49 protein-coding genes and 2 pseudogenes (1 of these 51 only partly in view) are annotated in these 57,399 nt (G+C 63.7%); 25 read left to right on the forward strand and 26 right to left on the reverse strand.

Translation table 11 applies throughout. From position 1 onward, the window contains the following. The first annotated feature begins 63 nt into the window (after positions 1 to 63). Positions 64 to 294, forward strand: coding sequence for a DUF2795 domain-containing protein (locus BTH42_RS15390; protein WP_075300839.1), 231 nt, complete (start codon positions 64 to 66; stop codon positions 292 to 294). 154 nt (positions 295 to 448) lie between these two features. On the opposite strand, the gene BTH42_RS15395 is transcribed toward BTH42_RS15390, so the two are convergent. Then, a complete protein-coding gene (locus tag BTH42_RS15395) occupies positions 449 to 1,543 on the reverse strand; it encodes a LysR family transcriptional regulator (protein WP_075300840.1) in 1,095 nt (364 codons plus the stop codon). A gap of 264 nt (positions 1,544 to 1,807) precedes the next feature. On the opposite strand from BTH42_RS15395, the gene BTH42_RS15400 reads away from it, so the two are divergent. Then, a complete protein-coding gene (locus BTH42_RS15400; protein ID WP_075300841.1) occupies positions 1,808 to 2,020 on the forward strand; it encodes a hypothetical protein in 213 nt (70 codons plus the stop codon). A gap of 98 nt (positions 2,021 to 2,118) precedes the next feature. Here BTH42_RS15400 and BTH42_RS15405 read toward each other — a convergent pair whose 3' ends face one another. Continuing rightward, positions 2,119 to 2,736: a TetR/AcrR family transcriptional regulator gene (locus BTH42_RS15405; RefSeq protein ID WP_075300843.1), complete on the reverse strand. Its 618-nt coding sequence runs from the start codon at positions 2,734 to 2,736 to the stop codon at positions 2,119 to 2,121. 220 nt (positions 2,737 to 2,956) lie between these two features. Here BTH42_RS15405 and BTH42_RS15410 point away from each other — a divergent pair, with 220 nt between their 5' ends. Genes BTH42_RS15410 through BTH42_RS15420 form a run of 3 tightly spaced genes read left to right on the forward strand, consistent with a single transcriptional unit; the run spans position 2,957 to position 8,778 of the window. Further along, positions 2,957 to 4,099, forward strand: a complete 1,143-nt coding sequence (locus BTH42_RS15410; protein WP_075300845.1) for an efflux RND transporter periplasmic adaptor subunit — start codon at positions 2,957 to 2,959, stop codon at positions 4,097 to 4,099. Continuing rightward, complete coding sequence (locus BTH42_RS15415) at positions 4,096 to 7,221, forward strand: efflux RND transporter permease subunit (protein ID WP_075300850.1); 3,126 nt, start codon at positions 4,096 to 4,098, stop codon at positions 7,219 to 7,221. The genes BTH42_RS15410 and BTH42_RS15415 overlap by 4 nt, the downstream gene beginning before the upstream one ends. A gap of 57 nt (positions 7,222 to 7,278) precedes the next feature. After that, positions 7,279 to 8,778, forward strand: coding sequence for an efflux transporter outer membrane subunit (locus tag BTH42_RS15420; protein WP_143752078.1), 1,500 nt, complete (start codon positions 7,279 to 7,281; stop codon positions 8,776 to 8,778). Between the two features lie 419 nt (positions 8,779 to 9,197). Here the strand turns inward: BTH42_RS15420 and BTH42_RS15425 are convergent, their stop codons facing one another. Beyond that, positions 9,198 to 11,699: a penicillin-binding protein 1A gene (locus tag BTH42_RS15425; protein ID WP_075300857.1), complete on the reverse strand. Its 2,502-nt coding sequence runs from the start codon at positions 11,697 to 11,699 to the stop codon at positions 9,198 to 9,200. Positions 11,700 to 12,252: 553 nt separating this feature from the next. Here BTH42_RS15425 and BTH42_RS15430 point away from each other — a divergent pair. The 3 genes from BTH42_RS15430 (at position 12,253) to BTH42_RS15440 (ending at position 15,439) form a co-directional block, all read left to right on the forward strand. After that, on the forward strand, positions 12,253 to 12,996 hold the full coding sequence (locus BTH42_RS15430) for a hypothetical protein (protein ID WP_075300860.1): 744 nt from the start codon (positions 12,253 to 12,255) through the stop codon (positions 12,994 to 12,996). Positions 12,997 to 13,527: 531 nt separating this feature from the next. Then, the gene (locus tag BTH42_RS15435; RefSeq protein ID WP_075300862.1) at positions 13,528 to 14,208 is read left to right on the forward strand and encodes a PspA/IM30 family protein; all 681 of its coding nucleotides are present in this window, start codon (positions 13,528 to 13,530) and stop codon (positions 14,206 to 14,208) included. A gap of 46 nt (positions 14,209 to 14,254) precedes the next feature. Next, on the forward strand, positions 14,255 to 15,439 hold the full coding sequence (locus BTH42_RS15440) for a tetratricopeptide repeat protein (RefSeq protein WP_075300864.1): 1,185 nt from the start codon (positions 14,255 to 14,257) through the stop codon (positions 15,437 to 15,439). A gap of 122 nt (positions 15,440 to 15,561) precedes the next feature. On the opposite strand, the gene BTH42_RS15445 is transcribed toward BTH42_RS15440, so the two are convergent. Then, entirely contained in the window at positions 15,562 to 16,230 is a 669-nt protein-coding gene (locus BTH42_RS15445; protein WP_075300866.1) for a TetR family transcriptional regulator, read from the reverse strand. Between the two features lie 157 nt (positions 16,231 to 16,387). Between BTH42_RS15445 and BTH42_RS15450 the strand changes: the two genes are divergently transcribed. Together BTH42_RS15450 and BTH42_RS15455 are read left to right on the forward strand one after the other, a co-directional pair. Continuing rightward, positions 16,388 to 17,905 carry an NAD(P)/FAD-dependent oxidoreductase gene (locus BTH42_RS15450; protein WP_075300964.1) on the forward strand — a complete coding sequence of 506 codons (1,518 nt, stop codon included), beginning with the start codon at positions 16,388 to 16,390 and terminating at the stop codon, positions 17,903 to 17,905. Between the two features lie 89 nt (positions 17,906 to 17,994). Beyond that, the gene (locus BTH42_RS15455) at positions 17,995 to 18,969 is read left to right on the forward strand and encodes an alpha/beta fold hydrolase (protein WP_075300966.1); all 975 of its coding nucleotides are present in this window, start codon (positions 17,995 to 17,997) and stop codon (positions 18,967 to 18,969) included. A 47-nt stretch (positions 18,970 to 19,016) separates the two neighbouring features. On the opposite strand, the gene BTH42_RS36015 is transcribed toward BTH42_RS15455, so the two are convergent. Next, positions 19,017 to 19,139: a hypothetical protein gene (locus BTH42_RS36015; RefSeq protein ID WP_256702048.1), complete on the reverse strand. Its 123-nt coding sequence runs from the start codon at positions 19,137 to 19,139 to the stop codon at positions 19,017 to 19,019. Between the two features lie 178 nt (positions 19,140 to 19,317). Between BTH42_RS36015 and BTH42_RS15460 the strand changes: the two genes are divergently transcribed. Beyond that, positions 19,318 to 20,721, forward strand: a complete 1,404-nt coding sequence (locus BTH42_RS15460) for a methyl-accepting chemotaxis protein (protein WP_075300868.1) — start codon at positions 19,318 to 19,320, stop codon at positions 20,719 to 20,721. 77 nt (positions 20,722 to 20,798) lie between these two features. Here the strand turns inward: BTH42_RS15460 and BTH42_RS15465 are convergent, their stop codons facing one another. From BTH42_RS15465 to BTH42_RS15480, 4 genes are all read right to left on the reverse strand, one after another. Then, positions 20,799 to 21,617 carry an ABC transporter permease subunit gene (locus BTH42_RS15465; protein ID WP_075300870.1) on the reverse strand — a complete coding sequence of 273 codons (819 nt, stop codon included), beginning with the start codon at positions 21,615 to 21,617 and terminating at the stop codon, positions 20,799 to 20,801. Beyond that, positions 21,614 to 22,546 (reverse strand): ABC transporter permease subunit, encoded by a 933-nt coding sequence (locus tag BTH42_RS15470; protein WP_075300878.1) that lies wholly within the window; start codon positions 22,544 to 22,546, stop codon positions 21,614 to 21,616. The genes BTH42_RS15465 and BTH42_RS15470 overlap by 4 nt, the downstream gene beginning before the upstream one ends. Next, positions 22,543 to 23,712, reverse strand: a complete 1,170-nt coding sequence (locus tag BTH42_RS15475) for an ABC transporter ATP-binding protein (protein ID WP_075300880.1) — start codon at positions 23,710 to 23,712, stop codon at positions 22,543 to 22,545. Before BTH42_RS15475 ends, BTH42_RS15470 begins: the two co-directional genes overlap by 4 nt. Before the next feature lie 90 nt (positions 23,713 to 23,802). Continuing rightward, positions 23,803 to 24,903, reverse strand: a complete 1,101-nt coding sequence (locus BTH42_RS15480) for a polyamine ABC transporter substrate-binding protein (protein ID WP_075300882.1) — start codon at positions 24,901 to 24,903, stop codon at positions 23,803 to 23,805. 615 nt (positions 24,904 to 25,518) lie between these two features. On the opposite strand from BTH42_RS15480, the gene BTH42_RS15485 reads away from it, so the two are divergent. The 9 genes and pseudogenes from BTH42_RS15485 to BTH42_RS15520 all read left to right on the forward strand — a co-directional run bounded on the left by BTH42_RS15485 (position 25,519) and on the right by BTH42_RS15520 (position 33,504). Then, positions 25,519 to 26,823 carry an Nramp family divalent metal transporter gene (locus BTH42_RS15485; protein WP_075300884.1) on the forward strand — a complete coding sequence of 435 codons (1,305 nt, stop codon included), beginning with the start codon at positions 25,519 to 25,521 and terminating at the stop codon, positions 26,821 to 26,823. Positions 26,824 to 26,908: 85 nt separating this feature from the next. Beyond that, the gene (locus BTH42_RS15490; RefSeq protein WP_075300886.1) at positions 26,909 to 27,112 is read left to right on the forward strand and encodes a DUF1289 domain-containing protein; all 204 of its coding nucleotides are present in this window, start codon (positions 26,909 to 26,911) and stop codon (positions 27,110 to 27,112) included. Between the two features lie 403 nt (positions 27,113 to 27,515). Continuing rightward, positions 27,516 to 27,671, forward strand: a complete 156-nt coding sequence (locus BTH42_RS36460) for a hypothetical protein (protein ID WP_372237267.1) — start codon at positions 27,516 to 27,518, stop codon at positions 27,669 to 27,671. Then, positions 27,602 to 28,524, forward strand: a pseudogene (locus tag BTH42_RS15495) (IS256 family transposase); the annotation flags it as partial. The gene BTH42_RS36460 and the pseudogene BTH42_RS15495, both read left to right, overlap by 70 nt. A 576-nt stretch (positions 28,525 to 29,100) precedes the next feature. Beyond that, positions 29,101 to 29,310: pseudogene (locus tag BTH42_RS15505) on the forward strand (IS256 family transposase); the annotation flags it as partial. A gap of 427 nt (positions 29,311 to 29,737) precedes the next feature. Beyond that, the gene (locus tag BTH42_RS35470) at positions 29,738 to 29,902 is read left to right on the forward strand and encodes a hypothetical protein (protein ID WP_178392175.1); all 165 of its coding nucleotides are present in this window, start codon (positions 29,738 to 29,740) and stop codon (positions 29,900 to 29,902) included. A gap of 63 nt (positions 29,903 to 29,965) precedes the next feature. After that, positions 29,966 to 30,880, forward strand: a complete 915-nt coding sequence (locus BTH42_RS35475) for an HEXXH motif-containing putative peptide modification protein (protein WP_075300889.1) — start codon at positions 29,966 to 29,968, stop codon at positions 30,878 to 30,880. 9 nt (positions 30,881 to 30,889) lie between these two features. Continuing rightward, entirely contained in the window at positions 30,890 to 32,326 is a 1,437-nt protein-coding gene (locus BTH42_RS15515; RefSeq protein WP_075300891.1) for an ABC transporter ATP-binding protein, read from the forward strand. Continuing rightward, complete coding sequence (locus tag BTH42_RS15520) at positions 32,326 to 33,504, forward strand: JmjC domain-containing protein (protein WP_075300902.1); 1,179 nt, start codon at positions 32,326 to 32,328, stop codon at positions 33,502 to 33,504. The genes BTH42_RS15515 and BTH42_RS15520 overlap by 1 nt, the downstream gene beginning before the upstream one ends. Positions 33,505 to 33,755: 251 nt before the next feature. Here the strand turns inward: BTH42_RS15520 and BTH42_RS15525 are convergent, their stop codons facing one another. The 3 genes from BTH42_RS15525 to BTH42_RS15535 all read right to left on the reverse strand — a co-directional run bounded on the left by BTH42_RS15525 (position 33,756) and on the right by BTH42_RS15535 (position 37,949). Beyond that, positions 33,756 to 35,003, reverse strand: a complete 1,248-nt coding sequence (locus BTH42_RS15525; RefSeq protein ID WP_075300968.1) for an MFS transporter — start codon at positions 35,001 to 35,003, stop codon at positions 33,756 to 33,758. A gap of 288 nt (positions 35,004 to 35,291) precedes the next feature. Next, positions 35,292 to 36,884, reverse strand: a complete 1,593-nt coding sequence (locus tag BTH42_RS15530) for an ABC-F family ATPase (RefSeq protein ID WP_075300904.1) — start codon at positions 36,882 to 36,884, stop codon at positions 35,292 to 35,294. Positions 36,885 to 37,004: 120 nt separating this feature from the next. Continuing rightward, positions 37,005 to 37,949 (reverse strand): NAD(P)-dependent oxidoreductase, encoded by a 945-nt coding sequence (locus tag BTH42_RS15535; RefSeq protein ID WP_075300906.1) that lies wholly within the window; start codon positions 37,947 to 37,949, stop codon positions 37,005 to 37,007. Between the two features lie 241 nt (positions 37,950 to 38,190). Here BTH42_RS15535 and BTH42_RS15540 point away from each other — a divergent pair, with 241 nt between their 5' ends. Next, entirely contained in the window at positions 38,191 to 38,397 is a 207-nt protein-coding gene (locus BTH42_RS15540) for a dodecin (protein WP_075300908.1), read from the forward strand. 146 nt (positions 38,398 to 38,543) lie between these two features. Here the strand turns inward: BTH42_RS15540 and BTH42_RS15545 are convergent, their stop codons facing one another. From BTH42_RS15545 to BTH42_RS15560, 4 genes are all read right to left on the reverse strand, one after another. Further along, the gene (locus tag BTH42_RS15545) at positions 38,544 to 39,638 is read right to left on the reverse strand and encodes a BMP family ABC transporter substrate-binding protein (protein ID WP_075300910.1); all 1,095 of its coding nucleotides are present in this window, start codon (positions 39,636 to 39,638) and stop codon (positions 38,544 to 38,546) included. 58 nt (positions 39,639 to 39,696) lie between these two features. Further along, on the reverse strand, positions 39,697 to 40,626 hold the full coding sequence (locus BTH42_RS15550; protein WP_075300912.1) for an ABC transporter permease: 930 nt from the start codon (positions 40,624 to 40,626) through the stop codon (positions 39,697 to 39,699). Between the two features lie 30 nt (positions 40,627 to 40,656). Further along, positions 40,657 to 41,760, reverse strand: coding sequence for an ABC transporter permease (locus BTH42_RS15555; RefSeq protein ID WP_075300914.1), 1,104 nt, complete (start codon positions 41,758 to 41,760; stop codon positions 40,657 to 40,659). A 73-nt stretch (positions 41,761 to 41,833) separates the two neighbouring features. Continuing rightward, entirely contained in the window at positions 41,834 to 43,432 is a 1,599-nt protein-coding gene (locus BTH42_RS15560) for an ABC transporter ATP-binding protein (RefSeq protein ID WP_075300916.1), read from the reverse strand. Between the two features lie 317 nt (positions 43,433 to 43,749). Here BTH42_RS15560 and BTH42_RS15565 point away from each other — a divergent pair, with 317 nt between their 5' ends. Next, a complete protein-coding gene (locus tag BTH42_RS15565; RefSeq protein WP_075300918.1) occupies positions 43,750 to 44,682 on the forward strand; it encodes a LysR substrate-binding domain-containing protein in 933 nt (310 codons plus the stop codon). A 98-nt stretch (positions 44,683 to 44,780) separates the two neighbouring features. On the opposite strand, the gene BTH42_RS15570 is transcribed toward BTH42_RS15565, so the two are convergent. Further along, on the reverse strand, positions 44,781 to 46,169 hold the full coding sequence (locus tag BTH42_RS15570; RefSeq protein WP_075300920.1) for an 8-oxoguanine deaminase: 1,389 nt from the start codon (positions 46,167 to 46,169) through the stop codon (positions 44,781 to 44,783). Between the two features lie 615 nt (positions 46,170 to 46,784). On the opposite strand from BTH42_RS15570, the gene uraH reads away from it, so the two are divergent. The 3 genes from uraH (at position 46,785) to BTH42_RS15585 (ending at position 49,115) form a co-directional block, all read left to right on the forward strand. Continuing rightward, entirely contained in the window at positions 46,785 to 47,138 is a 354-nt protein-coding gene (gene uraH, locus BTH42_RS15575) for a hydroxyisourate hydrolase (RefSeq protein ID WP_075300922.1), read from the forward strand. A gap of 219 nt (positions 47,139 to 47,357) precedes the next feature. Beyond that, the gene (locus BTH42_RS15580) at positions 47,358 to 48,551 is read left to right on the forward strand and encodes a urate hydroxylase PuuD (protein WP_075300924.1); all 1,194 of its coding nucleotides are present in this window, start codon (positions 47,358 to 47,360) and stop codon (positions 48,549 to 48,551) included. 294 nt (positions 48,552 to 48,845) lie between these two features. Next, on the forward strand, positions 48,846 to 49,115 hold the full coding sequence (locus BTH42_RS15585; RefSeq protein WP_075300926.1) for a helix-turn-helix domain-containing protein: 270 nt from the start codon (positions 48,846 to 48,848) through the stop codon (positions 49,113 to 49,115). A 124-nt stretch (positions 49,116 to 49,239) separates the two neighbouring features. Here the strand turns inward: BTH42_RS15585 and BTH42_RS15590 are convergent, their stop codons facing one another. The 9 genes from BTH42_RS15590 to tadA all read right to left on the reverse strand — a co-directional run. Further along, on the reverse strand, positions 49,240 to 49,752 hold the full coding sequence (locus tag BTH42_RS15590; protein WP_075300928.1) for an ureidoglycolate lyase: 513 nt from the start codon (positions 49,750 to 49,752) through the stop codon (positions 49,240 to 49,242). Beyond that, positions 49,749 to 50,759 (reverse strand): allantoicase, encoded by a 1,011-nt coding sequence (gene alc, locus BTH42_RS15595; RefSeq protein WP_075300930.1) that lies wholly within the window; start codon positions 50,757 to 50,759, stop codon positions 49,749 to 49,751. Before alc ends, BTH42_RS15590 begins: the two co-directional genes overlap by 4 nt. A gap of 119 nt (positions 50,760 to 50,878) precedes the next feature. Then, positions 50,879 to 51,400: a 2-oxo-4-hydroxy-4-carboxy-5-ureidoimidazoline decarboxylase gene (uraD, locus tag BTH42_RS15600; protein WP_075300932.1), complete on the reverse strand. Its 522-nt coding sequence runs from the start codon at positions 51,398 to 51,400 to the stop codon at positions 50,879 to 50,881. Then, positions 51,397 to 52,347, reverse strand: coding sequence for an allantoinase PuuE (gene puuE, locus BTH42_RS15605; RefSeq protein WP_075300934.1), 951 nt, complete (start codon positions 52,345 to 52,347; stop codon positions 51,397 to 51,399). The genes uraD and puuE overlap by 4 nt, the downstream gene beginning before the upstream one ends. 244 nt (positions 52,348 to 52,591) lie before the next feature. Beyond that, positions 52,592 to 53,455 carry an aspartate/glutamate racemase family protein gene (locus BTH42_RS15610; RefSeq protein ID WP_075300936.1) on the reverse strand — a complete coding sequence of 288 codons (864 nt, stop codon included), beginning with the start codon at positions 53,453 to 53,455 and terminating at the stop codon, positions 52,592 to 52,594. A 79-nt stretch (positions 53,456 to 53,534) separates the two neighbouring features. Next, a complete protein-coding gene (locus tag BTH42_RS15615; protein ID WP_075300938.1) occupies positions 53,535 to 55,016 on the reverse strand; it encodes an NCS1 family nucleobase:cation symporter-1 in 1,482 nt (493 codons plus the stop codon). Positions 55,017 to 55,394: 378 nt separating this feature from the next. After that, entirely contained in the window at positions 55,395 to 56,096 is a 702-nt protein-coding gene (locus tag BTH42_RS15620) for a GntR family transcriptional regulator (protein WP_075300940.1), read from the reverse strand. A 322-nt stretch (positions 56,097 to 56,418) separates the two neighbouring features. Further along, entirely contained in the window at positions 56,419 to 57,345 is a 927-nt protein-coding gene (gene ldcA, locus BTH42_RS15625) for a muramoyltetrapeptide carboxypeptidase (protein WP_075300942.1), read from the reverse strand. A 26-nt stretch (positions 57,346 to 57,371) separates the two neighbouring features. Next, positions 57,372 to 57,399: the end of a tRNA adenosine(34) deaminase TadA gene (gene tadA, locus BTH42_RS15630; protein ID WP_083654820.1), read on the reverse strand. It continues 599 nt past the right edge of the window; only the last 28 of its 627 coding nucleotides appear in the window; its start codon lies off the right edge, out of view; it ends in the stop codon at positions 57,372 to 57,374.

A 57,399-nucleotide genomic window follows, 5' to 3' on the forward strand; every position in this document is an offset into this window, starting at 1 on the left:
GCATCTCCCTCATGCGGTGGCTCAGGCGGCGGCACTCAAGACATCTACAACAGGAGCATGCGCATGACGGCCTCGGGCATCCCCGGCGAATCGATCGATCTGCAGATCGCCGACGTTCTCAGCGAAGTCCAGTTTCCGACCAACAAGGATGCGCTCGTCGACGCCGCGCGCGAAGCCGGCGCGAGCAACGAGGTACTGGCGATGCTCGACGGCATGCCGGAACAGGATTACATCGATATCGAGTCGGTCACGCGGCTGATCGGCGGCAGCTTCAGCCCCGGGCTGGGCATCTAGTCGGCAGCCTGCGGCGGTCGGCGGCGCATTGGGTGCCGCTTGGGTGTCACCTGCTTGGGTGTCACCTAGGTGCCGCCTTCCCGGCGCATAGGCGCCGCGTCGCGGCAACTCACGCGAGCAGCATCTGCTGCGGCCGCGCTCCGCTCCCCACCACTCACAACTGCGAAGACGCGGCGATCCGCGTGCGCGGCGCCCGCGCCACCCGGCGCGTGCTCTCGCGCGCCGGCCGCGCAGTGTCCGCGACCGCGACCGCTTCGGAAACCGGATCGACATCATCGAACAGATCGACGGCGGCCTGCCCAACCGGCTCGGCCACCCGACGCCCGTTTGCGGCGCCGCGCGCAAGCCGCGCCGGCGTGCTCTCCGGCTGAAAATGCTCGACCAGATGATCGATGAAGGTGCGCACCTTCGCCGGCAGATGCAGGCGGCTCGGATAGGCGATGGTGATTTCGATCGGCGGCAGCAGGTAGTCGTCGAGCAGCCGCACGAGCCGCCCCGATGCCAGATCGCGGCCGATCAGATAACTCGGCAGGATCGCAACGCCCATCCCCAGCAGCGCGAACTGCCGCAGCATTTCGGTGTTATTGGCGCCGATCGCATTCGCGGGCCGCACCCGCACCTCGCCGTCAGGTCCCGTGAACACGCGCTCCTCGCCGCCCTGCTCGGCCGGCCGGCTCAGACACGGATGCCGCAGCAGATCTTCCGGGCGCATTGGCGTACCGTGCCGCGCCAGATAATCGGGCGTCGCGCAGACCGTCATATAGCCGGTCGTCAGCCGCCGCGTGACGATGCTCGCGCTGCGCATATAGCGGGTCGCCAGAATGCCGACGTCGAAACCCTCTTCGACCAGATCGACGTGCCGATCGGCCAGCGTGACGTCGGGGACCACGGCCGGGAAACGCGCCGCGTACGACTGCACGAGCGGCGCGAGGCTATTCAGCCCGAACACGACCGGCGCGACGATCCGCAGCGTGCCGACCGGCTCGTGATTGCGCGCGACCACCATCTGCTCGACGCCTTCGAGATCGGCGAGGATATGGCGCACCCGCTCCAGATAGGTCGCGCCCGCTTCGGTCAGCGACAGCCGCCGCGTGGTGCGATTGAGCAGCCGGGTGCCGAGCCGCGCCTCCAGATCCGCGACGTGGCGGGTGACCACCGCGGTGGAGATATCCAGCGCGCCCGCCGCGCGGACGAAGCTGCCGAGGTCAGCGACTTTGACGAACACGCGCATCGACTGCAGTTGATTCATGGAACGACTCCTGCACCGGTTAAGCCAGGCCGGCGGCGCCACCATTGCCGCCCGTATCGGCCCGTGCGGCACGACTGCGCGCGAGCTTGCCCAACCCGATCGATTGTATCGACGCGACCTGTCCCAACCCTGACCCGGACATGACAATCCGGTCAGAAACGGCGCGCCGTCCAAACCGGGTCACTGTTGCGGTGTCTATTGTGGATTTTGACTAGGTATAAACCCCTAGTTTTGGTAACATGGCGGCCAAAGGAAATTACCGCCATGCCACATCGTTTTCAGCTTCTGGAAAAAATTGCGTTTTCGCTGGTCTGCTGGTCGGCCGCCGCCGCCACTGCCTATATCGGTTACGAGCGCTGCCCGGACACCCAGACCGTGCTGCACGCGGGGGAGAAATTCCTCAGCGCCAGCGGTCAATACGCATTCGCGTGCGCGGCGCCGGCCGCCGACATCTGCGCGCAACTGCCCACCGACTGAACTCCGCAGAATCCCCGCTGACTCTCGGTTCGCACCCGACGCGCGATCCATTGCGGATCGCGCGTTTTTGCGCTTATTCGCCGACGCCGGTTAGCTGATCACGCATCGCGCCCGAACACCACGCGCGAGAAGAAGCCGGCCAACAGCGTCTCGACCATTTCCGACGGCACGTTCTGCGGATCGACCGTGTAGAAGAACTGCACGCCGTCGCACAGCCCCATCAGTCCGATCGCGAGCTGTTCCGGCTGCATCGGCATCGACATCCCCACCCGCTGCTCGAACTCGCGGATATACGCACTCAACTGCTCGAACTTCTCGCGCATGAATGCGTTAAAGCGCAACCGGAAGCGGCCGTCGCGCACCGCCAGCAGCTTCGCCTCGACCCACAGCAGAAAACACTTGTTCTGCCGATGCAGCGTGCTGTAGTACTGCAGCACGCGCGCCTCCATCTCCTCGCGGGTCGCCGCGCTGTCGAAAATCGCGCGCAAACCCGCCTGCATCGTTTCGTGATCGCGCCGCAATAGCTCCACGAACAGTTCGCTCTTGCTGCGGAAGTTCGAGTAGAACGCGCCGCGCGTATAACCGGCGGCCGCGGCAATGTCCTCGACGCTCGCCGCGACGAAGCCCTTCTTCATGAAAGTCGCCTGCGCGGCATCGAGCAAACGCGCGCGCGTCTGGTCCTTGCTTTGCTCTCTCGTCAGTCTTTGCCGTTTCATACGCACCACTCTAATCTTCGCCGGAACAGGAATCTGCCTGCCCATTCAGATACATCTCTGTATTAGAATGCAAATCGTCATTTAAAGCCATACCCGTATGCCAATCGCATCACGCGAAGTACGGGTTTTCGCTGGCGGGCCGCTGCGGCTTGCCGTGTTCGTTCGCTGTCTCCAGGTTGGGGTAATTGTGAAGCGTCCCGGTTCTCCCGCATCGTCAGCGATGCGCCAGCAGTCCCCCGTGCAGCGGCCTTTCTCCGTGTCCAGCCGCACGACCCGCGCGCTCGCGCTGGCCGGTCTCGTCGCGCTTGGCGCCTGCTCGCGGCACGAAGCCGCGGCGCCCGCGCCGCGCCCGGTGGTTGCGCTGGCGGTCCACGCGGACGGTCAGGCGTTGCAGGCCGCGTCGCTGCCCGGCGAAGTGCAGGCGCGCTATTCGACGCCGCTGTCGTTCCGGGTCGCCGGCAAGATCATCGAGCGGCGCGTGCGGCTCGGCGATACGGTCAAGAACGGCGAAGTGGTCGCGCTGCTCGACCCGGCCGACGCGCAGAAAAACGCCGCCAGCTCGCAGGCGCAACTCGACGCCGCGCAACACAACCTCGTCTACGCGCAGCAGCAGCTCGAGCGCGACCGCGCCCAGGCGAAAGAAAACCTGATCGCGCCGGCCCAGCTCGAACAGACCACCAATGCGTACGCAAGCGCGCTCGCGCAGCGCGATCAGGCGCAGCAGCAGGCGGCGCTCGCGAAGAACCAGTTGCAGTACACGACGCTCGTCGCCGGTCATGCGGGCGTGATCACCGCCGAGCAGGCCGATACCGGGCAGAACGTGTCGGCCGGCCAGGCCGTCTACAACCTCGCGTGGAGCGGCGACGTCGATGTGCTGTGCGACGTGCCCGAAAGCGCGCTCGCGTCGTTCGCGGTCGGCCAGTCCGCCAGCGTCGCGCTCGCCGCGCTGCCGGGCCGCAAGTTCAGCGCGCGGGTGCGCGAGCTGTCGCCGGCCGCCGATCAGCAAAGCCGCACGTGGCGCGCGCGTCTGACGCTCGTCAATCCCGGCGCCGACGTGCGGCTGGGCATGACCGCCGACGTCACGCCCGCCGCGCCCGCCCCCGCGCCCGGCGGCGTGTTCACGCTGCCGGTCACCGCGCTGTTCCATCAGGGCCGCCAGCCGGCCGTGTGGGTCGTGCGCGCGGCCGACAATACGCTCGAGCTGCGCCCGGTGACCGTCACGCGCTATTACGAGCGCACGATCGTCGTCAGCGAAGGCCTGAAGGACGGCGAAAGCGTGGTGCTGCAAGGCGTGCACACGGTGAGCGCCGGCGAGAAAGTCCGCGCGATCGCGCCGCTGCATCCCGAGGACTTCGCTTCATGAGCACGCCGCACGAAGAAGGACGCTTCAATCTGTCCGCGTGGGCGCTGCGCCATCAGGCGCTGGTGGTGTTCCTGATCGCGCTCGCGACCGCGTTCGGCATCCTCGCGTACGGCCGGCTCGCGCAATCCGAAGACCCGCCGTTCACGTTCCGTGTGATGGTGATCCGCACCTACTGGCCGGGCGCGACCGCGCGCCAGGTGCAGGAGCAGCTGACCGACCGGATCGGCCGCAAACTGCAGGAAACGCCGTACATCGATTTCGTGCGCAGCTATTCGCGGCCCGGCGAATCGCTGATCTTCTTCCAGATGAAGGACTCCGCGCCGGTGCGCGAGGTGCCCGAGACCTGGTACCAGGTGCGCAAGAAAGTCGGCGACATCGCGGCGACGCTGCCGCCCGGCATCCAGGGCCCGTTCTTCAACGACGAATTCGGCGACGTCTACACCAACATCTACACACTCGAAGGCGACGGCTTTTCCGCCGCGCAACTGCACGACTACGCGGACCAGTTGCGCACCGTGCTGCTGCGCGTGCCGGGCGTCGCCAAGGTCGATTACTTCGGCGATCCGGATCAGCATGTGTTCATCGAGATCGCCAACACCCAGCTCACCCGCCTCGGCATCTCGCCGCAACAGCTCGGTCAGGCGATCAACGCGCAGAACACGATCGCTCCGGCCGGCACGCTGACCACCCACGACGACCGCGTGTTCGTGCGCCCGAGCGGCCAGTTCAAGGACGTCAACGCGCTCGCCGACACGCTGATCCGCATCAACAACCGCACTTTCCGGCTCGGCGACATCGCGACGATCAAGCGCGGCTACGACGATCCGATCGTCACGCAGATGCGCTTCGGCGGTCAGCCGGTGCTCGGCATCGGCGTGACGATGCAGCCGGGCGGCGACGTGATCCGCCTCGGCAAAGCGCTCGATCAGCAGATGACGCAATTGCGCGCGGCGCTGCCGGCCGGGCTGAAGCTCGTCGAAGTGTCGAGCATGCCGCACGCGGTCGCGCGCTCGGTCGACGACTTTCTCGAAGCGGTCGCCGAAGCGGTCGCGATCGTGCTGATCGTCAGTCTGGTGTCGCTCGGCGTGCGTACCGGCATGGTCGTGGTGATCTCGATTCCGGTCGTGCTCGCGGTGACCGCGCTGTGCATGTATCTGTTCGATATCGGCCTGCACAAGGTGTCGCTCGGCACGCTGGTGCTCGCGCTCGGCCTGCTGGTCGACGACGCGATCATCGCGGTCGAGATGATGTCGGTGAAGCTCGAACAGGGCTGGAACCGCACGCGCGCGGCGGCCTACGCGTACACCAGCACCGCGTTTCCGATGCTGACCGGCACGCTCGTCACCGTGTCCGGCTTCCTGCCGATCGCGCTCGCGAAGTCGAGCACCGGCGAATACACGCGCTCGATCTTCGAGGTATCGGCGATCGCGCTGATCGCGTCGTGGCTCGCGGCGGTCGTGCTGATTCCGCTGCTCGGCTATCACATGCTGCCCGAGCGCAAGCGGCACGCGCACGAGCCCGACGATCACGAACACGACATCTACGACACGCGTTTCTATACGCGGCTGCGCGGCTGGATCGGCTGGTGCATCGAACGACGTTTCGTGGTCCTCGCGATCACCGTCGCGCTGTTCGTGCTCGCGATGGCCGGCTTCACGCTGGTGCCGCAGCAGTTCTTCCCGAGCTCGGACCGGCCCGAGCTGCTGGTCGACGTGCGGCTGCCCGAAGGCGCATCGTTCGATGCAACGTTGCGCCAGGCCACGCGTCTCGAGAAGGTGCTGGTGGGCCGGCCCGAGATCGATCATTCGGTGAGCTTCGTCGGCACCGGCGCGCCGCGTTTCTATCTGCCGCTCGATCAGCAGTTGCCGCAGCCGAACTTCGCGCAGTTCGTGATCACCGCGAAGTCGGTGAAGGATCGCGAGAAGCTCGCGCAGTGGCTCGAACCCGAATTGCGCGACAACTTCCCGGCCGTGCGCACGCGTCTGTCGCGGCTCGAAAACGGGCCGCCGGTCGGCTATCCGGTGCAGTTCCGCGTGAGCGGCGACGACATCGCGACCGTGCGCTCGATCGCCGAACGGGTGGCCGCGACGCTGCGCGCGAATCGCAACACCCGCAGCGTGCAGTTCGACTGGGACGAACCGGCCGAGCGCTCCGCGCACTTCGAGATCGATCAGAAACGCGCGCGCGAACTGGGCGTCACGTCCGAAGACGTGTCGAGCTTCCTCGCGATGACGCTGTCCGGCTACACGGTCACGCAGTATCGCGAGCGCGACAAGCTGATCAGCGTCGACTTGCGCGCGCCGCGCTCGGAGCGCGTCGACCCGTCGCAACTGACCGCGCTCGCAATGCCGACACCGAACGGCCCGGTGCCGCTCGGCACGCTCGGCCATCTGCGCAACGAGCTCGAATACGGGGTGATCTGGGAGCGCGACCGGCAACCGACCATCACCGTGCAGTCCGATGTGGGCCCCGGCGCGCAGGGCATCGACGTCACCCATGCGGTGGATCGCGCGCTCGCGCCGATCCGCGCGACGCTGCCGGTCGGCTACCGGATCGAGATCGGCGGCTCGGTCGAGGAAAGCGGCAAGGGGCAGAGCTCGATCGTCGCGCAGTTGCCGATCATGGTGATCGCGGTGCTGACGCTGCTGATGATCCAGTTGCAGAGCTTCGCTCGCGTGCTGATGGTCGTGCTGACCGCGCCGCTCGGATTGATCGGCGTGGTGCTGACGCTGCTGCTATTTGGCCAGCCGTTCGGCTTCGTCGCGATGCTCGGCGTGATCGCGATGTTCGGCATCATCATGCGCAACTCGGTGATTCTGGTCGATCAGATCGAGCAGGACATCGCGTCGGGGCACAAGCGTTTCGACGCGATCGTCGGCGCGACCGTGCGACGCTTCCGGCCGATCACGCTGACCGCCGCGGCCGCCGTGCTCGCGCTGATTCCGCTGTTGCGCTCCAACTTCTTCGGGCCGATGGCGACCGCGCTGATGGGCGGCATCACCAGCGCGACGATTCTCACGCTGTTCTATCTGCCGGCGCTGTACGCGGCGTCGTTCCGCGTGCGGAGCGACGAGCGCGAGCCGCCGGCGCCCGGCGGCGGTGTCGCGCATACGGGCAATTGATACGGATCACTGAGCATGAGTAAGAGCATCGCTATTCCGACGCTTCCCGCACGCACCATGCGCCCTGCGCTCGCCATCGGCCTCGCCTGCGCGCTCGCCGCGTGTTCGTTCGGGCCCAACGGCGACGCGCCCCCGATGCCGCAGCCCGCGCACTACGGCGCCGAGGCATTGCCGACCCAGACGGTGCCCGCGCAAGGCGTCACTCAGCAGTTCGTCGCGGGTGCGCAGCCGGTGCCGGAGTGGTGGAGGCTGTACCGCTCGGACGCGCTCGACGCATTGGTCGACGAGGGCCTGCGCAACAGTCCGACGCTCGCCGCGACCGACCGCGCGCTCGCGGCCGCGCGCGAACAGTTGCGCGCGCAGGTCGGCAGTTCGCTGCTGCCGACGATCGACGCGGGCGGCCAGGCGACCCGCAACCGCGCGCTGGCGATTCCGGAGATCGGCCCGAACACGTTTCTGTACAACATCTTCGTCGGCCAGTTACAGGCGCACTACACGTTCGATCTGTTCGGCGCCGCGCGGCTCGCGAATGCCGCGCTCGCCGCGCGCGTGAACGTGCAGGTCTATCAGCTCGATGCGGCGCGCCGCGCGCTCGCCGCGAACATCGTCACCGCGACGATCACCAGCGCCGCGCTGCACGCGCAGATCGATACGACCGAGCGGCTCGTCACGCTGGCCAACGCTCAGGCGCGCGACACCGCGCGGCGCTATGAACTCGGCGCGGTGTCGCATGCCGATCTGATGAACGCGCAACAAAGTGCGGCGAGCGTGTCGGCGAGTCTGCCGGCGCTGAAGCAGCAGTGGCTGACCACACGTCACGCGCTCGCGGTGCTGCTCGGCCGCACGCCCGACGCCGCGCCCGACGACGTCGAACTCGCGCAGCTGCATCTGCCCGAGCAGGTGCCGGTCGTGGTGCCGTCCGAGCTGTTGCGCGCGCGCCCCGACATCCAGGCCGCCGACGCCGCGCTGAAAGCCGCGGCGGCCGACGTCGGCGTGGCGACCGCGCAGATGTTCCCGAGCCTGTCGCTGTCGGCATCGATGGGACAAGGCGGCTTCAGCTGGCCGGTTGCGATGTCGGGCGCGGGCGCGATCTGGAGCATCGGCGCATCGCTGTCGCAGCCGCTGTTTCATGGCGGGGCGTTGCTCGCGCAGCGCCGCGCGGCGGTGGACAGCTACGACGCGAGCGTCTCGCAGTACAAGCAGACCGTGCTCGCCGCGTTCCAGAACGTCGCCGATACGCTCGCGGCGCTCGACCACGACGCGCAATCGCTCGATGCCGCGAACGTGGCCGCGCGTTCGGCGCAGAGCGTATTCGACGACACCGCCGCACGCTACCGGCTCGGCGCGCTGCCGGTCGCATCGACGCGTTCGAGCGAGCAGCAGTGGCGCAACGCGCAGCTCGATGAAATCCGCTATACGAGCGCGCGTCTGACCGACACCGCCGCGCTGTTCCAGGCGATGGGCAATCCGCCGCTCGATGACGCGGGCGCGCCGTCCGCTGCTGCCGCGGCGGCGTCCGCATCGATTGGCACAACGAAGGCCGCCGCCACCGATTAACCTGGGATTCCGTACGGAATCGCGCGCAGTTATCCCCAGATCGTGTGGACGAACTTGTTGAAAACTTTCTGAGAAGCGGGCTAACGCATTGAGCGCGCAGGGATTTACGGTGCAGGTGCGAAATGGCGCAACGCGGGTCACGAAGCAGATTGCTTCGGAGTACAAGCTCCTGGGACGCCTGAACAAATTGCCAGGGTTATCCCCAATTCGTGTGGATAGCTCTGTTGATAAGCCTGGGGCGAAGCGCGTAAGTGCTTGATGCGAATCGGTTTAAGTTGGACGGGCACTTATCGGGGCAAGTGGGCATAACTGCACGTTTACCGGGGCGGCCGTTATACAACAAGGGCGCGGAACAGCCCGCCTCGGCGAACCACTCTCGCGCCCTCTTACATCAAGGCTTGTACCTCAACGCCTATAGATCAAGGCTTGTTCGATTCGAACAGATCCATGATCTGCTTCTTCTCGCTCGACGACACGTTCGGCGGCGGCACCACCGGCGGCGTCATCCCGGCCGGCCCGACGCCGCCGACCGCATCGCCGGCACCCGCCAGCGGATTGCCCGAATCGAGACCGATGCTCGCGACGAAACCACGGCCCGGCAGCATGTCGGTAAAGAACAGCTCGCCGTCCATCACCGTGACGCCGTCCGGCTGCTGCGGCTCGGCCTGCGGCACACCGCGCAACGCGCGCTGCATGTACTCGATCCAGATCGGCAGCGCGAGTTGCGCGCCGAATTCGCGGCTGCCGAGGCTCTTCGGCTGGTCGTAACCCATCCACGCGACCGCCACCAGCGACTGCTGATAGCCGGCGAACCAGCCGTCCTTCGCGTCGTTGGTCGTGCCGGTCTTGCCCTGCAGGTCCGAGCGATGCAGCACGTTGGTGCCGGCGCCGGTGCCCGCGGTCGCGACCGAGTGCAGCAGGCTGTTCATGATGTATGCGTTACGCGGTTCGAGCGTGCGCGGCGCGTCCTGGCCTGCGACCAGCGGCTGCGCTCGCGACAGCGCGACACCGCGCGCGTCCGTCACTTCGTTGATCAGATACGGATTGATCCGGTAACCGCCGTTCGCGAACACCGAGTACGCGCCCGCCGATTGCAGCGGCGTGACGAGGCCCGCGCCGAGCGCCATCGGCAGATACGGCGGAGTCTTGTCGGCGTCGAAACCGAAGCGCTGCGTGACGAAATCCTGCGCGTACTTGGTGCCGATGAACGACAGGATACGGATCGACACGAGGTTCTTCGACTTCTGCAGCCCGAGCCGCATCGACATCGGACCGTCCGGCTGGTCGTCGTCCTTCGGCTCCCACGCGTCGCCGCCCGGCGTGCTCGGCGGGAAGTACAGCGGCGCGTCGTTGATGATCGTCGCCGGCGCGAGGCCCTTGTCGAGCGCGGCCGAATAGATGAACGGCTTGAAGCTCGAACCCGGTTGACGCCATGCCTGGGTCACGTGGTTGAACTTGTTCTTGTTGAAGTCGAAGCCGCCGATCAACGCGCGGATCGCGCCGTCCTGCGGCGTCAGCGACACCAGCGCGCCTTCCACCTGCGGCAGCTGCGTGATCTGCCAGTTGCCCTTCGCGTCGGTCATCAGACGCACGATCGAGCCCGGCCGGATGTGCTGCGCCGTGTTGCCGCGCGTGCTCAGCGCGGCGGCCGCGAAGCGCAGGCCCTCGCCCGTCACCGTCACTTCGGTGCCGTCGACCAGCTGCGCGACCACCTGCTTCGGATTCGCGTCGGTCACCACGCCGGCGATGATCTCGCCGTTGTCCGGGTGATCGGTGAGCGCGTCGTCGATCGTCTGGTCGCGCTCGTCGCCGGCGGCCGGCAGTTGCACGAAGCCTTCCGGGCCGCGATAGCCGTGACGTCGTTCGTAGTCCATCACACCTTTGCGGACCGCGCGATACGCGGCGTCCTGATCGGCCGAGTCGATCGTGGTGGTCACGTTCAGGCCGCGCGTATAGGTCTCGTCCTTGTACTGCGCGTACATCATCTGCCGCACCATTTCGGCAACGTACTCGGCATGCACGTTGTACTCGGTGCCCGGATTCCTGGTGTGGATCTCTTCCTTCACCGCGACGTCGTACTGGTCGCGCGTGATGTAGTTCAGCTCGAGCATGCGGCGCAGGATGTACTCCTGACGAATCTTCGCGCGCTTCGGATTGACGACCGGGTTATACGCGGACGGCGCCTTCGGCAGACCGGCGAGCATCGCGGCCTCGGCAAGCGAAATGTCCTTCAGGTCCTTGCCGAAGTACACGCGCGCGGCCGCGGCAAAACCGTATGCGCGCTCGCCCAGATAAATCTGGTTCATGTACAGCTCGAGGATCTGGTCCTTGGTCAGCGCGCGTTCGATCTTGTACGCGAGCAGCATCTCGTAGATCTTGCGCGTATAGGTCTTTTCGCTGGACAGGAAGAAGTTGCGCGCGACCTGCATCGTGATCGTGCTCGCGCCCTGCGATGCGCCGCCATGCGCGAGGTCGGCAAAGCCGGCGCGCAGGATGCCGATGAAGTCGACGCCGCCGTGTTCGTAGAAGCGGTAGTCCTCGATCGCGAGCACCGCTTTTTTCATCTGATCCGGGATGTCCTGGAAGCGCACGAGGCTGCGGCGCTCTTCGCCGAATTCGCCGATCAGCACGTGATCCGCGGTATAGATGCGCAGCGGCACCTTCGGCCGGTAGTCGGTCAATGCATCGAGCGACGGCAGTTGCGGGCCCATCACGACGAGCGCATAGCCGACGATCAGCGCGCCGACCACCACCACGGTCGCGACCAGGCCGGCGAACCACAGCATGAACGTCGAGCCGAACGAACGGCGGCCGCGCTCGGCATCGCGCGAAGCGGCATTGCGTCCAGGAGTGCGTTGATAGGAGTCCCGGTCTTCACCGGACGGAGAATGGGAAGAATGCGGTCGTTTGATGATTGGCATGACTGGAATAGTGGGCGCGCAACGGCACGCCTGTCTGCGCGCGCATGGGTCGTGATCGAGCATCCTGGCCGCGGCGTACACCACCGCGCGGACCTTGCCCCCGGCCGGCCGCACGGCACGCCTCGGACCATGTCCGACGCAACGTAACAGCGCATTTTAAAGAAATCAAACGGACCGCATCGCAGTTTTTTTGTAAGAATTCCCTTCGTGTGACGCCATTCTGTAGTAAGGGTCTGTAATTTCGGGCACTCTGACCGGCGCCCGCGCGCAGATCGTTCGTAACCCGTAATTTATGCGGGGTTATCAACAGAAAATGTGGAGAGGGCTGTGGACAATCCGTCCAAACCCGCTACAACTCATTGATGTCATGCGATTTTCGCGTCGCGCCCGTTTCGCGGCGACGCAACTCGTCATATGATGGACGCGCGCGCCCGGACAGCTCGACGCGCGCAACGGGGATCCCAACGGCGGGTCCGGGCGCGGCATCCAGCATGCGTTATCCAACCAGAGCCCCGCCCCGATCCGCACTGCCAACAAAGTCTGCGAGCCGATTATGTCCAAGCCGAGCGAGCGCATCGTCGTTTTCGTCACGACCGCGCAGAAACGCGCGATCACCGCGACCGCGGAGGATCTGGGCATCAGCGTGAGCGAGCTGATGCGGCGCGCGGTGCTGAACTTCGGCGCGACCAGCGAGCAGGTCAAGGCGGCGAGCATCGTCGACCGGCTGCGCGCGCCGCGCGCGCCCGATGCGTTGAACGCGGCGCTGCAGCGCGTCGCCCGCGGCACCCGCTTCGCACGTGCGAGCGTGCCGGCGGCGTTGCAGACGCGTGATGCCGGCAGCGGTATCGATAGTGGCACTAAGCATTCGGATCGCGCGACCGATGCGCCGAATCCGCGTGACGTAGCGGATATTTCTGCTTCTACCGGCACCGCCACGCCCGACGAATCTGTTAGCACATTGAAAGCATCGCCGGCCGCAAGCGTGCCGCAATCGACAGGCGCCCCGACAGGCGCCCCCGCTAAAGGCGGCTCGCTGCTGCCCGCCGGCGTCTTCGCCGCGCTCGCCGCCGAACAGGACGAACAGGTCGCGGCCAACGCGGAAGCGCTCGCGCGACTCATTGCGGGCAGAGCCGCCGATTCTGCCGATACCGACACCGCTACCGGCGAACGCGCATCGCCGCCAGCCGGCACGCCGGCAAGTCTGCGCAATTCGCTGAAACGTCGCCGCGTCGCCCCCACTCCCGACGACGACGAACCGCACGGCGATCCGAGCACCGAAGGCGGCCACTTCGCGTGACGCAAAACGTGACGAACGCGTAATGAACGCGTAATGAACGCGTGACGAACGCGTGACGGAAAATTACGCGGCGCCGGCCGCGTTGCAACGCGCTATCGCGTACCGCGCGTCGCGTTGCGGACCGGGTGCCGTTGCAGATCGTTACATCAACGAAGCGGGTATTCAAACGGGTATTCGAAGGGCTCACGATCGCCCCGCCCGCACGCCGTGATCACGGCTTTTCCGGCGCTGCCGCTCCCCTCGCCCGCGCACCTTTCTTAACGCTATTCGACAGAGCCGATGGTGTAACATCCGCCGGCAAGTTCATACGCGGCGCGTTGTCCATTGCGGCTTTCCTGCATCGACACAGTGAGCAGCGTGCGCAGCGCGCCGCGGACAATCGGCGAAGCCGCTATTGCAATTGGCGAGTGCGCCCCGAACTGCGGTGCGAACGTTGCGCAGCATCGTGCGCGGCGGCGTAAAGTAGCAGTTCAAAGCAGTGCCGGCGCGCGGATTCGGTCCCGCCGCCGCTTACATTCTCTGGAGGTTTTCATGTCGCTTTTTGACAGCATTTCGCGCACGCTCAAAGGTCTTCTGAACGATGCGGCCGACTCGGTGCAGGATCCGTCGCGCGACTCGCGCCAGATCGTGCGCGAACTCGACGACAGCATCGGTAAGGCCGAGAACTCGCTGATCGAGATTCAGGCGCAGGTCGCCACCCAGCAGAGCAAGCGCGATGTTGCCGCGGACAAGGCGAAGAAGTATGAAGACGGCGCGCGCCGCGCGCTGCAGTCCGGCGACGAGGCGCTCGCGCGCGAAGCGCTCGGCGCGCAGGCCACCGCCGAAGCCGAACGCGATGCGTTGAGCAAGGAACTGACCTCGCTGGAGCCGTCGGTCACGCAACTGAAGAGCCAGATCGACGACATGCGCTCGCGCCGCAACGACCTGAACGCGCGCTCGAACATCCTCCAGGCGAAGCAGCAGATCGCCGAAGCGAAGGATGTCGCGGCGACCGCGCTGGGCGGCATCGGCGGCAAGAACCTCTCCGAAGATTTCCAGAAGCTCGAAGACAAGGTCGCGCTGTCGAATGCGCGTTCGGACGCCCGCCTGAATTCCGCCGACGTGAAAAGCGGCAAGGCGCTCGACGACAAGCTCGCGGATCTGAACCGCGGCCCGTCGGTCGAAGATCGTCTCGAAGCATTGAAGAAGCAGTTGAATACGCCGGCGCAGTAAGTAGTTATCGACTGATGGAGACGGGCGCAGCGCGCCCGGTCCGCACATGAAAAAACTTTTCGCAACCGCTTTCGCTTCGCTGCTGCTGGTGTCGGCCGCCGCGTTCGCGGTGCCGACCGTGCAGCAGATCGAGTCGGCGATGGCGCAAGGCAACTGGCAGCAGGCCGACGCGGGCCTCAGCGAAGTGCTGCAGGCGCATCCGAACAACGCCCGCGCGCACTATCTGTACGCGCAGGTTCTCGATCGCGAAGGCCGCTACGCCGACGCGCTCGCGCAGATCCAGCAGGCCAAAACGCTCGATCCGCAGATCCGCTTCACCGACCCGGCCCGCTTCGCGCAAACCGAAGCGCGCCTGCGCAGCGATGCCGAGCGCGCGGGCGGCCGCGTCACCCGTCGCGCCGACAATCCGTTCGCGCAGCAGAATGCGCCTGCTGTGCAGCAACAGTCGACGCTCGCGTCGCAAGCGCAATCGCATGGTCCGGGGGTGGGTATGTGGATCGGTGTCATCGTTCTGATCGCCGCAATTGCACTCGTGCTGCGCTGGACGCTGCGCCGCGCGCGCGGCCAGCAGGATACGCGCGCCGACGACGAGCGTCGCGCGCAAATGAAACGCGCAACCGAGATGCTGAACGCGGTGCGCTCGCTCAAACTCGACGTGAAGCTGTCCACCGCGCCGGGTCACGAGATGCTGGAGAAAGACGTCGAAGCAACCGAGGAGCAGTTGCGCGGCGCGGTCGAAACGCTGTCGAACGGCAAGAATCCGTTGCCGCCGTATCAGCTCGATGAATTCGAACAGCGTCTCGCGAGCCTGCGCGCGCGCGCCGACGGCCGGCCCGATCCGACCGCCGCGTCGGTGGGCAACGGGCAGTCCGCATATGCTCAGGAAGCCGAACGTTTGAATCCCCAGCAGGCGCCTTATCCGCAGCAGGCACCCTACCCGCAGCAGCAACAGCAGCCGCCCGTGATCGTTCAGCAAGGCGGTGGGCTCGGCGGCGGGATGGGCGGTCTGCTGACCGGCGTGCTGCTCGGCCAGGTGCTCAATCACGGCAGTGACCGGGTGATCGAGCGCGATGTGATCGTCGATAACGACGAAGTGCGCCGGCGCGGCGGCGACAACGGCGGCGGCCTCGATTTCGGTCAGGGCTCGAACGACTGGAGCGACAACGGCGGTGGCGGTGGCGGTATCGATATGGGCAGCAACGACGATTCGGGCGGCTGGACGGATACCTGATCGACGCGTGCCGGCGAATTTCGCCACGCGTTGAATAAAAAACAGGCTCCTTCGCGGAGCCTGTTTTTTTGCCTGCATGGTTCGGTGAACTACTGGTCGCGCCGTATTGCGCGCACCGCCGCTCACGCCTGCGCTGACTCCGGTTCCGCCTCGCTGCCCTCATGCTGCGCGAGCAACGCCGCGCCCGCAAACAGCCGCACGATGAACCGCTCCGCGTAGCCGATCAACGCTTCCCGTCGCGCCGCCTCGGCGTCGAGATACTCGGCCGACAGATGGAACAGCTGCAGCACGATCTGCGTGCTGACTTCGTCGACAGTCGCTCGCGCGAGTTGCGGCATCAGTTCGAGTTGCACGACGTCGTCGGCCATTTCCGCCGCGATCTCGTGCAGATTCGCGCGCACCGCGTCGCGCAACGCCGGCGACGTGCCGTGATATTCGACCAGCGCGCTCAGAAACGCCTCGCGATTTTCCTGCGCGAACTCGAAGAACGCGACGCACGCGCGCCGCGGCACACTATGCGGTTCGTCGTGCGCGGCCAGCCAGCGCTCGCGCCGCAGCATCGGCCGCAACCGCCGGCTGACCGAGGCGATCGCTTCGCGCGCGAGGTCGTCGAGCGCGTCGAAATGGCGATAGAACGTGTTCGGATTGAGGCCGGCTTCGCGCGCGAGCTCGCGCAAGCCGAGGCTCGCGAAACTGCGGCCGCCGGCCGTCAGCCGCAACGCGGCTTCGATCAGCTTGCGTTTGCCGGGCGCCAGCTCCGCGCCGGACGATGCGTCGGGGAAGGTCGTCATCGTGCTTTCAATCGTCGCGCGGTGTGCGCGTTTAATAGCAGCACTCTAAACGATCTTGACGCGATGTGTACAGTTGTCTACCCTGCGCTTTATCCCGCGTGTAGACAGCTGTAGACGCCAACGCGCGGACCGCTTTCACCCCGTGCCGGAGACCGTCGTGACGCTTGCCCCTTCCGCCTCATCCGCTACGCCGCGCATCGCGATCGTCGGCAGCGGCTTTGCCGGTCTCGGCATGGCGATCCGGCTGCTGCGGATGGGCATCACGTCGTTCACGATCTACGAGGCCGCGGATGACATCGGCGGCACCTGGCGCGACAACACCTATCCGGGCGCGGCCTGCGATATCCCCTCGCATCTGTATTCGTTCTCGTTCGAAGCGAATCCGGCGTGGTCGCGCGCGTTCAGCGGCCAGGCGGAAATTCTCGCGTATCTGCGGCATTGCGCGCGCAAGTACGGGGTCGAGCGCTACGTGCGCTGCAACGCGAAAGTGCGCGCGGCGCGCTTCGACGACGCGCGGCAAAGCTGGCTCGTCGAGCTCGAAACGAATGGCGCGAGCGACCCGCACGCCACGCCTGAAACCATCGAAACCATCGAAGCCGACGTGCTGATCACCGCCGCCGGTCAGCTATCGCGCCCGGCGCTGCCGCGCATCGAAGGAATCGAACGCTTCGAAGGCAAGCTGTTTCATTCGGCGCGCTGGGACCATGCGTATCCGCTCGACGGTAAACGCGTCGCGGTGATCGGCACCGGTGCGAGCTCGATCCAGTTCGTGCCGCAAATCCAGCCGCGCGTCGCGCATCTGGACCTGTTCCAGCGCACCGCGCCGTGGGTGATGCCCAAGCGCGACAAGCCGATCGGCGAGCGCGCACAGCGTCTGTTTCGCGCGCTGCCGTTCACCCAGCGCCTCGTGCGCAGCGCGCTCTACTGGCAGCACGAATCGCGCGCGCCCGCCTTCGTCGTCAATCCGAAGCTGATGGAGATGTCGATGAAATTCGGCCTCAGCTATCTGGACCGGCGCGTGAAAGACCCGGCGCTGCGCGCGAAACTCACGCCGAACTACCGGCTCGGCTGCAAGCGCGTACTGCTCTCCAGCGATTACTACCCGGCCGTCAGCCAGCCGAACGTCGAGGTCGTCACGAGCGCGATTCGCGAGATCGTCGCCGACGGCATCGTCACCGAAGACGGCATGCATCGCCCGGCGGACGCGATCATCTGCGGCACCGGTTTCCAGGTCAACGACGTGCGCGCGCCGTTCGAAGTGACCGGCCTCGACGGCGCCGATCTGAGCGCGCTGTGGCTGCGCGACGGTCCCGAAGCGTATCTCGGCGTCAGCATCGCGAACTTCCCGAATTTGTTCATGCTCGCCGGCCCGAATACCGCCCTGGGCCACAACTCGGTGATCTACATGATCGAGTCGCAGCTGCAGTACATCGTCGATTGTCTGCGCGTGCTGCGCAAACAGCGCGCCCGCACGATGACGCTGCGCGCCGACGTGCAGCGCGAATTCAACGCGCGCCTGCAGCAGCGGATGCGGCACTCGGTGTGGACCAGCGGTTGCCATAGCTGGTATCAGACCCACACTGGCAAGGTCACCGCGCTCTGGCCCGGCTTCACGTTCAGTTTCCGCCGGCGCACTCGGCGCGTGAAGCCGCGCGACTATCGCTTCGCGCGTTGATCAGGATGACGTAGCTTGTGAACGCGGCGCCGCCGAAGCGCCGCGCGATTTCGCACGACCAGACTGGCACAACAACGGAGACAAACCAGATGACACGTATCGATGCCGGCTCGCCCGATTCCGCGCTCAATCCCGAACCTCACGCCGCCGCGCCGTTGCCGCGCCGCTCGCTGGCCGCGCGCCTGGGCATTACCAGCGTCGCGCGCGCGGACCTGCGCCGCCGCTATACGCAACCGGGTTCGAAGTTCATATCGATCATGGGCGCCGACGTGCATTACATCGATGAAGGCCACGGCGACACCCTCGTGATGCTGCACGGTTTCGCGTCGTCGCTGCATACGTGGAATCGCGTCGCCGACGAACTGAAGCGCTCGCACCGGGTGATCCGCCTGGACCTGCCGCCGTTCGGCGTCACCGGGCCGCTGCGCTCGGCGAGCGGCGCGATTGAGACGATGAATCTGCCGGCCTACCGCCGCTTTATCGATACGTTCATGCAGGCGCTCGGAATCGACCACGCGACGCTGCTCGGCAATTCGCTCGGCGGGCTGATTTCGTGGGACTACGCGCTGCGCCATCGGGGCGCGGTCGAGCGGCTGGTGCTGATCGATTCGGCAGGATTCCCGATGAAACTGCCGATCTATATCAACCTGTTCAACAGCGCGCTGGTGCGCGCGAGTTCGACGCACTGGCTGCCGGAGACGATCGTTAAAAGCGCGGTGCGCAACGTGTATGGCGATCCGCGCAGGATCGACGCGCTGGCGCTGCGCCGCTATATCGAGTTCTTTCAGGGAGAAGGCACGCGCCAGGCGATCGGCAAGATGGTGCCGACGCTCGACTTTCGCGAAGTGGACACCGATGCGCTGCGCACCCTCGACGTACCGACGCTAGTGCTATGGGGTGCGAAAGACCACTGGATTCCGACCGCGCACGCGGCAGAATTCGCGAGCCGCATTCCGCGCGCGCAATCGGTGATGTATGCGGGGCTCGGCCATATTCCGATGGAGGAAGCGCCGGAGCGCGTGCTGAACGATCTGCGCGCGTTTCTGGATGCGCCGCGCGCCTGACCTGCCCGGCCCGGCCCGCTAGCGGCGCGACGGGGCGCGCCGCGCCGCTAGCCGCGGCCGCCGCCCAGCAGAAGCAACAACTCCCACAGAAACTTGCAGATCATCACGATCAGTTCCCACAAGCGAAACAGCGGCTCCCAGTCCAGCACGCGCAGAAGGGACTCGATCATTACGAACATCGTCAAAGTCGAAAATAGTGATGGCCGCGCCGGCGCGGCCTCTCTGTTCATCATAGCGACTGCGGGATATCCCCGATCAAGTCGCGCGTAAGTTGGTCGTAAACGCATCGGAAGCCCCCACTTTATAAATCGCCGCATCCGCAATGGATGCGTCAATCAGGAGACCTTCATGACGCGCTTCAGTTTTCGCCGCGCGGACCGTTCGCACACGGTCGTCGGCGATATTGCCGCACAGGCCGGCAAACTGGGCATCGAAATCTGTGACGTGTCGGGACACGTCGACGAAGTCGCCGCGCGCGTCGAGCGCCAGGCGCAAGTATGCCGCGCGCTGCGCGAATCGGCCGCGCAAACGCTCGCCGGCAATCACCGGATCGCCGCGGCCGCGCGCGAAATGCGCAACGTCTCGGCCGACGCGGCAACCGGCGTGCAGGAATCGCAGACCACGCTGGAAGCGTCGCTCGCCGACATTCACGGGCTCGTCGAAGGGGTGACCGTGATCGAGAGCCAGATCGGCGCGCTGCGCAGCGCGCTCGCCCACGTGAGCCGCGTGTCGGAGGAAATCTCGCTGATCGCGCGACAAACGCATCTGCTCGCGCTGAACGCCGCGATCGAAGCGGCGCGCGCCGGCGAGTCGGGCCGCAGTTTCGCGGTGGTGGCCGCCGAGGTCAAGAACCTGTCGGCGAAAACCGCGCAGGCGACCGGCCAGATCGAAACGACGCTCGCGCAGTTGACCCAGCAGACCGAGCAATTGATCAACGAAGGTTCGGTGAATACCGCACGCGCTCACCGGGTGCGTGAAGGCACCCGCAAGATCGGCGACGTCGTGCACGCAACCGGCGACGCGATCGCGCAGTTGAACACCGAGGCCGGCCAGATCGCGTCGCTGACCGGTGAGATCGAAACGCAGTGCGATGGGCTCGAAGCGCAGGTGCTGGAGATGGCGAGCGGCGTCGAGGATTCGAGCGAGAACTTCGCGCAGGCGAAAAACCGGCTCGGCAATCTGCTCGGCGTGTCGGAAACGCTGATCGAGCTGACCGCCGCGACCGGCGTCGAAACCGCCGACACGCGCTTCATCGGCGCGGTGCAACAGACGGCCTTTGCAGTCAGCAAGCTGTTCGACACGGCGGTCGCGCGCGGCGACATCACGCTCGACGAGCTGTTCGACTCGCGCTATGTACCGGTGCCGGGCAGCAATCCGCAGCAGTTCACGACCCGCTTCACCGCATTCACCGACCGCGTGCTGCCGGCTTTGCAGGAACCGCTGCTCGAACTCGATCCGCGCGTGGTGTTCTGCGCGGCGGTCGACCTGCGCGGCTATCTGCCGACTCACAACCTGAAGTTCTCGCTGCCGCAGCGCGACGATGCGGTATGGAATTCGGCGAACTGCCGCAACCGCCGGATGTTCGACGACCGCACCGGGATCGCAGCCGCATCGCATACGAAAAAGTTTCTGCTGCAGACCTATCGCCGCGACATGGGCGGCGGCCAGTTCGTGATGAAGAAGGATGCGTCGGCGCCGGTGTTCGTCGGCGGCCGGCATTGGGGGGCGGTGAGGATTGCCTACAAGGTGTGAGTGCAAGCGGGTTCGCACAGCGGCGCCGCTGAAAACGGGCGCCGCGCGCTCATGCGCACGACGCCCACGCGTTCAGATCAAGCCGCCATCACCGAGCGCTTGCGCTCCGCGCGCTGCATGAAGAAGTTGGCCGCGACCACGCCGACCGTGACGACCGCGATGAACAGCGTCGCGAGCGCGTTCATCTCCGGGTTCAGGCCGAGACGCACGCGCGAGAACACCACCAGCGGCAGCGTCGTCGAACCCGGGCCGGACAGGAACGCCGACAGCACGAGGTCGTCGATCGACAGCGTGAACGACAGCAGCCAACCCGACACCAGCGCCTGCGAAATCAGCGGCAGCGTGACCGAGAAGAACACCCGCAGCGGCGTCGCGCCGAGATCGAGCGCGGCTTCCTCGAGCGACGGATTCAGTTCGCGCACCCGCGACTGCACGATGATCGCGACATACGAAATGCACAGCATCACGTGGCCGATCCAGATCGTGAAGATCCCGCGTTCGGCCGGCCAGCCGATCAGGCGCGCCATTTCGACGAACAGCAGCAGCAGCGAGATGCCCTGAATCACTTCGGGAATCACCAGCGGCGCGTTGATCATCCCGGTGTACAGCGTAAAGCCGGGAAAGCGGCCCATCCGCGCGAGCACGAAACCGGCCCACGTGCCGATGATCACCGACGCGAACGCGGTCAAGAGCGCGATCCGCAACGACAGCCACGCCGACGCGATCAGCTCGTCGTCGTGCAGCAGCGCCACGTACCAGCGCGTCGAAAAACGCGTCCACACGGTGACCAGCTGCGATTCGTTGAACGAATAAACGATCAGGCTGACGATCGGGATATACAGAAACAGAAAGCCGATGCCGAGCGCGATCAGCTGCAACATGCGATTCGGCTTCATTGACGGCCCTCCTCCAGCGCCTTCGCCTGCGCGCGCTGGAACAGCGCCATCGGCACCAGCAGCAGCAACACCATCGCGCAGGTCACGGCGGACGCCATCGGCCAGTCGGCGTTGTTGAAGAACTCATTCCACATCACACGGCCGATCATCAGCGTATTCGCGCCGCCGAGCAGTTCCGGGATCACGTACTCGCCGACCGCCGGAATGAACACCAGCAGGCAGCCCGCGATAATGCCGTTTTTCGACAGCGGCAGCGTGATCTGCCAGAACGCTTTCCACGGCTTCGCGCCGAGATCGTAAGCGGCTTCGAGCAAGGTCAGATCCATCTTCACCAGATGCGCGTACAGCGGCATCACGAGGAACGGCAGGTACGAATAGACCATGCCGATATAGACCGCGGTATTGGTGTGATACAGCTCGATCGGCGAGTGGATCAGGCCGATCGACATCAGGAAATTGTTCAGCAGCCCGTTGTTCTTCAGGATACCGATCCATGCGTACACGCGGATCAGGAACGACGTCCAGAACGGCAGCATCACCGCCATCATCAGCAGATTGCGGTTGGCCGGGTTCGAACGCGCGATGTAATACGCCATCGGATAGCCGATCAGCAGACACAGCAGCGTCGAGATCGCCGCGACCACCACCGAGTTCACGTAGGTCGCGAAGTACAGGCTGTCGGTCAGCAGAAACGCGTAATGCGACAGGTCGAGCGTGATGCGCAGCGCGCCTTCGCTGAACTCGACCAGTTGCGTGTACGGCGGAATCCCGAGTTGCGAATCGGCGAAGCTGATCTTCACGACCAGCAGGAACGGCACGAGGAAAAACAGCAGCAGCCAGATGAACGGCCCCGCCACCACCGCGGTGCGGCCGGTCAGCTTCAGACGCCGCCCCGGCCACGCGAAAAACGAGGTGAGCGCGTCTTTCATGCCGTCAGCACCACGCCGGCCGATGCGCTCCAGCGCACGTACACTTCGTCGCCCCAGGTGGGCGTTTCGATTTCGCTGAGCGCGAGGCTCGTCACGTTGGCGATCACGGTCTTGCCGCCGTCGAGCTTCACGTGATACAGCGAATAGCCGCCCATGTACGCGATATTCGTAACGACGCCCTTGCCCCAGTTGTACGCGCCCTCGGGCGGCTTGCGGGTCAGCGCGATGCGCTCGGGGCGCACCGAGATCGTCACCGGCATGCCGAGCGGACCGGTGATGCCGTGGTTGACGTGCAGGCGGCACGGCAGGTCCGGCGTCTCGATGAACACGTGATCGGGTTCGTCCTCGACCGTGTGGCCTTCGAACAGATTGGTCGAGCCGATGAACTCCGCCGAGAAGCGGCTGTTCGGATATTCGTAGACTTCGTGCGGGGTGCCGAGCTGGACGATCTGCCCTTCGCTCATCACCGCGAGCCGGTCGGCCATCGTCATCGCTTCTTCCTGGTCGTGCGTGACCATCATGCAGGTCACGCCGACGCTGTCGAGAATGTTGACGAGTTCAATCTGGGTGCGCTGGCGGATCTGCTTGTCGAGCGCGGACATCGGCTCGTCGAGCAGCAGCAGCTTGGGCCGCTTGACCAGCGAGCGCGCCAGCGCGACGCGTTGCTGCTGGCCGCCCGACAGCTGATGCGGCTTGCGCTTCGCGAAGCGGCTCATCTGCACGAGTTCGAGCGCGCTGGCCACCCGGTCCTTCAGTTCGGCCTTCGGCACGCCTTCCTGCTTCAGACCGAACGCGACGTTCGCCTCGACCGTCATGTGCGGAAACAGCGCGTACGACTGGAACATCATGTTGACCGGCCGGCGATACGGCGGCAGCTGCGCGAGATCTTCGCCGTCGATCAGGATGCGCCCGGACGTGACGGTTTCGAGGCCGGCCATCATCCGCAGCAAGGTCGACTTGCCGCAGCCCGAACTGCCGAGCAGTGCGAACAGTTCGCCCTTCCTGACCGTCAGGTTGACCCCTTTGACCGCGACGGTTTCGCCGAACTTCTTGACGACGTCGACGATCTGGATGAACTGGTCCGCGGCGTCGCCCACGGCGGCATTCGGGCCCGGGGACGGCGCGGCGTTGCCTGCCAGCGCGCCCGGCTGGTCACTACTGATCATAATGCTGCTTCACTCCGGCGTTTGACGAACAAAGCCCCCGGTGAACACCGAGGGCTTCATGATGATGCTGATCTCTCTACCGCATGCCGCTTAGCGGCCGGACTTCAGTTCAGTCCACAGGCGCGTTTGCAGCCGCTGGATTTCCGGCGGCAGCGGCTTGAGCAGGAACAGCGTCTTGATGGTTTCCGGCGACGGGTACACGGCCGGATCGTTGGCGACGTCCTTGTCGACGTACTTGCGCGCTTCCGTGTTCACGCTCGGGTAGTACACCGCGTTGGTGATCGCCGCGTGCACCTGCGGCGTCTCGATGTAGTTGATCCATTCGTGCGCGGCTTCCTTGTGCTTCGCGTCCTTCGGAATCGCCATCACGTCGAACCACACCGGCGCGCCGCCCTGCGGAATGTAGTACTCGATCTTGTACGGCTTCTTCGCTTCGGCCGCGCGATGCTTGGCGATCACGACGTCGCCCGACCAGCCGAACGCGAAGCAGACGTCGCCGCCGACGAGGTCGTTGATATAGCCCGACGAGTTGAACTGCGTGATGTACGGACGGATTTTCTTCAGCACTTCGAGCGCGGCGCGGTAGTCGGCCGGATTCGTGCTCATCGGGTCCTTGCCCATGTAGTGCAGCGTGGCCGCGAACATCTGGTCCGGCGCGTCGAGCACCGACACGCCGCAGGCCTTCAGCTTCGAGATGTTTTCCGGCTTGAACAGGATGTCCCAGTTATTGAGCTGGGTGTCCTTGCCGAGGATCTGCTGGACCTTGGTGACGTTGTAGCCGAGACCGGTCGTGCCGTAGGCCCAGGGCACCACGTACTTGTTACCCGGATCGGCGCCCGCGACGAGGGCCATCAGCGCCGGGTCGAGGTACTTCAGGTTCGGCAGCTTCGATTTGTCGAGCGGGTCGAAAATGCCGGCGGCGATCTGCTTGCCCGCGTAGTTGCTGGTCGGCACGACGATGTCATAGCCCGAGTTGCCGGTCAGCAGCTTGGCCTGCAGCGTGTCGTCGCTGTCGTAGTTGTCGTATTTGACCTGGACGCCGGTCTGTTTCGTGAAGTTCGGGATCGTGTCCTTCGCGATGTAATCGGACCAGTTGTACACGTTGAGCTGCGTATCTTTCGCAGCGGCCGTCAGCCACGGCGCCGCGCACAAAACCAGCGCCGCTACCTGCCCTGCAATCCGTTTATTCATCCTGATCTCCGAACCCCTGTCGTCACTCAAGCCGCGGCCTCGCGCGCGCAGCCCCCTGAAAACCCCGAAAACTACCATCAAATAATGCCCGCTCCAAAAAGAAACCCGGAGCTGTCGCGCAAACGGTACAGGCGCAGGCCGTACCACTGCAAAATGGCGGCAATTTTAACGGGTTATCGGCGTGTGTCCACCGAAAAATACGTGGGCGGCAAGCCGCGGCAGCCATGCTGAGCGTGGATTGCAGGCGGTTTGGCGGGTTGTCGTCATGGGCTTGTAGGGTCGGCGCGCCGTCGCGAGCGCCGCAATGCACCTATCATGATTTTTTGGTGCCCAGCGCGGGTGCCGGTGGTGCGTGCCGGTGGTGCGTGCCGGTGGTGCGTGCCGGTGGTGCGTGCCGGTGGTGCGTGCCGGTGGTGCGTACGGGCAGTGCGTGCGCCGGCGCACGCCAGCCGGATCGCGGCCGGCGGCGCACAATGGTTGCTCGCAGTTGCCGATCGCACCGCGCTCGGGGCGACTGAAGCGGTGAGCCGGCGTTGCCTGCGGGGCGGGTCGGGCCGTCAGCCGGCAACGGGCATGTGGCTTGCAACAGGATGCGTTTTCCGGGCTCAGGTATCGATGAACACCAATCCTTTCGGGTTGCGCTCGAACCGCCGCCGGCGTGTGCCCAGGGATCCGGCACGCCCGGCGCACTGGTTTTCGTTCCTCGGCGCCGGCGCGCTGATCGCGGTCGGCTATATCGATCCCGGCAACTGGGCGACCGCGCTCGGCGCCGGCGCGGGCTTCGGCTACCGCCTGCTCGGCATCGTCGCGCTGTCGAGCCTGATGGCGATGCTGCTGCAATGGCTGTCGTCGCGGCTCGGCGTGGTGACCGGGCGCGATCTCGCGCAGCTGTGCCGCGAGCGCACCGGCCGCGGCGGCACGCTGTTCCTGTGGCTGACCAGCGAGGTCGCGATCATCGCCTGCGACGTCGCCGAGGTGGTCGGCAGCGCGGTTGCGCTGCAATTGCTGCTCGGCGTGTCGCTGACGGTCGGCGTGCTGATGTCGGCGGTCTGCACGTTCGCCCTGCTCGCGCTCCAGCAGTGGGGCCGCAAGCTCGAGGCGGTGATCGCCACGCTGATCGGCTTCGTCGGTTTGTGCTTCGTGGTCCAGCTCGCGCTCGCGCGGCCCGACTGGCGCGCGGCGCTGGCCGGCACCGCGCCGAGCATCGAATTGCTGCGGAACGCGGGGATGGTGTGGCTCGCGGCGGGCATCGTCGGCGCGACGGTGATGCCGCACAACCTCTATCTGCACTCGGCGCTCGTCAAACATCACGCGCCGGACGGCAGCGACGCGCAGATCAAGGTCGCGCTGCACGTGATCAATCTCGATACGTTCGGTTCGCTCGCGTTTGCGTTCGTGATCAACGCGGCGCTGCTGATCGTCTCGGCGGCGGTGTTTTACACGAGCGGTCATCGCGACGTGACCGATCTGGCCGATGCGCATCGGCTGATCGCGCCGCTGGTCGGCAGCCACTGGGCCGGCATCCTGTTCGCGGCGGCGCTGCTCGCGTGCGGGCTGAGCGCGACCGTGACCGGCACGCTGGCCGGCCAGGCCGTGATGGAAGGCTTTCTGCAACTGCGGCTACCGCGCTGGAAGCGCGCGCTGCTCACCCGGGCGCTCGCGATCGGGCCGGCGCTGCTGGCCGTCGCGATGTTCGGCCCGCACGGCTCGAATCAGTTGCTGGTCGCAAGCCAGGTGGTGCTGAGCCTGCAACTGCCGCTCGCGGTGGTGCCGCTGATCCGCTATGCGTCCGATCCGGCGCTGATGCGCGGCTGGCGCGTGCACGGCGTGCCGCTGGTGTTGGCGTGGTTGTCGGCGGCGTTCATCATCGTGCTCAACGGCGCGTTGTTGTGGCAGCTCGCGGCGGGCGCGACCCGGTGAACAACGGTGAACCGCCGCGGCCGACGGCGGCTGGCGCGGATCGGTTAACATAGCGGCACTTCGCTTCTCCGCCTCAAGGTTTCCGATGACTTCGAATCTTCACGATCTTCCCGACAGCCCGTGCATCGGCGTGTGCTCCACGCTCTTCGACGAGGTCTGCAAAGGCTGCGGCCGCACCGCCTCGGAAGTGTCCAACTGGGTGTTTCTGAGCGACGAGGAAAAGCGCGCGGTCTGGACCCGCATCGAGCAGGAAGGGACCGCGATGCGGTTTCAGAACGATAAGGTGTGAGTCGTCGTTCGCTGCGTTGCGCCAATGGTTACGAAAAAGCCGGGGTTCAGTTTAGGAACTGAACCCCGGCTTTTTTTGCGGCTTGGCGTTCGGGTAGCGCTTCGAGCGGATGTGCGGCCGAAATTCTCACCTATCCGCTTACCGGCGGAGGCTGCAGATAGCGGGCACCCGATGCAGAGCGTACACAGCGATCGCTGGGGCTATTGTATTTTCGTGTTCAAGGTATATGTTCTTTAGGAGAACATATACCTTGAACACCGAAGACCCCACCGGCAGACCTGCCAGCAATTCCTGTCGAACTGCTTGAACAGTTCGGCAACGGCCTGATGACGGCCGACACCCGATCAATACCGCGACGCTGGCGTTCAAGAAGGCCCTGACCGAGGGGGCTCAGGGTGGCGAGATGAGTCATCATCTCCACTATCGACCAGGCGCCGTGAAGCCTACCGCCGTCAACAACCAACGCAACGGCACGGGTGCCAAGACCATCCTGCCCGAAGAAGGCCTGATTCGAATCGAGTACCGCGCGACCGCGATGGCCGTTTCGAACCGCCGCTGATTCCCAAACACGAACGACGCTTCACCGGCTTCGACGACAGGATTGTCGCCATGTATGCCCGTAGCATGACTGTACGCGAGATTCACGGATTTCTGCAGGAGCAATACGCACGGCGGTCTCGGCCGACTTCATCGGCTCGGTCACCGACGAAGTCATGCCCGAGGTGACTGGATGGCAGGCCCGGCCGCATGAACCGATGTATCCGGTCGTGTTCTTCGACGCTTTGCGGGTCAAGATCTGCGAAGACGCGGTAGCGCGCAACAAGGCGATCTACGTTGCACTGGGTATTCTGCCCGACGGCACGCGCGATATTCTGGGGCTGTGGATCGAGAGCATCGAAGGCGCAAAGTTCTGGATTAAGGTGTTCAATGACCTCAGGACACACGCCGTCAATGATGTCCTGATCGCCGCCGTAACCGATGGTCTCAAAGGCATACCCGAGGCGCTATCTGCGGCGTTTCCGGCAACCATACTGCAAACCTGCATCGTTCACTTGATCCGCAACAGCCTGGACTACGCGAACAGGAAAAACCGCAAGGGGCTGGCGGCAGCGATTTTCCCGACCTACTCCGCTGTCAGCGTTGAAGCGGCTCAGGCGGAACTCGAGGCATTTGCCGATGGACCACGCGGACAGAAATTCCCGCCGGTCAATACGGCGTGGCGCAAAGCGTGGGATTGCGTGCTTTCGTTCTTCGCTTTTCCGTCGGTGGTTCGCATGGTGATATACACCACGGATGAAATTCACAAGCTCCCACGCCGACCTTCGCTCGTTCGTTCGCTTCCGGCCATCGTAGCGGCGTGCCGTCCGATTTGGGGCACACCTGCTTCCACCTTGTTAAACAGCCTCTGGTGAGTTGCGAGCGGCGTGCGATATGCCGACGCAACGCTAGTGTGCGTTCGTCAGGCATCCAGACTTCGGGCAGAAAGTCGCTCGCATACAGCTCCGCCAGTACGGCGGCATCGATCCTGTCTGTCTTGACGCGCCTCCGCGATCAGTCGCATCTGCAGCGGATTGGCGATCGCCAGATACGCGGCACATTGACGATACCGGCCGTATTGCCCGTCGCCTCAAGCACAACGTGCGCAGCTTGAGAGCAAAGCGTCCAAGTTCGTCGTGTTGCAACCAGGTTCGGCCTCCTGCTTGCCGCGGGCCATGCTCCAGGTAAGCGATCTCGGCCACGGAGCGCGAAACGTCTAACCCTACGATTCGCATAACCGTCTCCCATTTCAGATCACTGACGGGAGCCGGGGGGCCAGCACGACAACTACGGATTCGCGCTCGCAGCGCAACCGGGCGGGTCGCAGGGGCGGCCAACTACTAACACGAGCTCGCGGCTCATCGTATAGCAACGGCCTGCCCACCCGAAGTGCTCCCCAGTCCCCCTTCGCTTAAACCGCTCCGCGAGGTACCGGCTATATCATGCCGGTTACGAATACCATTGAAAATATCAACTCGCAGCTGCACAAGATCATCAAAACGAGGGGACACTTCCCGACTGATGGAGCCGCCACGAAACTCATCTGGCTGGCACCGCGCATCAGCACTGCCGATTGGGAGCGTGCCGCTCATGACTGGAAGGCGACCATGAGCCAGTTCGCCATCCTCTACGAAGACCGATTCTCTCAACCATCCGTGTGAATCTCAACCCGCTTTGAACACGGAAATTCTGACACCCCGATCGCTCTCAATATCAGACCTCATCAACCACCGCTTAGCCTTCCGTCGCAACGGATAAATGCCTTGAGCAGCCGCGGAAATTCAAGACTTATTTTCCTTTCCAGCCCCACTTTAAAACCATCTCAAAAACATCTTAAAAAATAATAACAAACACATATTTTTCATATTGATTAACCTTCCGACCTCGACCAGACCACACTACCCCCACCCTCCTCTCAAAAATAAGCTTCTCCGTCAAGTCAAAGTTAACCTCAAAAATAACTATGTCCAGAGATGGTATTCATTTTTCATAGTTACAATTTTATTATTGTTTTAGTGCATTTTACTTTCTACATTGATCACACACCCGTCGACCTAGACGGGTGTATGTCAACTCTGAATGGAGAACATGATGGCTATCGTTGACCTCAGCACCGCGGTTAAAGTCGCAGCGGAGAAGATGAAAGAACGGGATATCCAAGACGCACGAAAACAAGTCGAAGCTCAAATCGACGGGCGCGCGTGGAATATGAACCAACCGCTAAACATGATCGCTTACGAAGACCAGCGCTAAGTTCGTAGTGGTTGTGAGAGGACACAGTTTATCTGTGTCCTCCTTTCATAGACAGGAGCAGCCATGATCTTACAACTTGGTATGACCCAACAGATCGAGACGCTTGTAACACTAACCGGCACTATTCAATTTGCCTCCAGTAAAAAATATCAATCGCTCGAACACCTACGAAAAGGCTATCGTGGATTTCTCGCGAAATTGGATCAGCGTCCCGTTAACGTCGATAGCACAGAGATCATGTGGATTACCGATGGCGAGGCACTCGACAAGTTGCGAACCCTCTTCTCCAATGACTCGCTGCTGGACGACAAGAAGCAGGCTATTGTCATAAACGACAAAAGAGATGATAACTGTGCCAGCAAGGAAGCAAGACTGGCCATTGCCCTTAACGAACTGTCATTATGTAGCCATGAATATGGTGAAATTGTTCGAACAGTAATTACCGACATCTTCGTGTTGCCCTCTGACGTTGCAAAGGGTGGTTCAACATCACAGGCTATTGGTGTTATTTGGGCCAACCCAAAATTGACGTATACCGTAGCCGATATTATTGAGATTCTGGTTCACGAGTTCACTCATCATTCCATGTTTCTCGACGAACTACGTTATGGCCACTACTCGTACGCCGCAGTCCTCGATCAGAAAACTTGGGCACATTCTGCGATTCTCAACGTACAACGCCCCTTGGATAAGGTACTTCATAGCATTATCGTCGCAACTGAAGTCCTTTTGTTTCGGTCTGAGTATCTCGGACATCCCGTAAAACCTCGGGTTCATCCTCCTACAGAAATCTTGCTCACGCAGCTACAGGATTCGATCTCGTCGGCCGAAGAAATAGCATCCTTACACAAAGGTATTCTTCAGCAGAGGGCATTAGAACTTCTGGAGAACGTAAAAATATCATTGCGCAAAGTCGTTTCGCGTCAGACCCATCACAGTGATTTTTCCTCCCGACCAATAAATGTCCCATTACAGTAAAGGCCGAGTATGCAAAATGCAGAATGGCCGGCGCCGTCAATCTCAAGCTCCAAGGAGAGCCGCGGGCACCATCGAGCCGATCCTACCACTAGCACTATGACCGTTATTTATGGTCATCGTGCTGCATGGATCGCCATTTTACTGATAGTTATTCACCAAAGCCTCGTAGCCTCTTCGATTATATTCTTAACAGAAATAATCGAGAGATTTCAAGATGGGAGAGATTATCATAATTTTGTTTATCTCTACCTTATTGCCATGGCGTTACCCTATATCCCCGGCTGCACATCGTTAGTTTTTCTCCAGCGATGGATTAACGACGCGCACAGCACGTTCGTCAGTCGGCTAACAGATAAGATAAAAGGAAAAATCTCGCAATATCGCAACACTGCGTTGCACGAACGCGTTACAGCAACTCTCGCGAGAAACTCGCTACCTGTGCTGCGAGAATATATAACATTCATCCACGACCTGGTTAGCTTTACGCTAAACAGTGTCTTGAGTATGGTCATCATGATTTTCCTGCTGCCAACCGAGCTGGCGCTAGGCTACGTTATCAGTTTTTCTTTATGCTTGGGACTTGTATTTGCACTGCGATCGACTATTTCAACATCATCTTCGAGCTACGAAATTCGCTACCTCGCCTATACCGACACCCTTGATAAAGCATGGGACAACATTGTGCTGGGCAATAGCTATAACGAGGCAATCTGGCAACGTAGTAAAGAAGAGGCAAGCCAACGCTTCTATAAGGCCGCCATTACCCTGCAGTTACGGAAGCAACTCGGAAACTTGCTCCTCGCTGGCGCGTCGCTGATACCTACCATTTTTTTGATCGTCATGATTTTCCGTGGCGAACATATTGTTGCATCAGTTGTCGCCGCGGTCGTCGTTAACCTCACTCGCATCTTTCTCATACTTAATTCGTTGAGTGCCCTAGTCTATAAAATGCTTGACCTTTCTTCCATGCGAGCGAAGCTCAAGGTTCTTTTTGCCCCACTCACCACTTCTCTCGACGAAGAATCGGTGAGCATAGATCACGTCGGCACGATTTATGTGAACGGCAACAAGGTGCAAGGAAAATCACAAATCATCAACTTTTTTGCCGATGTGGAAAGTGGACGATTCCGGATCACTGGACCCAACGGCAGCGGAAAATCCAGCGCCCTCGCAGCGCTTAAAGAACAGTTTGGCGGAGGAAGCTTTCTCATGCCGACGAACCATGCCAACTTGGCGTGGGAAGGCACCAGCAAACCGATGTCCACGGGACAGCAGATGATCTCATCGCTTCGGGAGATCATCTCTATCGAAGATGTGACACACATCCTGCTGGACGAATGGGATGCCAATCTCGATCAGGAAAACGCAGCCGCGATCGATGTTGCTCTCAATGATCTGGCAAACACCAAAGTTGTAATTGAAGTACGTCATATGCGAGGCCAATAATGAAAGCGAACGAACTTTGTAACATCTTGCTATTCGATAAGGATTTTCGATTTCACTATGACTCTCGTGCATTCTGGTCAAGGAACGTGGGCAGCAGGGAATTACAGGAAATCTTCTGCTGGGAAAATCTAAACGCCTGTCTGTCGTTTAACCGAATTACGAACGACCGGCTTCGAATGTCCACGGAACACGATCATGACAGAGTAAACCGCCGAGCATTCCGCCCCGTCAGCGACCGGTTTGGTCGCAATACTGACTACCTCCTGATTCACGAATTTCACAAGCTAATGCGAGAAGGCGTAACGGCCGTACTCGAAGCAGTCAACGAACTTTCACCCAGCGTAGGTGAATTGACGGAAACGCTAGGCGGAACGCTCGGCGCGCAGTCGGCGGCCAATGCTTACATCTCTTTTGGGAACACCTCGGGGTTCGGACCACATAATGACGACCACGATGTGATCATCTTGCAACTTCATGGACGCAAAAAGTGGCAGTTTTTCCAAAAGGAAGGACTAGTCGGCAAAGCCACCGTGGAGCATCTATCTAATGTCACCAAGGCGGAACGAGCCGAAGAAATTGTGGTTTCGGCCGGCGACATCATGTACATCCCGAAGGGCATGTGGCATGACGTGGCGGCCTTAAATGAGGAGAGCCTACATCTCACGGTTAGCCTGATATATCCGACACTTGCCGACTTCGTTACCTGGGCGCTCTCGCAGAATGCGTACGGCCCACCGTTCAAGGACTTACGACCAGGCGAACCCGGCCGTGAACATGCTCTGTCTGTTTGCAATGACTTCCTTGCTGGCATACTCCAACCGGAGAACCTGAACGTCTATCTCTCCACGATTTATGCAAGCAAGATGGGAACGAGACCCAAGGCGAATTTACCTGGATTGAACACGGCGTCGTCCGAGGACGCTTTCCGACGGACTACCAGAGAGTTCATTGTTGCGACACCAGGAAATGATAAAGACCGTGTTGAAATGTTCGCACTTGGGAGGATATATTCGCTAACTTCGACAGAGCTTCATCTGTTACAGGCAGTACCTCATGTTGGCTCGATTCGCGGCCACGAATTGAGATTGGCCGCTGCAAGTTGGGATTCGCTTGCCTCAGCTCTTGGCAACTTGATGGATCTCGGCTTGGTCGGAAAGGTTAGCACTGCCTCTGTGTAGCAGAAATGGCGCTGTAACTCGGCGACACACCTCATCGCATGAGCGACCTACTGGCGCTGGCCCGCCTGCATGCTCGCGAGCGTATAGTCCGTCGGAGTTTACAGAATGGATCGTTTAGAGTGCCGCAATCCATGTCGGCCACGTGCCTGCAAACCTGGCTCGGGAATGCCGGTCGTGCGAGACGATGATCATCGTCTCCACTTGCACTGGTTTCGAATATTTCCCGATCAACGGCTCAAGGAGCGGCTGCGTCAATCAACCGACGCATCGCACGCGCACTCGAGCGCCGGCGCCCTGGTCGCGCGTTCCGCCGCGGCGAGCCGTTGCAGCGCGGCGAGACCGAGCAACGCGAGCCCGAGCCCCAACGTGAAATCGGCATGCACGCCCGCCTGGTCGACGATCGTGCCGCCCACCGCCGACCCCGCCGCGATCGCCACCTGAATCACGCTGACGAACATCGCCGAGCCCGCTTCCGGCAGATCCGTCGTGCCGCGCTGAATCCACACGCTGAAGCACAGCGGCAGCGCGCCGAACGCGATGCCCCACAGCAGCATCCCGGCGGTTTCGCCGATCGGCGAATGCTCGAGCAGCAACATCGACGACATCGCGCCCAGCAGCAACAGAATCATCGCCGCGACCGATTTCTTCAGGTGGTCCGAGATCACCATCGAGGTCAACGCATTCGAGAAGAAGCCGATCAGACCGAAGCCGAACAGCAGCAGCGTGATCGCGCTCATCGAGAAGTCGTGTTCGAGCAGCGGCGCGATGTACGTGTAGGTCGAGAAATGCGCGCCGAACACGAGCGCGACCATCAGCATGCTCAGTCGCGTCTGCGAGCGGCCCAGCAGCGTTTTGAAGTCGGCCAGACGCAACGCCGACGCCGACGGCAACGACGGCACGAGGAGCACCTGCGCGAGCAGCGCGAGCGCGACGAGGCCCGCGGTGGCCGCGAACGCGAGACGCCACGACGCGAACGACGCGATGAACGTGCCGAGCGGCACGCCGACCACGGTCGCGAGCGTCACGCCAGTGAGGATGGTCGCGGTCGCACGGGCTGCGTCCTTCGACTGCACGAGGCGCGGCGCGGCCGCGGTCGCGAGCGTCCAGAAGCCGCCCAACGCGGCGCCGAGCAACGCGCGGCCGACCAGCATCACCGCCAGATTCGGCGCCGCCGCGCAGATCAGGTTCGCGATCAGCAGCACCGCGGTGAGCAGCAGAAACACGTAGCGTCGATCCGTGCGGCCCGCGCTGACGATCAGCGTCGGCGCCGAGATCGCGGCCAACACGCCGGGCGTGGTGACCATCAGACCGGCGACACCGGTCGACACGCCCAGATCATGGGCGATTTGCGGCAACAGGCCGACCGGCAAAAATTCGGCCGTGACGAACGCGAACGCGCTGACGGCGACGGCAATGACCGATAGCCATTGCGCGGCCGAGGTCGTCGACGTTGAAGTTCCATCAATGGAGATTGGAGTCGTAGCGGTATCGATTTGCATGATGAGACGGGTGACAGATTGAATGCCCAAACTGTAAGGGGCGATTCGGTCTGGAAAAAGCGGTGTTCTCTGAAAAGAGTGGCCAGCGTGGCTGAACAATGGCCACGCGGCTATCGCTGCGCGAGCAGCGCTAGGGAAACAATCAAGGACAACAGAACAGCGATTGCGCCGAGCCAGCAGCAAAGCAGCGCAAAAATTATCTGGCACGAAGAAAAAAGCCCACTTCGACGAAGCGGGCTTTCCGGCGATTCACGCGCGGCGAACGGCTCGCCGCACGATTCGTTCTACTTACTCCACACCCTGACTCGTCAGGAAGTCCTCGTAGTTGCCGCCGAAGTCGGTCAACGTGCCATCGGTCTTCACTTCGATGATCCGGTTCGCGAGGCCGCTGACGAACTCACGGTCGTGCGACACGAAAATCAGCGTGCCTTCGAACTTGTCGAGCGCGATCTGCAGCGATTCGATCGACTCCATGTCCATGTGGTTGGTCGGCTCGTCCATCATCAGCACGTTGTGGCGGCCGAGCATCAGCTTGCCCCAGATCATGCGGCCCTTCTCGCCGCCCGACAGCACCTTCACCGACTTGCGAATATCGTCCGCGTTGAACAGCAGACGGCCGAGCGTGCCGCGCACCATCTGCTCGTCGTCGCCTTCCTTGCGGTACTGGTCGATCCAGTCCATCAGCGTGACGTCGTCCGGAAACTCTTCGTACGTGTCCTGCGGCATGTAGCCGATGTTCGCGTTTTCCGCCCACTTCACGGTGCCGTGATCGAGTTGCAGCGCGCCGAGCAGCGAGCGCAGCAGCGTGGTCTTGCCCGCGCCGTTCTCGCCGATGATCGCGATCCGCTCACCCGGCTGCACGCTGATGCTGAAGTTGTTGAAAATCGAGCGCTCGTACTTCTTGGAAATGGTGTCGGCGACCACTGCGATGTTGTGCAGCTTCTTCTCGAACTCGAAGCGGATGAACGGGTTCTGCCGCGACGACGGCTTGAATTCCTCGATCTTGATCTTGTCGATCATCTTCAGACGGCTGGTTGCCTGACGCGCCTTCGACTTGTTCGCCGAGAAGCGGCGCACGAAGTCCTGCAGGTCGGCGACACGCTCCTTCGCCTTCGCGTTGGCGGCCTGCTGACGCTCGCGCGCCTGCGTGCTCGCGAGCATGTAGTCGTCGTAGTTGCCCGGATAGACCTTCAGCGTGCCGTAATCCATGTCGGCCATGTGCGTGCACACCTGGTTCAGGAAGTGGCGGTCGTGCGAGATGATGATCATCGTCGAGTTGTACTGGTTCAGAATATCTTCCAGCCAACGGATCGAGTTGATGTCCAGGTTGTTGGTCGGCTCGTCGAGCAGCAGCACGTCCGGCTTCGAGAACAGCGCCTGCGCGAGCAGCACGCGCAGCTTCCAGCCCGGCGCGACGTTGCTCATCGGGCCGTTGTGCAGATCGATCGAGATACCGATGCCGAGCAGCAGTTCGCCCGCGCGCGCTTCGGCGGTGTAGCCGTCGTACTCGGCGAACTTCGCTTCGAGTTCGGCGGCGTGCATGTAGTCGTCGTCGGTCGCGTCCGGGTTCGCGTAGATCGCGTCGCGCTCGCTCATCGCGGCCCACATTTCGGTGTGGCCCATCATCACGACGTCGAGCACGCGTACGTCTTCGTACGCGAACTGATCCTGGCGCAGCTTACCGAGGCGCACGTTCGGTTCGAGCATCACGTTGCCCGAACTGGGCTCGAGATCCGAACCGAGAATCTTCATGAAAGTGGATTTACCGCAGCCGTTCGCACCGATCAGGCCATAGCGGTTCCCTTCCCCGAATTTGACCGAAATGTTCTCGAAGAGGGGCTTCGGCCCGAATTGCATGGTGATATTGGCGGTAGACAGCACGGCGCGTCCCTTTGAATGTGATATCGGCGAAAAACCCAATATTTTAGCAGATTTAGAGAAATCAACCGGCGATGATCGTGGCGGGCCGGTTTGCGCCGGTCGTCTCTCTGGCTGCTTTCCTTACTCCGCCGCGCCGCCCGGCCCGCCGCGCGGCGTTTGCAACACGTCGACGAACGCCGAGAAATCCGCGCCGGCCAGCCCCATCGCCGCGGCCAGCCGCAGCAATTGCTGCACCGTCGACGACACCGGCATCGGCGTGCCGGTCTCGTAAGCGGTCGCGGCCACCGTATCGACGTCCTTCTGGAACGTGCGCAACGCGCCGATCGGCGGCTGGCCGCTTTGCGTCATGCGCGGCACGAAGGTTTGCAGCAGCACCGAATCGGCCCAGCCGCCGGCGAGCGCCTCGGTCAGTTTCGCCGCGTCGATGCCGCTGCGCTGCGCGAGACTGACCGCCTCGGCAATCGCCGCGACGGTCGCGGTGACGATCGCCTGATTGCACAGCTTCGCGGTTTGCCCGGCGCCGACCTCGCCCATGTGCGTGACGCGCGATGAGTACGCCTCCAGCAACGGGCGTACCGCGGCGACATCGCCGGCCGCGCCGCCGGCCATGATCGCGAGCGTGCCGGCGGTCGCGCCGCCGACGCCGCCGGAAACCGGCGCATCGATCCAGCCAATCGCGGTGCCTGCACTGCCGCCGGCCGCCGCCCCGCCCCGCGCCCCATATTCCGCCGCCCGCCGCGCCAACCCACGCGTCGCCGCCGGCGGAATACTCGAATGATCGACGATCCAGCGCAGTCGGCGCGGCTCTGCCGGATCGCCGTCGAGCAGCCCCGCCGCGCCGAACACGGTCTGCTCGACCGCGGCCGCGTCGGCGACGCACAACAGCACCGCATCGCAGCACGCGGCCAGCTCGCGCGGCGTATCGACGAGCTTCGCGCCGTCGGCCTGCAACGCCTCGGCCTTGGCCCGCGTACGGTTCCAGACATGCACGGTATGCCCCGCGCGCAGCAGATGCCGGATCATCGGCGCGCCCATCAGACCGGGGCCGCAAAAACCAATTTCCACGTTCGAACCTCGTCGGCTATCAGATTGAATGGCGAATTTCTCAGCGCGGACATGATAACGGCCGCCCCTGCCGCGCGATACCGGGCATGCCGGGCATGCGATGTGCGGCTCCCCGTTCGGACAGCACGTTTCCGCCGCGAATCCGCCGCGCCCCCCGCGAACCGTTGCCTATACTTTTTCCAGCAACGCTCGTTTCGAAGCGCGTTTTTCCGACCAGCGGCGCCAACCCAGGAGGACATCCATGTCAGACCACGTTTACAAGAAGATCGAACTGACCGGCTCGTCGACGAAATCGATCGACGACGCAATCAGCACCGCGATCGCCAAGGCATCGACTACGCTGCGCAATCTACACTGGTTCGAAGTCACGGAAACGCGTGGCCAGATCGAAGACGGCAAGGTCGCGTACTGGCAGGTGACGCTGAAAGTCGGCCTGCGGATCGACTGACGCGGCTTTTGTAGCGCTGCACTGCCATGCCGCCGCGTCTTTCGGGCAACAGCGGCGGCCGAAAAAAAGCTGCGTTCAACCTGAGGTGAACGCAGCTTTTTTCATTCACGATTCATTCACGAGCGACGGCCCGCGTCGCTCGCCGCTTATTTCGGCAACGATCCGTCGACACCCTCGACATACCAGTTCAGCCGCTGCAACTCCGGATCGGTCAGCGTCTTGCCGGCCGGCACCTTGACCGTGCCCGACTGATCCTTGATCGGCCCGGTGAACACGTCGCGCTTGCCGCTCGCCAGATCGCCGCGCGCGGCGGCGACCCGCTTCTGGCCGTCGGCCGGAATCGCCGAATTGTTCAGATCTTCGAGGTCGACCGCCTTTTGCGGAATGCCCCACCACACCGGATCGTTCTTCCATTTGCCGTCCAGCACCTGCTGGATCACCGCGGTGTAATACACGCCCCAATGCGCGACCACCGAGCCCAGATGCGCGCTCGGCCCGAACTTCTTCATATCGGAGTCCCAACCGAACGCGTGCACGTGCTTCTCCGACGCGGTCGCGAGCGTCGCGCTCGAATCGGTGTTCTGCAGCAGCACGTCGGCGCCCTGGCCGATCAGCGTTTCGGCCGCCTGCTTCTCCTTGCCCGGATCGAACCAGCTGTTGATCCAGATGACCTTCGTATGCACCTTCGGATTCACCGAGCGCGCGCCGAGCGTGAACGCGTTGATGTTGCGCACCACTTCCGGAATCGGCACCGACGCGACGAAGCCGAGCGTATTGCTCTTCGTCACGTAGCCGGCGGCGACGCCGGCCAGATACGCGCCCTGGTACATGCGCACGTCGTAGGTGCCGAAGTTCGGCGCCTTCTTGTAGCCGGTCGCGTGCAGGAACACGGTGTCCGGGAAGTCCTTCGCGACCTTCAGCTGGAAGTCCTGAAAGCCGAAGCTGGTGCCGAAGATGATCTTGTTGCCCTTGTTCGCGAGATCGCGGAACACGCGCTCGGAGTCGGCCGATTCGGGTACGTTCTCGACACGGGTGATCTTGATCTTGTTGCCGAACTTCGCTTCGGCCTCCTTCGAACCCTGGTCGTGCGCGAAGGTCCAGCCCGCGTCGCCCGGATTGCCGAGGTAGACGAATGCGACGCCGGGCACATCGGCGGCTTGCGCGGACTGCGCGAGCGGCGCGCTCAATGCGAGCGAGGCCGCGCCCCACGCGAAGGCGGTCAGCAGATTTCTTCTCTTCATGTTGTTCCCCTGTCGTGTTTAGCGAATCATCGTGAGCGGATATCAACCTGCGCGGCGCTCAGCCCGCGAGGAAAAACGGTTTGCCGAGCGAGGCCGGCGCATTCAGGCGGATCGTGTTCGGATTGCGCGAAATCAGCGCGAGCACGACGATCGTCGCGACGTACGGCAGCATCGCGAGAAATTGCGTCGGCACCGGCACGCCGATCGCCTGCGCGTAGAACTGCAGCCCGGTCACCGCGCCGAACAGCAGCGAGCCGATCAGCAGACGCCCCGGCCGCCACGTCGCGAACACCACCAGCGCGAGCGCGATCCAGCCGCGGCCCGAGGTCAGGTTCTCCTGCCACAGATGCAGATTGACGATCGAGTAATAGCCGCCCGCGAGCCCCGCCATCCCGCCGCCGAACGCGACCGCGCCGTAGCGCACACCGACCACCGGAAAGCCGACCGAATGCGCGACCTGCGGCGATTCGCCGACCGAGCGCAGCACCAGCCCGGCGCGGGTGCGATACAGGAACCAGCCGATCGCCGCGAACATCAGGAATGCGAGGTAATCGAGCGGCGTGAGCGTGAACAGCGCGGGGCCGAGCACCGGAATTTTCGACAGCCCCGGAATGGTCCATGTATCGATCGTCGCGCGCACCGCGGCCGACGTGTACGGCTTGCCGACATATGCGGACAGCCCGATCCCGAAGATCGTCAGCGACAGCCCGGTCGCGACCTGATTGGCGAGCATCGTCAGCGTGAGGAATCCGAACAATAGCGACATCGCGAGTCCGGCGCCGATCGCGGCCAGCACACCGAGCCACGGGTTGCCGGTAATCGCGGTGACCGCGTAGCCGCTGACCGCGCCCATCAGCATCATCCCTTCGACGCCGAGGTTGAGCACGCCCGACTTTTCGGCGACGAGTTCCCCCGCGCCCGCGAACATCAGCGGAATCGACGCGGTGATCGCGCTGGAGGTGAGCGCGCTGGCTTGTTGAATATCCATAAGCAGTCGATAAGCGGATTAACGGGCGGATCAATGAGCGGCGGCCGTCGAACGGCGCCGCACGCGGTAGTTCACGAACAGGTCGGCGCCGAGCAGGCAGAACAGCAGCAAGCCCTGAAACACACCGGACAGCGCCTGCGGCAACTGCATCGAGGTCTGCACCGCTTCGCCGCCGAGATACAGCAGCGCCATCAGCAGACTCGCGAGCACGATGCCGAGCGGATGCAGCCGGCCGACGAACACGACGATGATCGCGGTGAAGCCGTAACCGGGCGACCACGTCGCCTGCAACTGGCCGATCGGGCCGGCGATCTCGCCCATTCCGGCGAGACCCGCGAGGCCGCCGCTGATCAGCAGCGAGGTCCAGATGGTCTTCTTGTCGGAGAAGCCCGCATAGCGCGCGGCGAGCGGCGCGAGTCCGCCGACGTTCATCCGGTAGCCGGCGAAGCTCTTGCGCATGAACAGCCAGACCAGCGGAATCGCGATCAGCGTCAGGAAGATCGACGCGTTCAGGCGCGTGCCACGCAGCCATTTCCAGTGCCAGTCGCCGTACAGCGTCGGAAACAGCGCATCGCCGCTGAACATTTCGGAGAGCGGAAAATTCATCCCCTGCGGATCGCGCCACGGCCCGCTGACCAGATAGATCAGCAGTTGCGTCGCGACATAGGTGAGCATCAGGCTGACGAGAATCTCGTTGGTGTTGAAGCGGCTCTTCAGGAACGCGGGGATCGCGGCCCACGCCATTCCGCCGGCGACGCCGGCGAGCATCATCGTCGGCAGGATCCACCAGCCGCTCGCCTGATCGAAGTAGATCGCGACGCCGCTCGCGGCGATCCCGCCGAGCAGCATCTGCCCTTCGGCGCCGATGTTCCACACGTTCGCGCGATAGCCGATCGCGAGTCCGAGGCCGATCAGACACAGCGGCGACGCTTTCAGCAGCAGTTCGGACCAGCCGTTGACGCTCGACAGCGGCTCGATGAAGAACGCATGCATCGCCTGCAACGGATCGCGGCCGACCAGGCCGAAGATCAGGAAGCCGATCGCGAGCGTCAGCAGCGCGGCGATCAGCGGCACCGCGAGCTGCATCGCGCGGGACGGCGACGTGCGGGCTTCGAGTCGGTAAGGAAGCGTCATGGGTGGGGTGCAGTCGTTCTGGTTCTTTGGTTGCGTGTCAGGGTGCGTGCTCGAACTGTTTCGTATTCCTGCTTTATGCATGCGCGGGCTGATCGGCCGCCGGCGCCGCGCCCCCGCGGTCGCCGAACAGCCCCGCCATCCAGCGGCCGATTTCTTCCGCGTTGGTCGCGCCGGTCGCGCGCACCGGCGAGAGCCGGCCGCCGGCCAGCACCGCGATCCGGTCGCAGATATCGAACAGTTCTTCGAGCTCCTCCGAGATCACCAGAATCGCGACGCCGCGCGCCGACAGATCGAGCAGCTGTTGCCGGATAAACGCGGCCGCGCCGACATCGACGCCCCACGTGGGCTGCGCGACCACCAGCACCTTCGGCGCCTGCAAGATCTCGCGCCCCATGATGTATTTCTGCAGATTGCCGCCCGACAGACTTTGCGCGAGTGCGTCGGGTCCGCCGCAACGCACGTCGAACGCATCGATACAGCGCTTCGCGAACGCGCGCATCGCCCCCGCTTTGATCCAGCCGGACTTGACCATGCTCTGCCGATGCGCGGTGAGCAACGCGTTGTCCGCGAGGCTCATTGCCGGCACCGCGCCGCGGCCCAGGCGCTCCTCCGGCACGAAGCCGAAGCCGAGCGCACGCCGGCTACCCGCGCTCAAACGCGCGGCGGGTTTGCCGCAAATCGCGATCGCGTCGGCGGGCACGCTGCTTCGGTCCGCGCGTTTCTCGCCCGACAGCGCGGCCAGCAATTCCGCCTGGCCGTTGCCCGACACGCCGGCAATGCCGAAGATTTCGCCCGCGTGCACGCTGAACGACACGTCGCGCAGCGAGGTGCCGAACGGATCGTCGCTCGCCACCGATAACTGCTTCACGTCGAGCAGCAGCGCGCCCGGCTTATGCTCGCGGCGCGTGTAATCGGGCAGCGAATGGCCGACCATCAGTTGCGCGAGCGACGCGTGGGTCTCCTGCTTCGGCTGCACGTGACCGGTTACGCGGCCGCCGCGCATCACCGTCGCGGTGTCGCACAGCTCCTGAATTTCGTCGAGCTTGTGGCTGATATAGAGGATGCTGCAGCCCTCGGCCGCGAGCCGGCGCAGCGTCGTGAACAGCTTGCGTACCGCCTGCGGCGTGAGCACCGAAGTCGGTTCGTCCATGATCAGCAGGCGCGGATTCTGCAGCAGACAACGCACGATCTCGACGCGTTGCCGCTCGCCGACCGTCAGGCTATGCACGTGACGCTGCGGATCGATGTCGAGCCCGTAATCGGCGGACACGTCGCGAATGCGTTTGGACAGCGCTTTCAGATCGAACGGTTCGTCGAGCGCGAGCGCGATGTTCTCGCCGACCGTCAGCGTTTCGAACAACGAGAAGTGCTGAAACACCATGCCGATGCCGAGCTTGCGCGCGGCCGCCGGATTCGCGATCTCGACCGTGTCGCCCTCCCAACGGATCTCGCCCGCGTCGGGCCGCACCGCGCCGTAGATGATCTTCATCAGCGTGCTTTTACCCGCGCCGTTCTCGCCGAGCACCGCATGAATTTCGCCGGGCGCGACGATCAGCGTGACGTCGTCGTTCGCGCGCACGGCCGGGTATTGCTTCGTGATGCCGGTCAGCGCGAGCCGCGGTATCGCTGCGCCGCGGGTCCGCGCGCCGTCGCCGGAAGGAAAGTCGCTCATAAGGATTCCGTAATGCGTTCGTGACGTCGCGTAGCGCGTGAATGTCACCTGCATGTCACCTGCATGCCGCCTGAATACCGCCGGTGGTTACCGCGATGCATCGCGCAACGCTTGTGCGCGCGGGCCGCCGATCCGTCACCACAACCGGATGACAATACCTAATTCAACCCCCTCAGTCGAGCCGACAAAATTCGCGCAAACCCGCGTCACAGCAAGCGCTGCGGGTATGTCTCCCTTGACGTCGATTTTCGTCCATATTAAAACCCATATACCCCCACGCCCGTTCGATCAGCCAGCACATATATTTCGGAGAACCCATGAGCCAGCAACGCGAGGCGATCGACACGTACCTGCTGCGCGTGTTGCACACGCTATTGATGGAGCGCAGCGTCACGCGCGCCGCCGTCAAACTGAATCAATCCCAACCCGCGATCAGCGCGGCGCTGCGCCGTCTGCGCGACATCACCGGCGACCCGCTGCTGGTGCGCGGCAAGTCCGGCATGGTGCCGACCGAGTACGGACTGCGCCTGCTCGAACCGGTGCAGAACGCGCTGCGCGAAATCGAGCGCATCAAGTTCCAGCAGCACAACTTCGATCCGGCCACGTCGATCCGCTGCTACCGGATTGGTTGTCCCGACTATCTGAACGTGCTGTTCGTGCCGACGGTCGTCGAACGCTTCCGTCAGGCGGCGCCGAATGCGACGCTCGAATTCCATTCGCTCGGCCCCGCGTTCGACTATGAACTCGCGCTCGAAGACGGCAAGCTCGATATCGTCGTCGGCAACTGGCCGGAGCCGCCCGAGCAACTGCACCTGTCGAACCTGTTCGTCGATCAGATCGTCTGCCTGATGAGCAATACGCATCCGTTCGCGAAGCGCGGCAACCTCACGCTCGATCAGTATCTGAACGCGCCGCATCTCGCGCCGACGCCGTACTCGGTCGGCCAGCGCGGCGCGATCGACGTGCACCTCGCGCGCGAGAGGCTGAAGCGTCACGTGGTCGTCACGCTGCCGTACTTCAATCTGGCGCCGTACGTGCTGATCAAATCGGAGCTGATCTTCACGACCACGCGCCTGTTCGCCGATTACTACGCCAAATTCCTGCCGCTGACCGTGGTGCCGGCGCCGCTCGATTTTCCACCGATGCAGTACTACCAGTTGTGGCACGAACGCGTGCATTACTCGGACGAAGTGCGCTGGCTGCGCTCGCTGGTCGCGGAGGCGACCAAAACGCTGATCGACAAGCCTTGAGGGCGCTGGCGGGGCTCGTTCCCGCCGCCCACGCTCACCTGCGGTTTTACTTCGCGATCCTTCATTTTGCTGAGCCTGCCTGTCGGGCAGGCCCGCGCTTACACCGCCGCCTGATAAAGCTCGCGCGCCAGGCGGTTATGCCGCTCGATCACCGGCCCGAGCTCCAGCGTCGCCAGTTGCCCATCCTTCACGACGACCTTGCCGTCGATCACGCTCAGACTCACCTGCGACGGCGCGCAGAACACCAGCGCGGCGACCGGATCGTGCAGCGCGCCGGCAAACAGCGGCTGACGCAGATCGAACGCAACGAAATCCGCCGCCATGCCGGGTGCGAGCGCGCCGATATCGTCGCGATTGAGCACCCGCGCGCCGCCGAGCGTCGCGATTTCTAACGCCTCGCGCGCAGTCATCGCATCGGGCCCGAAACCGACCCGCTGCAACAGCAACGCCTGACGCACTTCGGCGACCATCTGCGCGCCGTCGTTCGACGCCGAACCGTCGACGCCGAGCCCGACCGGCACCCCCGCCAACCGCATCCGCCGCACCGGCGCGATCCCCGATGCGAGCCGCATGTTCGAACACGGACAGTGCGCGACGCCGGTGCCGGTTCGCGCGAACAGTTCGATGCCGGGTTCATCGAGTTGCACACAGTGCGCGTGCCACACGTCATGGCCAACCCAACCCAGATCGTGCGCATACTCGGCCGGCGTCATGCCGAACTTCACGCGGCTGTACGCAACGTCGTTCAGGTTCTCCGCCAGATGCGTATGCAGCGACACGCCATACTGGCGCGCGAGCAGCGCCGATTCGCGCATCAGATCGCGGCTCACCGAAAACGGCGAGCATGGCGCGACCACCACGCGCAGCATCGCGTAGCGCCCATCGTCGTGATACGTCTCGATCAGCCGCTGGGTGTCGGTCAGGATGTCCGCCTCGCGCTCGACCACCGAATCGGGCGGCAAACCGCCCTCTTTCTGCCCGACGCTCATGCTGCCGCGCGCCGCATGAAAGCGCATGCCGATGCGGCGCGCGGCGGCGATACTGTCGTCGAGGCGGCTGCCGTTCGGATAGATATACAGATGGTCGCTCGACGTCGTGCAGCCCGACAGCAGCAGTTCGGCCATCGCGGTCAGCGTCGACACTTCGATCATCTCGGGCGTCAGGTGCGCCCAGACCTTGTACAGATTCGTTAGCCAACCGAACAATTCGGCGTTCTGCGCGGCGGGAATCGCGCGCGTCAGGCTCTGGTACATGTGGTGATGCGTGTTGACGAGGCCCGGTATCACCAGATGGCCGCGCAGGTCGAGCACTTCGTCGGCGCTGGCCGGCAACGTGTCGGTCGGCCCGACCGCGACGATGCGGTTGTCCTCGATATACAGGCCGGCGTCGCGCAGTTCGCGGCGCTCGCCGTCCATCGTCACGAGCACGTCCGCGTGCGTGACGAGCATCGTTTTGCCGGCTGGCCGGGGTGCTGGGTTCATCGTCATCCGTGTTCTCCGCCTGATTGCGTGCATGCAAAGCCGTTCGAACGCGATGCGGCCGCACGCGCACCGTGCCGCCGCGTTCGCGTGAACGCCGTAGGCCCGGTTACCCAGCGTGCTTGCGCCGTCTTCGGGGTTGCCGCGAGGTAACGCAGGAACTCGCGTCACCTCCTGGCGAATGCGCCGCGTCCGGACCGCTCGCGAACCGCATCGGGTTCGCATCGGCCGCGCCGCCTAGCCGTCACCTTCGGCGACCAAAATCCCGCTGACAACTCGCGCCGCTGCGATACCGGAGTTCAGGCCATTCATATAGTGGTGTTTTTTTGGCGCCGGTACGATCGGCGCAGGAGCCGGCACACCGCGCGCGGAGCGCATCCGCCACGCCGCCGGCAACGGTCCACGCGCATCGCATCGCGCGTGACTGCCGCCCCATCATGCGGCAATCATTATCTTTCCTATCGCTCGCGCGCCGGATGCACGATCCTTTTTACAATGGCTGCCACGGCGCTCGCTTCAGTTCGCCGACGGGTATGTAGCCACTGACGTGGAGCCTCGATCCGCCGCCAACGTAATGGATCGGGTCGCCGCCGACACCTCGCATTCACACAAGGACAATTGCGAATGGGCAAGCTCACTACCCATGTGCTCGACACCGCGAACGGCCGTCCCGGCGCGGGCATCAAGGTCGAACTCTTCGCGCTCGCGGGCGATTCCCGCCGCGCGCTCAAAACCACCACCACCAATAGCGATGGCCGCTGCGACGAGCCGCTGCTCGAAGGCGCGGCGCTGGTCGCCGGCGAGTACGAACTCGTGTTCGGCGCCGGCGACTACTTCGCATCGATCGGCACGAAGGTGCCGGAGCCGCGCTTCGTCGATCGCGTGGTGCTGCGCTTCGGTGTCGCCGACGCCGGCGCGCACTACCACGTGCCGCTGCTGGTGTCGCCGTGGTCGTACAGCACGTATCGGGGAAGTTAATTAGTTTCCCCAGGCGGTTTGCGCACAGCGGACGCGACACCGTTCCGCGCGAGCGCCACCCGCCGAATCCATAACAACGGTGCCCGGCCAACCGGGCGCACTGCGTCCTTTATCCCGCAGTCGGCGCGACGACCCGCCGCCGCGCCTCACTCGCATGGCGGGAGCGGCGCCGAGACGACAGCGTCGTCGCGCACAACGAATCAGAAGTGGAGGAGTTTCATGGAAGGCTTTATCACCGACTGGCTGAACCTCGCGATTCGCTGGTTCCACGTCATCGCCGCGATTGCATGGATCGGCGAATCGTTCTATTTCGTCGCGCTCGACAACAGCCTGAAACCGCCGCAGGATCCGAATCAACGTCGCCGCGGCGTATTCGGCGAGCTGTGGCACGTGCACGGCGGCGGCTTCTACAACATGCAGAAGTACACGGTCGCGCCGCCCGAGATGCCGGAGGACCTGCACTGGTCGAAGTGGCCGTCGTACACCACGTGGCTGTCGGGTTTCGGTCTGTTTACCGTCCTGTATCTGTTCTCGCCGACCACTTACCTGATCGACAAGAACGTGCTCGACATGGGACCGGTGGTGGCGGTTGCATCCGCGATCGGTTTTCTCGCGGCAGGCTGGATCGTGTACGACTCGCTGTGCCGGATTCTGGGCAGCCGCGACAAGCTGCTCGGCATCTGCGTCGGCGCATATGTGCTGATCGCCGCGTATCTCGCGTGCCATATTTTCGCGGGCCGCGCCGCGTATCTGATCATGGGCGCGATGCTGGCGACGATCATGTCGGCCAACGTGTTCTTCGTGATCATTCCGGGCCAGCGCAAGATGGTCGACGCGATGCTCAAGGGCGACACGCCGAACCCGATCTACGGCAAGCGCGGCAAGCAGCGCTCGGTGCACAACACCTATTTCACGCTGCCGGTGGTGTTCGCGATGCTGTCGAACCACTACGCGATGACTTACACGCATCCGTACAACTGGGCGGTGCTGGTGGTCATCATGCTGGCCGGCGCGCTGATCCGGCAGTTCTTCGTGATGCGTCATCGCGGCCAGGTGCTGTGGTATCTGCCGCTCGTCGGCGTCGCGCTGATGTGCACCGCGCTGGTGTGGACGATGCCGCGTCCGGTGGTGCCGCAGGCGCAGGCCGCCAATGCGCCGACGGTGAAGGTCGCCGATATCGCGCCGGTGCTGCAACAGCGCTGCGCGGCTTGCCACTCCGCCCATCCGACGATGATGGGCAGCGCCCCGGCCGGCGTGCTGCTGGATACGCCGGAGCAGATCTCGCAGAACGCGCAGCGGATTTACCAGCAGGCGGTGACGTTGAAGGCGATGCCGCTGGGTAACGTCACGCATATGACCGATGACGAGCGGATGAAGATTGCCGCGTGGTTCGAGGGGGGCGCGGCGAAATAGGTTCGTAGCGGGGCTTGAAGCGGGGCTTGTCGCGATAGCGATGGGCCTTCAGCGCAGGTTTGCCTGACTACTCACGGCTCGATCGGCTTGCGCTGATCGGGCCGTTGGTTTTTGGCGAGCGGAAATGGGCTTCCTTGCAGGCGCCGAAAAGCCGATGAATTTGTCGACTGGCGGCTAACAAAGCCGGCAAAATTGGCAAACTGTAGCCGTTGACCCACACGATGCTGGATCCTTTGTGCCCTTCGGGCTACAAAACAATCGCAAAGCGTTCAAATTGCTGCCCAAGGGCTACAAATGACCCAACTCGCCGATGTCGCCGACATGCTCACAACCGTTCGGCACGACAGTAAGCTATCGCAGGAGGAATGGGCGCGCCGCGCGGGCGTCGCCCGCACCACGGTTGCGCGGATGGAAACGCTCGCGCGGAACGACATGAGCGTATCCGTGCTGGTGCGCCTGCTCGAAGCGGCCGGCTACGATCTGAAGTTCGTCCCGCATGGGCACGGGCGCACGCTCGAAGACATCCTCGCTGAACAGCGCAAGGAAAACCGGATCCGGCCGTGATAAAGCTCGAAGCCGCGTTGCTCGGCAAGCGCCAATACCCGCAAAACAAAAAAGCCCACGGCAACCACCGTGGGCTTTTTCTCTGCGGCAAACCACCGCCGCAAACTACCTCACGGCACTGCCATCAAACCGCCACCGCACTCAACGCATCTTCGGTGAGCCACAGCGACTCCACGAGATCCTGCTCGTTCAGATTGAGCCCATCGCCACCGCGATCGACGACGATAAAGTCGCTCACCTCGCCCAACGCGATCAGCGGATGGTGCCACACGCCCTTCGCGTAATTGACGCCCTGCCAGCCGCTCGTGACGAACGCGCGAATCCTGCCCGCATCCAGCTCGCCCGCCGGCGCGACGACCACCAGATAAGGCTTGTCGTTCAGCGGCACGAACGCCTGGCTGCCGAGCGGATGCCGCTCGAGCATCTTCACCTCGAACGGCAACGCGCGCGGCTGGCCGCGAAACAGATTCACCAGTGTCCGGCCGTTCTGCTCGGTGACGTCCACCTTCGCGAGATCGTGAAAACGGATCGTCGTGCCGAGGTTGATCGGAATCTGCTTCGCGCCTTCGAGTTCGATCACGTCGCCGAAAGCGGCGAACGCCTCTTTGGTCAGCGGTTCGATAGCGAGCGTTTTCATTCGAGCGTACCCCACAGACGCAGACGCGATACCCCGCCGTCCGGATAGATGTTGAAGCGCACGTGCGTGACCGGGCCGAGTGCCGCGATCTCGCTTTCGAAGAAATGCTGCTTGTCCATCTGCAGCTTCTGTTCGCCGAGCAGCACCGGCCAGAACATCGCCTGAGTGACGAGCGAGCTGTCGGTGCCGCCCTTCACGTACGCGGCCTGGATCGAGCAGCGGTCCGGATAGTTGCCCTTGAAGTGCGCGGTATCGACTTCGATCTTGCGGATCACGCCCGGCTGCGCGAGCGCGACGATCGCCCAGTCGTTGCCCGGTTCGCGACGTCGGCGCGTTTCCCAGCCGTCGCCCATGTTCACGCCGCGGCCCGGCATCAGCAGCGTTGACGCCGCGCCGAAGTGCTGGTTGTTCGCGCCGACCAGGTACGCGCCGTTTTCCATCGCGGCCAGATCGAACTGCTCGGTGCGGCTCGCGCCGGCCCAGTCGACCTGCGGCTGACCGTACACACGCAGTCGCGCGATGCCGCCGTCCGGATAGATGTTCACGCGCAGATGCGTATAAGCGTTGGTGTCGCCGACTTCGAGGTAGTGATGGCTATTGCCCTGCAACGTGGTGGACGGCACGATCTCGGTCCATTGCGTCGCCTGGTTCGGCGCGCCGTCGATCACGCGCGCCGCTTCCACCGACGCCGCCGGCGGGAAATTGCCGGTGAAATGGCTGGTATCGAGGTCGAGTCCCTTGATCACACCCGGGCGCGCGAGCTTGACGATGCACCAGTCGTAGCCGGTGATGCGTTTGCGGCGGGTTTCCCAGCCGTCCATCCATTTGCCGTTGTTGTCGTACTTGCCGGGGATGAAGACGGCTGGCTCCGGATTCAGCATGCGGTCCTTCGGCGCGAAGAATTCGTCGCTGGCCTCGAGCGCCTGCGCGCCCAGACGCGGGTCCGCCAGGTTCACATAACGGCGCGTGAATTCCGGGGCGTTCGGGTCGAGAATCGGGAGTGCCATCTTAGTCGTCCTTGATATCGTATAGGGCTGGAAAAACGTTGCGGTTCGTCGGTGTCGGCGCGCGTATTGCCAGTTGCGAATTGCGGATCGCGGATCGCGGATCGCCGCTGGCGAAAGCGTTACGCGCCGATCAGATCGTCGAGCCGGAAACGTGCGATGCGATAAATCTGTTCGAGGCTCGCGCGCAATTCGTCGGCGCGGCTATTGTTCACGCGCGACTCGAAGTTCGCGATGATGCCGTGGCGGTCATAGCCGCGCACCGCGAGAATGAACGGAAAGCCGAATTTCTCGCGATACGCGCTATTGAGCGCATGCAGCTTGTCGAACTCCGCTTGCGTACATTGCGCGAGACCCGCGCCGCTTTGTTCGCGGGTCGACTCCGCGGTCAGCTCGCCGCGCACCGCCGCCTTGCCGGCCAGTTCCGGGTGCGCATTGATCAGTGCCAGTTGCTTTTGCGCGCCGGCTGTCTCGACGATCTCCGACATCCGCTTGTGCAAATCATCGACGTTCGCGAACGGCCGCTCCGCGGCCGCGACTTCCGCGACCCACGGCGAGTGCTCGAAAATCCCCGACAGCGCCGCGACGAACGCGTCGTTGGAAATGCTGTTGAGTTGGTCCAGGGTGTATTGCATCGCCTTCATGCCGCCGCCTCGCGGTTATCTGGTTGGTAAGGATGAACTTCGTGCCAGTGTCGCGCGATATCGACGCGCCGCGTGACCCACACGCGATCGTGCTGTTCGATGTGATCGAGAAAACGCTGCAACGCGCGGAATCGTCCGGGGCGTCCGAGCAGCCGGCAGTGCATGCCGATCGACAGCATCTTCGGCACTTCGTCGCCCTCTTCGTACAGCACGTCGAACGCGTCGCGCAGATACGTGAAAAAGTGGTCCGCGGTATTGAAGCCCTGCGGGGTCGCGAAGCGCATGTCGTTGGTGTCGAGCGTGTACGGCACGATCAGTTGCGGCACCTTCGCGCCGCCCGTCACCTCGACGTCCATCCAGAACGGCAGATCGTCGCCGTAGTAATCCGAGTCGTACAGAAAGCCGCCGTCTTCGGCAACCAGCCGATGCGTGTTCGGGCTGTCGCGTCCGGTGTACCAGCCAAGCGGCCGCACGCCGGTCACGCGCTCGATTGCTTCCATGCCGAGGCGCATATGCTCGGCCTCGAGCTCCGGCGCCATGTCCTGATAGTGAATCCAGCGATAGCCGTGACACGCGATCTCATGGCCGAGTTCGACGAACGCGCGCGCCACGTCCGGATGCCGTTCGAGCGCCATGCCAACGCCGAACACCGTCAGCGGCAGATCGCGCTTTTCGAATTCGCGCAGAATCCGCCATACGCCCGCGCGCGAGCCGTATTCGTAGATCGACTCCATGCTCATGTGGCGCGCCGGGTAAGCGGCCGCGCCGACGATCTCGGAGAGAAACTGCTCGGAGCCGGGGTCGCCGTGCAGCACGCAGTTTTCGCCGCCCTCTTCGTAGTTCAGGACGAATTGCACCGCGATACGCGCTCGCCCGGGCCAGTTCGCGTGTACTGGGTGGCGGCCGTAGCCGATCAGATCGCGTGGGTAGTTCGAATCGAGTGGCATGGTTTGACGGATGCGTAGTGACGGGACCAGGAATTCGCGTGAAGCCCGGGCGGTGCGCACATTTGAAGTGGGTATCGCCACGGTCGTGTGAAAACTCTCGGCGAGCAGCGTGCCGTTGCATGTGCTGGCGCGCTGGTGGACGCTTGCGGCGCCCCGCCGGCGGCGCCTCAGGCTGCCGCGCCGAGTTGACCCAGTGTAGCTAAAACACCCCGTCGCGCCCATACAGCGACGCAGATAGTGCGTGTTACGCGGAGTGTATGTGCGAATCCGCCGGATCGGCGTTTACCCGCAATTCGGCGGCGCCGTTTAGCGCGCCGGCCGCACGAACCGCCGCCGTTTGACGCTCGCCCTGCGCGACGGCCACCGGCTCGACGGCGCCGGGGCTGAACGACGCCAGCGCACCGTCGTAGCGCTTCGCGAGCGGCCGCGCATAGTCGCCGCGCTTGGCGGTCGCGAGCCGCAACGCGACCAGCGCCTCGGTCCATTTGACGGCCGCCGTCACCCCTTCGATCACCGGCGCGCCGAGCGCGTCCTCGATCTCCGCGCACAACTCGGCCATCCCCGCGCAGCCGAGCACGATTGCATCGGAGCCGTCTTCGTCGAGCGCGCGCCGGCATTCGTCGAGGATGATCCGGCGCGCAGCGGAACCCGGCTTGTCGAGATCGAGCACCGCGACATCGGTCGCACGCACGTTGCGGCAGAAGCGCTTCATTCCGTAGCGTTCGGCCAGATGCCACGCCATTCCGCAGGTGCGTGCAAGCGTCGTCACCACCGAGAAACCCGGCGCCAGCACGCTCGCCGCGTGCATCGCCGCCTCGGCGATGCCGATCACCGGCCCGCGCGCCAGCTCGCGGGCCGCGTATAGCCCCGGATCGCCGAAGCACGCGATCACATAGCCGTCGCAGCCGTCGCGCTCACCGGCCGCGACCTCGGCGAGCAGTCCGGGGGTGGCGAGCGCCTCGTCGTAATAGCCTTCGATCGACGGCGGCCCCATCGTCGGATTGACCGCGATCACTTCGGTGCCGGGCGCGGCGACGTCGCGCGCGCAGCGCCCCATCGCCTCGGTCATGCGGCGCGTCGTGTTCGGATTGATCAGTTTGATACGCATAACGACTCCTGTTCGACTTCTGTTGCGCGGGGTGCGACCTGGCTGCACCCGCCTGAACCCCTTCCCTGGTCCGACCGATTCAGCGGACCAGCAGCCGATAGAACAGCGCGCCGAGCCCCGCGCCGATGAACCACGAGAAATTCGCGCAACCGTCGAGACCCGGCACCATCACGCAGACCACCGCGATCAGCGCGGCCGGCAGCAACGCGGCCACCGCGCGATAGTTGACGCCGTTGCGATACCAGTACGAACCGTTCGGCGCGACCGAGTACAGATCGTCGAGCACGATCTTCTGACGCTTGACGAGGTAGTAATCGACGATCAGGACCCCGTACAAAGGCCCGATGAAGCTGCCGAGCACGTCGAGCGTGTAATGAATCACCGACGGGTTATTGAACAGGTTCCACGGCGTGATGAAGATGGATGCGACCGCCGCCAGCATGCCGCCCGCGCGCCAGCTGATCAGGCGCGGCGCGACGTTCGAGAAGTCGAACGCCGGCGACACGAAGTTCGCGACGATGTTGATGCCGATCGTTGCGATCGTGAAAGTCAGCGCGCCGAGAATCACCGCCATCGGATAGTCGATGCGCCCGACCGTCTCCACCGGATCGGTAATCAGTTCTCCGAACACCGGCAGCGTGGCCGCGGTCGTGATCACCGTGACCAGCGAGAACGCGAGGAAGTTGACCGGCAGCCCCCAGAAATTGCCGCGCTTGACGCTGCGAAAGCTCTTGCCGTAGCGCGAGAAGTCGCCGAAGTTGAGCATCGGCCCGGAGAAGTACGACACCACCAGCGAGGTCGCGGTGATCATCACCGGCACCACTTCCATGCCGTGATATTTGACGCCGCCCAGGTTGATGCCGATGTTGCGCCAACCCGCGCGATACACCATGTAGCCGGCCAGAATGAACATCACCACGTACACGGCGGGACCGGCGAAGTCGATGAACTTCTTGATCGTCTCCATCCCGTGCCAGAACACCAGCGCCTGCAACACCCACAGCAGCATGAAGCCGGCCCAGCCGAGCATCGACAGACCGAGCATTCCATGCCGGTGCACGTCCGCGTACGGCAGCAGCTGCGGCACGAACTTCAGCACCACGATCACCAGCGCGCTCGAGGCCAGATAAGTTTGGATTCCGTACCATGCGACCGCGATCAAACCGCGAATCACCGCCGGCACGTTCGCGCCGAGCACGCCGAAGGTCGCGCGGCACGCGACCGGATACGGCACGCCGTTCGCCTGGCTCGGCTTCGCGATCAGGTTGCACAGCACGTTGACGATCGTGATGCCGACCAGCAGCGCCACCAGCACCTGCCAGCTCGTCAGGCCGAGCGCGAACAGGCTGCCGGCGAATACGTAACCGCCGACGCTGTGCACATCGGACATCCAGAACGCGAAGATGTTGTATGCGGTCCAGCTTTGCGCGCGCAGCGGCGCGAGGTCTTCGTTATAGAGCCGCTCGCTGTAGCCGGCCGGCATCGACGGATTGGCCTGAGCCGCGTCGTCCGCATAGTTCGAAACAGGATGACTGCCTGGCGATGCACTGAACTGAGCCATGATTCCTCCTTTGGATGGGGACCGTCGATCGAAAATCGAAGGACATTGCATCGGCCATGCCAGTCGCTCGCCTCTCGCGCAATTGCGCTCGCAGAGGTCGGCGCCGACGGTGTCGGCCGAGCCGCGGGTGTCTCCGTACTGAAGTACTTGTGCTTATCGCATCGCCGGCCGCCGCGGCTTTCCGGCGATGCGTCACTGCCCGATAACCGTCGTGTGGCGACGGACGTGCGTGTTCAGGCCGGCGGCGCCGCGCGGGGCCGCCCTGCCATGCTCGATGTGGTTTCAGTTCAACTCAGTGCGGCGCGCACCAGCAACGGGCGCTCGCCGGCTGTCTGCCTCAGCCTGGGGTGGACCCGGCCGCGGCTGTCTCCAGGATATTTATTTCGACGCCAGCGCGCCGAATACTTCGTGCAAATCCGCCGCCCCGCGTGCGGGACGCTCCAGCATTTTCAGCTCGACGCTTTGCAGATGGCGCGACATCAGCGCCGCCGCCTGTTTCGCATCGCCGGCGTCGAGCGCCGCGAGAATCGCTTCGTGGTCCTCGAACGAGCACGGGCTGCGTCCGAGCGACTCGTACAGCGCGGAAATCAGCGTGGAGCGCGCGACCAGCCCGTGCAGACAGTCGCACAACACGGTGTTGCCGGTCAGACCCGCAAGCTCGGTGTGGAACTCGCCCGACAGACGGATCCACGCCGGAAAATCGCGCGTTTCGAACGCCTTGCGCTCGCGGCCGATCATCCCGCCGATACTCTTCAAACGCCGCATGCCGTGTCCGCTACAGATCTTTTCGACGACGGCCAGCTCGATGATGCGGCGCATTTCGAATACCTCGTGCACCTCCTGCAGCGACGGACTCGCGACAAACGCGCCGCGATTCGGCTCGAGGTCGACGAGGCGTTCGCCGGCCAGTTGCGACAGCGCCTGGCGGATCGGCCCGCGCTTCACGCCGAATACTTCGCAGAGCTGAGCTTCGGTCAGCTTCGCGCCGGGCGCCAGCCGATGCTCGAGGATCGCCGCGCGGATGCGGTCGGCAATTGCTTCGGGCTTCGAACTGTTCGCGGCGAAATCGGTGTCGGACATGATGTGCGTCTCGGTATGTTGGTCATCATAGGATGGACACAAATATTGTCAACAATTTTTGTGTCGATTTTCGACATTCTTGGGGTGATGGGTGCGGCAGTCGGGCCCAAAGCCCCGGCTGGCGGCCGTCTTCTGGGAATCTTACCTGATTGAGATGGTGCAGCCGGTTGATGTAGACCGGTTTTTTGTCAACAAAAGCTGCATACATTGGTGGGTGGGGTTTGAGGCGGTGACGATCAAAACGTAGGCGGTTAGTTGCGTTATTTGGATTAAAAAGAAAGCGGACTCATAGTCCGCTTCCCATTCTCCGACCATCCCCGCCTCACCCCAGATACGGATACCCCGACACCGTCAGCTTGAACCCATGTGGATTAGCAACCAGCCGCGCATCAGCGCCAACCGGCAGCGTCAGCATGTTGCGGATATGCCCGAACTGCAAACCGGTGATGACCGGAATGCCGACCAGCGCGCGCACCTGCTCGATCATCGCCTGCAGGTCGTAACCGTTGTCGTAGTCGTACTGCTTGCCGCCCGAGAAATCGCCGAGCACGAGCGCCTGCTGCTGCGCGAGGATGCCGGCCAGATGCAGCTGATAGATCATCCGCTCGATCCGGAACGGCTGTTCGTTGACGTCTTCGAGAAACAGGATGCCGCCCTGCACCGGCGGCATATAAGGCGTGCCGACCAGCGATGCCAGCACGGCCAGATTGCCGCCCCACAACATGCCGGACACGTCGACGGTTTGCGCCTGCGGGGTGTTGCCGGTCACCGTCATGGTCGGCTTCGTCAGCGCCGACCAGAAGTGATGCATCGTGAATTCGCTCACTTCGTCGGCGCCGAAATCGCTCATCAGCATCGGGCCGCCGAAGGTCTTCACGCCCGCGCGCGCCAGCAGCGCCATCTGGACCGCGGTGAAGTCGCTATGGCCGACCAGCGCGATCGGCTGGCCGGCGAGCCGCCGCTGCAGACCTTCGTAGTCGAGTCCGTGCAGGATCCGCACCGCGCCGTAGCCGCCGCGCACCGCGAGCACCACGTCGGGCAGATCCCGCGACGGGTCCGCGAGCCGGTTCAGGTCGGCCGCGCGTTCGCCGTCGGTGCCGGCAAAGCGCTGATAGCGACGCCGCGCGGCGTCCTCGCCTTGCACCCGGTGCCCTTGCGCGCGCAGCCGATGCAACGCGCGATGCAGCACCTCCGGATCATGCGGATAACCGGACGGCGCGATCAGTTCGATGGTGCGATGAGCGGTCATGGCGAGACCTGTTGGACGTGATTGTTTTAAAGCGCTTTGGCGGGCGGCGGCTCG

Origin of the sequence: Burkholderia sp. SRS-W-2-2016, assembly GCF_001931485.1 — a bacterium.
In the GTDB taxonomy this organism is placed as follows: domain Bacteria; phylum Pseudomonadota; class Gammaproteobacteria; order Burkholderiales; family Burkholderiaceae; genus Paraburkholderia.

Bases quoted from the DNA above. Each gene is read 5' to 3' on its own strand.
- BTH42_RS15525 (WP_075300968.1), bottom strand. From the start codon at position 35,003: ATGCAAATCGATACCGCTACGACTCCAATCTCCATTGATGGAACTTCA.
- BTH42_RS15540 (WP_075300908.1), top strand. From the start codon at position 38,191: ATGTCAGACCACGTTTACAAGAAGATCGAACTGACCGGCTCGTCGACG.
- BTH42_RS15465 (WP_075300870.1), bottom strand. From the start codon at position 21,617: ATGAAGCCGAATCGCATGTTGCAGCTGATCGCGCTCGGCATCGGCTTT.
- BTH42_RS36460 (WP_372237267.1), top strand. From the start codon at position 27,516: ATGAGTCATCATCTCCACTATCGACCAGGCGCCGTGAAGCCTACCGCC.
- BTH42_RS15425 (WP_075300857.1), bottom strand. From the start codon at position 11,699: ATGCCAATCATCAAACGACCGCATTCTTCCCATTCTCCGTCCGGTGAA.
- BTH42_RS15560 (WP_075300916.1), bottom strand. From the start codon at position 43,432: ATGAGCGACTTTCCTTCCGGCGACGGCGCGCGGACCCGCGGCGCAGCG.
- ldcA (WP_075300942.1), bottom strand. From the start codon at position 57,345: ATGACCGCTCATCGCACCATCGAACTGATCGCGCCGTCCGGTTATCCG.
- BTH42_RS15520 (WP_075300902.1), top strand. From the start codon at position 32,326: ATGAAAGCGAACGAACTTTGTAACATCTTGCTATTCGATAAGGATTTT.
- BTH42_RS15545 (WP_075300910.1), bottom strand. From the start codon at position 39,638: ATGAAGAGAAGAAATCTGCTGACCGCCTTCGCGTGGGGCGCGGCCTCG.
- BTH42_RS15420 (WP_143752078.1), top strand. From the start codon at position 7,279: ATGCGCCCTGCGCTCGCCATCGGCCTCGCCTGCGCGCTCGCCGCGTGT.
- BTH42_RS15400 (WP_075300841.1), top strand. From the start codon at position 1,808: ATGCCACATCGTTTTCAGCTTCTGGAAAAAATTGCGTTTTCGCTGGTC.
- BTH42_RS15550 (WP_075300912.1), bottom strand. From the start codon at position 40,626: ATGGATATTCAACAAGCCAGCGCGCTCACCTCCAGCGCGATCACCGCG.
- BTH42_RS15440 (WP_075300864.1), top strand. From the start codon at position 14,255: ATGAAAAAACTTTTCGCAACCGCTTTCGCTTCGCTGCTGCTGGTGTCG.
- alc (WP_075300930.1), bottom strand. From the start codon at position 50,759: ATGGCACTCCCGATTCTCGACCCGAACGCCCCGGAATTCACGCGCCGT.
- BTH42_RS15480 (WP_075300882.1), bottom strand. From the start codon at position 24,903: ATGAATAAACGGATTGCAGGGCAGGTAGCGGCGCTGGTTTTGTGCGCG.
- BTH42_RS15455 (WP_075300966.1), top strand. From the start codon at position 17,995: ATGACACGTATCGATGCCGGCTCGCCCGATTCCGCGCTCAATCCCGAA.
- BTH42_RS15430 (WP_075300860.1), top strand. From the start codon at position 12,253: ATGTCCAAGCCGAGCGAGCGCATCGTCGTTTTCGTCACGACCGCGCAG.
- BTH42_RS15585 (WP_075300926.1), top strand. From the start codon at position 48,846: ATGACCCAACTCGCCGATGTCGCCGACATGCTCACAACCGTTCGGCAC.
- uraD (WP_075300932.1), bottom strand. From the start codon at position 51,400: ATGAAGGCGATGCAATACACCCTGGACCAACTCAACAGCATTTCCAAC.
- BTH42_RS15460 (WP_075300868.1), top strand. From the start codon at position 19,318: ATGACGCGCTTCAGTTTTCGCCGCGCGGACCGTTCGCACACGGTCGTC.
- BTH42_RS15570 (WP_075300920.1), bottom strand. From the start codon at position 46,169: ATGACGATGAACCCAGCACCCCGGCCAGCCGGCAAAACGATGCTCGTC.
- BTH42_RS35470 (WP_178392175.1), top strand. From the start codon at position 29,738: ATGATGGCTATCGTTGACCTCAGCACCGCGGTTAAAGTCGCAGCGGAG.
- BTH42_RS15485 (WP_075300884.1), top strand. From the start codon at position 25,519: ATGAACACCAATCCTTTCGGGTTGCGCTCGAACCGCCGCCGGCGTGTG.
- BTH42_RS15415 (WP_075300850.1), top strand. From the start codon at position 4,096: ATGAGCACGCCGCACGAAGAAGGACGCTTCAATCTGTCCGCGTGGGCG.
- BTH42_RS15515 (WP_075300891.1), top strand. From the start codon at position 30,890: ATGCAAAATGCAGAATGGCCGGCGCCGTCAATCTCAAGCTCCAAGGAG.
- BTH42_RS15555 (WP_075300914.1), bottom strand. From the start codon at position 41,760: ATGACGCTTCCTTACCGACTCGAAGCCCGCACGTCGCCGTCCCGCGCG.
- BTH42_RS15590 (WP_075300928.1), bottom strand. From the start codon at position 49,752: ATGAAAACGCTCGCTATCGAACCGCTGACCAAAGAGGCGTTCGCCGCT.
- BTH42_RS15445 (WP_075300866.1), bottom strand. From the start codon at position 16,230: ATGACGACCTTCCCCGACGCATCGTCCGGCGCGGAGCTGGCGCCCGGC.
- BTH42_RS15620 (WP_075300940.1), bottom strand. From the start codon at position 56,096: ATGTCCGACACCGATTTCGCCGCGAACAGTTCGAAGCCCGAAGCAATT.
- uraH (WP_075300922.1), top strand. From the start codon at position 46,785: ATGGGCAAGCTCACTACCCATGTGCTCGACACCGCGAACGGCCGTCCC.
- BTH42_RS15470 (WP_075300878.1), bottom strand. From the start codon at position 22,546: ATGAAAGACGCGCTCACCTCGTTTTTCGCGTGGCCGGGGCGGCGTCTG.
- BTH42_RS15615 (WP_075300938.1), bottom strand. From the start codon at position 55,016: ATGGCTCAGTTCAGTGCATCGCCAGGCAGTCATCCTGTTTCGAACTAT.
- puuE (WP_075300934.1), bottom strand. From the start codon at position 52,347: ATGCCACTCGATTCGAACTACCCACGCGATCTGATCGGCTACGGCCGC.
- BTH42_RS15580 (WP_075300924.1), top strand. From the start codon at position 47,358: ATGGAAGGCTTTATCACCGACTGGCTGAACCTCGCGATTCGCTGGTTC.
- BTH42_RS15610 (WP_075300936.1), bottom strand. From the start codon at position 53,455: ATGCGTATCAAACTGATCAATCCGAACACGACGCGCCGCATGACCGAG.
- BTH42_RS15410 (WP_075300845.1), top strand. From the start codon at position 2,957: ATGCGCCAGCAGTCCCCCGTGCAGCGGCCTTTCTCCGTGTCCAGCCGC.
- BTH42_RS36015 (WP_256702048.1), bottom strand. From the start codon at position 19,139: ATGATCGAGTCCCTTCTGCGCGTGCTGGACTGGGAGCCGCTGTTTCGC.
- BTH42_RS15390 (WP_075300839.1), top strand. From the start codon at position 64: ATGACGGCCTCGGGCATCCCCGGCGAATCGATCGATCTGCAGATCGCC.
- BTH42_RS15405 (WP_075300843.1), bottom strand. From the start codon at position 2,736: ATGAAACGGCAAAGACTGACGAGAGAGCAAAGCAAGGACCAGACGCGC.
- BTH42_RS15395 (WP_075300840.1), bottom strand. From the start codon at position 1,543: ATGAATCAACTGCAGTCGATGCGCGTGTTCGTCAAAGTCGCTGACCTC.
- BTH42_RS15435 (WP_075300862.1), top strand. From the start codon at position 13,528: ATGTCGCTTTTTGACAGCATTTCGCGCACGCTCAAAGGTCTTCTGAAC.
- BTH42_RS15565 (WP_075300918.1), top strand. From the start codon at position 43,750: ATGAGCCAGCAACGCGAGGCGATCGACACGTACCTGCTGCGCGTGTTG.
- BTH42_RS15475 (WP_075300880.1), bottom strand. From the start codon at position 23,712: ATGATCAGTAGTGACCAGCCGGGCGCGCTGGCAGGCAACGCCGCGCCG.
- BTH42_RS35475 (WP_075300889.1), top strand. From the start codon at position 29,966: ATGATCTTACAACTTGGTATGACCCAACAGATCGAGACGCTTGTAACA.
- BTH42_RS15490 (WP_075300886.1), top strand. From the start codon at position 26,909: ATGACTTCGAATCTTCACGATCTTCCCGACAGCCCGTGCATCGGCGTG.